The 57671-nt window shown below is 46.8% G+C and carries 55 protein-coding genes (2 of these 55 only partly in view); 22 read left to right on the top strand and 33 right to left on the bottom strand.

The window, feature by feature from the left end:
* The 9 genes from DF182_RS29390 to DF182_RS29430 all read right to left on the bottom strand — a co-directional run.
* A protein-coding gene (locus DF182_RS29390; RefSeq protein ID WP_113619322.1) for a CGNR zinc finger domain-containing protein crosses the window boundary here: on the bottom strand, positions 1 to 206 show its beginning. Its footprint begins 403 nt before the window's first position; 206 of the gene's 609 nt are visible here — the first part of the coding sequence; its start codon is at positions 204 to 206; its stop codon lies off the left edge, out of view.
* A 402-nt stretch (positions 207 to 608) separates the two neighbouring features.
* A complete protein-coding gene (locus DF182_RS29395) occupies positions 609 to 2972 on the bottom strand; it encodes an ABC transporter permease (protein WP_113619323.1) in 2364 nt (787 codons plus the stop codon).
* A gap of 99 nt (positions 2973 to 3071) precedes the next feature.
* Positions 3072 to 4763: a hypothetical protein gene (locus tag DF182_RS29400; RefSeq protein ID WP_113619324.1), complete on the bottom strand. Its 1692-nt coding sequence runs from the start codon at positions 4761 to 4763 to the stop codon at positions 3072 to 3074.
* A gap of 58 nt (positions 4764 to 4821) precedes the next feature.
* The gene (locus DF182_RS29405; protein ID WP_113619325.1) at positions 4822 to 5415 is read right to left on the bottom strand and encodes an HAD family hydrolase; all 594 of its coding nucleotides are present in this window, start codon (positions 5413 to 5415) and stop codon (positions 4822 to 4824) included.
* A complete protein-coding gene (locus DF182_RS29410; protein ID WP_113619326.1) occupies positions 5412 to 6143 on the bottom strand; it encodes an SDR family oxidoreductase in 732 nt (243 codons plus the stop codon). The genes DF182_RS29405 and DF182_RS29410 overlap by 4 nt, the downstream gene beginning before the upstream one ends.
* Before the next feature lie 29 nt (positions 6144 to 6172).
* Entirely contained in the window at positions 6173 to 7504 is a 1332-nt protein-coding gene (locus tag DF182_RS29415) for an FAD-binding oxidoreductase (protein ID WP_113619327.1), read from the bottom strand.
* Complete coding sequence (locus tag DF182_RS29420; protein ID WP_113619328.1) at positions 7504 to 8391, bottom strand: decaprenyl-phosphate phosphoribosyltransferase; 888 nt, start codon at positions 8389 to 8391, stop codon at positions 7504 to 7506. Before DF182_RS29420 ends, DF182_RS29415 begins: the two co-directional genes overlap by 1 nt.
* A gap of 153 nt (positions 8392 to 8544) precedes the next feature.
* Positions 8545 to 9321 carry an acyl-CoA desaturase gene (locus DF182_RS29425; RefSeq protein WP_113619329.1) on the bottom strand — a complete coding sequence of 259 codons (777 nt, stop codon included), beginning with the start codon at positions 9319 to 9321 and terminating at the stop codon, positions 8545 to 8547.
* A gap of 112 nt (positions 9322 to 9433) precedes the next feature.
* Positions 9434 to 11053: an ABC transporter substrate-binding protein gene (locus tag DF182_RS29430; protein ID WP_245957590.1), complete on the bottom strand. Its 1620-nt coding sequence runs from the start codon at positions 11051 to 11053 to the stop codon at positions 9434 to 9436.
* A gap of 121 nt (positions 11054 to 11174) precedes the next feature.
* Here DF182_RS29430 and DF182_RS29435 point away from each other — a divergent pair, with 121 nt between their 5' ends.
* Entirely contained in the window at positions 11175 to 12827 is a 1653-nt protein-coding gene (locus tag DF182_RS29435) for a M1 family metallopeptidase (protein ID WP_113619331.1), read from the top strand.
* 150 nt (positions 12828 to 12977) lie between these two features.
* Here DF182_RS29435 and DF182_RS29440 read toward each other — a convergent pair whose 3' ends face one another.
* Both DF182_RS29440 and DF182_RS29445 read right to left on the bottom strand, forming a co-directional pair.
* On the bottom strand, positions 12978 to 13637 hold the full coding sequence (locus DF182_RS29440) for an NADPH-dependent F420 reductase (protein WP_113619332.1): 660 nt from the start codon (positions 13635 to 13637) through the stop codon (positions 12978 to 12980).
* Between the two features lie 175 nt (positions 13638 to 13812).
* A complete protein-coding gene (locus DF182_RS29445) occupies positions 13813 to 14562 on the bottom strand; it encodes a menaquinone biosynthetic enzyme MqnA/MqnD family protein (RefSeq protein ID WP_113619763.1) in 750 nt (249 codons plus the stop codon).
* A 141-nt stretch (positions 14563 to 14703) separates the two neighbouring features.
* On the opposite strand from DF182_RS29445, the gene purB reads away from it, so the two are divergent.
* Positions 14704 to 16047 carry an adenylosuccinate lyase gene (gene purB / locus DF182_RS29450; protein ID WP_113619764.1) on the top strand — a complete coding sequence of 448 codons (1344 nt, stop codon included), beginning with the start codon at positions 14704 to 14706 and terminating at the stop codon, positions 16045 to 16047.
* A gap of 81 nt (positions 16048 to 16128) precedes the next feature.
* On the opposite strand, the gene DF182_RS29455 is transcribed toward purB, so the two are convergent.
* Positions 16129 to 16452, bottom strand: a complete 324-nt coding sequence (locus DF182_RS29455; RefSeq protein ID WP_113619333.1) for a hypothetical protein — start codon at positions 16450 to 16452, stop codon at positions 16129 to 16131.
* A gap of 208 nt (positions 16453 to 16660) precedes the next feature.
* Complete coding sequence (locus DF182_RS29460) at positions 16661 to 17011, bottom strand: YraN family protein (protein ID WP_113619334.1); 351 nt, start codon at positions 17009 to 17011, stop codon at positions 16661 to 16663.
* Positions 17012 to 17189: 178 nt separating this feature from the next.
* Here DF182_RS29460 and manA point away from each other — a divergent pair, with 178 nt between their 5' ends.
* Positions 17190 to 18395, top strand: a complete 1206-nt coding sequence (gene manA, locus DF182_RS29465) for a mannose-6-phosphate isomerase, class I (protein ID WP_245957592.1) — start codon at positions 17190 to 17192, stop codon at positions 18393 to 18395.
* Between the two features lie 77 nt (positions 18396 to 18472).
* Here manA and DF182_RS29470 read toward each other — a convergent pair whose 3' ends face one another.
* From DF182_RS29470 to DF182_RS29485, 4 genes are read right to left on the bottom strand one after another with little or no spacing between them, the layout of a single operon-like run.
* Positions 18473 to 19423, bottom strand: coding sequence for an NADP-dependent oxidoreductase (locus tag DF182_RS29470; protein WP_113619336.1), 951 nt, complete (start codon positions 19421 to 19423; stop codon positions 18473 to 18475).
* A gap of 30 nt (positions 19424 to 19453) precedes the next feature.
* A complete protein-coding gene (locus DF182_RS29475; RefSeq protein ID WP_113619337.1) occupies positions 19454 to 22054 on the bottom strand; it encodes a polynucleotide kinase-phosphatase in 2601 nt (866 codons plus the stop codon).
* Entirely contained in the window at positions 22041 to 23117 is a 1077-nt protein-coding gene (locus tag DF182_RS29480) for a DNA polymerase beta superfamily protein (RefSeq protein ID WP_245957595.1), read from the bottom strand. The genes DF182_RS29475 and DF182_RS29480 overlap by 14 nt, the downstream gene beginning before the upstream one ends.
* Complete coding sequence (locus tag DF182_RS29485) at positions 23114 to 24493, bottom strand: 3' terminal RNA ribose 2'-O-methyltransferase Hen1 (protein WP_113619339.1); 1380 nt, start codon at positions 24491 to 24493, stop codon at positions 23114 to 23116. Before DF182_RS29485 ends, DF182_RS29480 begins: the two co-directional genes overlap by 4 nt.
* A gap of 166 nt (positions 24494 to 24659) precedes the next feature.
* On the opposite strand from DF182_RS29485, the gene DF182_RS29490 reads away from it, so the two are divergent.
* Positions 24660 to 25955, top strand: a complete 1296-nt coding sequence (locus DF182_RS29490) for an O-acetylhomoserine aminocarboxypropyltransferase/cysteine synthase family protein (RefSeq protein WP_113619340.1) — start codon at positions 24660 to 24662, stop codon at positions 25953 to 25955.
* Positions 25956 to 26004: 49 nt separating this feature from the next.
* Here the strand turns inward: DF182_RS29490 and DF182_RS29495 are convergent, their stop codons facing one another.
* Together DF182_RS29495 and lepA are read right to left on the bottom strand one after the other, a co-directional pair.
* Positions 26005 to 28425, bottom strand: a complete 2421-nt coding sequence (locus tag DF182_RS29495) for an AsmA family protein (RefSeq protein WP_113619342.1) — start codon at positions 28423 to 28425, stop codon at positions 26005 to 26007.
* Positions 28426 to 28594: 169 nt separating this feature from the next.
* Complete coding sequence (lepA, locus tag DF182_RS29500; protein ID WP_113619343.1) at positions 28595 to 30388, bottom strand: translation elongation factor 4; 1794 nt, start codon at positions 30386 to 30388, stop codon at positions 28595 to 28597.
* 200 nt (positions 30389 to 30588) lie between these two features.
* Between lepA and DF182_RS29505 the strand changes: the two genes are divergently transcribed.
* Complete coding sequence (locus DF182_RS29505; RefSeq protein ID WP_113619344.1) at positions 30589 to 30855, top strand: acyl-CoA-binding protein; 267 nt, start codon at positions 30589 to 30591, stop codon at positions 30853 to 30855.
* Positions 30856 to 31018: 163 nt separating this feature from the next.
* Here the strand turns inward: DF182_RS29505 and DF182_RS29510 are convergent, their stop codons facing one another.
* Positions 31019 to 32872, bottom strand: a complete 1854-nt coding sequence (locus tag DF182_RS29510; RefSeq protein ID WP_113619765.1) for a M1 family metallopeptidase — start codon at positions 32870 to 32872, stop codon at positions 31019 to 31021.
* Between the two features lie 108 nt (positions 32873 to 32980).
* On the bottom strand, positions 32981 to 33316 hold the full coding sequence (locus DF182_RS29515; protein ID WP_147243588.1) for a hypothetical protein: 336 nt from the start codon (positions 33314 to 33316) through the stop codon (positions 32981 to 32983).
* Between the two features lie 258 nt (positions 33317 to 33574).
* On the opposite strand from DF182_RS29515, the gene DF182_RS29520 reads away from it, so the two are divergent.
* Both DF182_RS29520 and DF182_RS29525 read left to right on the top strand, forming a co-directional pair.
* Positions 33575 to 34645: a ParM/StbA family protein gene (locus tag DF182_RS29520; protein ID WP_113619346.1), complete on the top strand. Its 1071-nt coding sequence runs from the start codon at positions 33575 to 33577 to the stop codon at positions 34643 to 34645.
* Positions 34646 to 34654: 9 nt separating this feature from the next.
* Positions 34655 to 35137 carry a bactofilin family protein gene (locus DF182_RS29525; RefSeq protein WP_113619347.1) on the top strand — a complete coding sequence of 161 codons (483 nt, stop codon included), beginning with the start codon at positions 34655 to 34657 and terminating at the stop codon, positions 35135 to 35137.
* Between the two features lie 93 nt (positions 35138 to 35230).
* Here DF182_RS29525 and DF182_RS29530 read toward each other — a convergent pair whose 3' ends face one another.
* Both DF182_RS29530 and DF182_RS29535 read right to left on the bottom strand, forming a co-directional pair.
* On the bottom strand, positions 35231 to 35455 hold the full coding sequence (locus DF182_RS29530) for a DUF3820 family protein (RefSeq protein ID WP_113619348.1): 225 nt from the start codon (positions 35453 to 35455) through the stop codon (positions 35231 to 35233).
* Positions 35456 to 35632: 177 nt separating this feature from the next.
* Positions 35633 to 36301: a DUF4136 domain-containing protein gene (locus DF182_RS29535; protein WP_113619350.1), complete on the bottom strand. Its 669-nt coding sequence runs from the start codon at positions 36299 to 36301 to the stop codon at positions 35633 to 35635.
* Positions 36302 to 36484: 183 nt separating this feature from the next.
* Between DF182_RS29535 and DF182_RS29540 the strand changes: the two genes are divergently transcribed.
* Complete coding sequence (locus DF182_RS29540; RefSeq protein ID WP_113619351.1) at positions 36485 to 36913, top strand: response regulator; 429 nt, start codon at positions 36485 to 36487, stop codon at positions 36911 to 36913.
* Here DF182_RS29540 and DF182_RS29545 read toward each other — a convergent pair.
* On the bottom strand, positions 36910 to 37785 hold the full coding sequence (locus DF182_RS29545) for a class I SAM-dependent methyltransferase (RefSeq protein ID WP_113619353.1): 876 nt from the start codon (positions 37783 to 37785) through the stop codon (positions 36910 to 36912). The two genes, DF182_RS29540 and DF182_RS29545, sit on opposite strands and share 4 nt — an antisense overlap.
* Positions 37786 to 37845: 60 nt before the next feature.
* Positions 37846 to 39033 (bottom strand): serine hydrolase domain-containing protein, encoded by a 1188-nt coding sequence (locus tag DF182_RS29550; protein WP_161964313.1) that lies wholly within the window; start codon positions 39031 to 39033, stop codon positions 37846 to 37848.
* Between the two features lie 236 nt (positions 39034 to 39269).
* Between DF182_RS29550 and DF182_RS29555 the strand changes: the two genes are divergently transcribed.
* A complete protein-coding gene (locus DF182_RS29555; protein ID WP_113619766.1) occupies positions 39270 to 39743 on the top strand; it encodes an Lrp/AsnC ligand binding domain-containing protein in 474 nt (157 codons plus the stop codon).
* 75 nt (positions 39744 to 39818) lie between these two features.
* On the opposite strand, the gene DF182_RS29560 is transcribed toward DF182_RS29555, so the two are convergent.
* The 5 genes from DF182_RS29560 to DF182_RS29580 form a co-directional block, all read right to left on the bottom strand.
* A complete protein-coding gene (locus tag DF182_RS29560; protein WP_113619357.1) occupies positions 39819 to 41003 on the bottom strand; it encodes a THUMP domain-containing class I SAM-dependent RNA methyltransferase in 1185 nt (394 codons plus the stop codon).
* 90 nt (positions 41004 to 41093) lie between these two features.
* Positions 41094 to 41852 (bottom strand): type I methionyl aminopeptidase, encoded by a 759-nt coding sequence (gene map / locus DF182_RS29565; RefSeq protein ID WP_113619359.1) that lies wholly within the window; start codon positions 41850 to 41852, stop codon positions 41094 to 41096.
* 73 nt (positions 41853 to 41925) lie between these two features.
* Positions 41926 to 42468: an RNA 2'-phosphotransferase gene (locus tag DF182_RS29570; protein ID WP_113619361.1), complete on the bottom strand. Its 543-nt coding sequence runs from the start codon at positions 42466 to 42468 to the stop codon at positions 41926 to 41928.
* 1 nt (position 42469) lies between these two features.
* A complete protein-coding gene (locus tag DF182_RS29575; RefSeq protein WP_113619363.1) occupies positions 42470 to 43015 on the bottom strand; it encodes an NADAR family protein in 546 nt (181 codons plus the stop codon).
* Entirely contained in the window at positions 43002 to 43859 is an 858-nt protein-coding gene (locus DF182_RS29580) for a TIGR02452 family protein (protein ID WP_113619365.1), read from the bottom strand. The genes DF182_RS29575 and DF182_RS29580 overlap by 14 nt, the downstream gene beginning before the upstream one ends.
* A 233-nt stretch (positions 43860 to 44092) precedes the next feature.
* Between DF182_RS29580 and DF182_RS29585 the strand changes: the two genes are divergently transcribed.
* From DF182_RS29585 to DF182_RS29620, 8 genes are all read left to right on the top strand, one after another.
* Complete coding sequence (locus tag DF182_RS29585) at positions 44093 to 44845, top strand: hypothetical protein (protein WP_113619367.1); 753 nt, start codon at positions 44093 to 44095, stop codon at positions 44843 to 44845.
* 108 nt (positions 44846 to 44953) lie between these two features.
* A complete protein-coding gene (locus DF182_RS29590) occupies positions 44954 to 45631 on the top strand; it encodes a type 1 glutamine amidotransferase domain-containing protein (protein WP_113619369.1) in 678 nt (225 codons plus the stop codon).
* Positions 45632 to 45871: 240 nt separating this feature from the next.
* On the top strand, positions 45872 to 46657 hold the full coding sequence (locus DF182_RS29595) for a hypothetical protein (protein ID WP_113619371.1): 786 nt from the start codon (positions 45872 to 45874) through the stop codon (positions 46655 to 46657).
* A 24-nt stretch (positions 46658 to 46681) separates the two neighbouring features.
* Positions 46682 to 47179: a MarR family winged helix-turn-helix transcriptional regulator gene (locus DF182_RS29600; RefSeq protein ID WP_245957599.1), complete on the top strand. Its 498-nt coding sequence runs from the start codon at positions 46682 to 46684 to the stop codon at positions 47177 to 47179.
* A gap of 225 nt (positions 47180 to 47404) precedes the next feature.
* On the top strand, positions 47405 to 47890 hold the full coding sequence (locus DF182_RS29605) for a GNAT family N-acetyltransferase (protein ID WP_113619372.1): 486 nt from the start codon (positions 47405 to 47407) through the stop codon (positions 47888 to 47890).
* 261 nt (positions 47891 to 48151) lie between these two features.
* Entirely contained in the window at positions 48152 to 48946 is a 795-nt protein-coding gene (locus DF182_RS29610) for an MlaE family ABC transporter permease (protein WP_113619373.1), read from the top strand.
* Between the two features lies 1 nt (position 48947).
* Positions 48948 to 49721 (top strand): ABC transporter ATP-binding protein, encoded by a 774-nt coding sequence (locus DF182_RS29615; protein WP_113619374.1) that lies wholly within the window; start codon positions 48948 to 48950, stop codon positions 49719 to 49721.
* 3 nt (positions 49722 to 49724) lie between these two features.
* The gene (locus tag DF182_RS29620) at positions 49725 to 50750 is read left to right on the top strand and encodes an MlaD family protein (RefSeq protein ID WP_113619375.1); all 1026 of its coding nucleotides are present in this window, start codon (positions 49725 to 49727) and stop codon (positions 50748 to 50750) included.
* Positions 50751 to 50799: 49 nt separating this feature from the next.
* Here the strand turns inward: DF182_RS29620 and DF182_RS29625 are convergent, their stop codons facing one another.
* Positions 50800 to 51441, bottom strand: coding sequence for a YiiX family permuted papain-like enzyme (locus tag DF182_RS29625; RefSeq protein ID WP_113619376.1), 642 nt, complete (start codon positions 51439 to 51441; stop codon positions 50800 to 50802).
* Positions 51442 to 51501: 60 nt separating this feature from the next.
* Between DF182_RS29625 and DF182_RS29630 the strand changes: the two genes are divergently transcribed.
* A complete protein-coding gene (locus tag DF182_RS29630) occupies positions 51502 to 51897 on the top strand; it encodes a ribosomal maturation YjgA family protein (protein ID WP_113619377.1) in 396 nt (131 codons plus the stop codon).
* Positions 51898 to 51944: 47 nt separating this feature from the next.
* On the opposite strand, the gene DF182_RS29635 is transcribed toward DF182_RS29630, so the two are convergent.
* The gene (locus tag DF182_RS29635) at positions 51945 to 52400 is read right to left on the bottom strand and encodes a YhcH/YjgK/YiaL family protein (RefSeq protein WP_113619378.1); all 456 of its coding nucleotides are present in this window, start codon (positions 52398 to 52400) and stop codon (positions 51945 to 51947) included.
* Between the two features lie 40 nt (positions 52401 to 52440).
* Positions 52441 to 53205: a DeoR/GlpR family DNA-binding transcription regulator gene (locus DF182_RS29640; protein WP_113619379.1), complete on the bottom strand. Its 765-nt coding sequence runs from the start codon at positions 53203 to 53205 to the stop codon at positions 52441 to 52443.
* Positions 53206 to 53541: 336 nt separating this feature from the next.
* Between DF182_RS29640 and DF182_RS29645 the strand changes: the two genes are divergently transcribed.
* The 4 genes from DF182_RS29645 to DF182_RS29660 form a co-directional block, all read left to right on the top strand.
* Complete coding sequence (locus DF182_RS29645) at positions 53542 to 55143, top strand: glycerol-3-phosphate dehydrogenase/oxidase (RefSeq protein ID WP_113619380.1); 1602 nt, start codon at positions 53542 to 53544, stop codon at positions 55141 to 55143.
* A 70-nt stretch (positions 55144 to 55213) separates the two neighbouring features.
* Positions 55214 to 56707 carry a glycerol kinase GlpK gene (gene glpK, locus DF182_RS29650; protein WP_113619381.1) on the top strand — a complete coding sequence of 498 codons (1494 nt, stop codon included), beginning with the start codon at positions 55214 to 55216 and terminating at the stop codon, positions 56705 to 56707.
* A 57-nt stretch (positions 56708 to 56764) separates the two neighbouring features.
* On the top strand, positions 56765 to 57493 hold the full coding sequence (locus DF182_RS29655; RefSeq protein ID WP_113619382.1) for an MIP/aquaporin family protein: 729 nt from the start codon (positions 56765 to 56767) through the stop codon (positions 57491 to 57493).
* Between the two features lie 78 nt (positions 57494 to 57571).
* Positions 57572 to 57671, top strand: the beginning of a protein-coding gene (locus tag DF182_RS29660; protein WP_211327242.1) for a glycerophosphodiester phosphodiesterase family protein. It continues 833 nt past the right edge of the window; only the first 100 of its 933 coding nucleotides appear in the window; its start codon is at positions 57572 to 57574; its stop codon lies beyond the right edge, outside the window.

A 57671-nucleotide genomic window follows, 5' to 3' on the forward strand; every position in this document is an offset into this window, starting at 1 on the left:
GGGTATCCTTTAGCGAGTCGTTCGAGGGTATGGATCACCTTGGTTGAGAGTACTCCGGTACGGGTATACCACTCCAGTAATTCCTTAAATCCGGAGAGATAGTCAAATGGTTCCGGCTTGTTTCGGTTGCAAACGGTGTTAACAAAATCAAGGCAGAAAATACCGCCGTCGAGACGTAACGTAGCGATGCTTTTTTCAGTTGCCATACACTTGTTTTGATGGTTGCTGCACAAATGTAAGGCATCTGTTTAACCGGTAAAATTAATTTTGGTGGTTAGTCAAAATACAACTAAAAAAGGGTTCTTTTCTTATTTAAAGAAAGAGAGCAATAAATATTATTTATTAAATTTAAAACCAGCATTTTATAAAAACAAAAGGAACCATTCATTATGGCTCCTTTTATGTTATACTGATGATATTTTAATTTGATTCTTTGGAAGATGACCTTCGTTTTCTGATCTCTTTTTGCTCCCATGATTTTACGATAGAAACGGGGGCAATATTACACTAAAAAATGGAACTTCTAAATGAATTTATGCATGAAGATAAATTTTATATTATACAATATATAAATATTTCAATTCGATAATCTCTATCCCAAACAGGACCTACTCGGCTTTTAAGGCAGTCACCGGATTGGTCATCGCCGACCTCACCGTTTGCATCCCGACGGTCAGAATTGTCACCATAAAAGTGGCTATTCCGGCCAGCCAAAAAATCTCCCAACCTATCGTTATCTGGTAAGCAAAGTTATCGAGCCATTGATGCATAACCCACCAGGCCAATGGTAAACCAATCCCAATTGCCAGGGCAACCGACCACAACAGGTCTTTCGACAACAGCACCATTACCTGCCCGATTCCTGCACCCAATACTTTACGGATACCAATCTCCCGCCGACGGCTCTCCGCGGTATAGGCTGCCAGCCCAAACAATCCCAGACAGGAAATCAGTACCGCCATCAGCGAAAAATAACCTGACAGCATACTTACCTGTTTCTCCGCGATATAGAAGGACTGATACTCATCTTCCAGAAAACGGTATTCGAACGCATAACCCGGGTTAAAGGAAGAGTAAAAGGTCTCCAGTCTTTTCATCACCGCCGGTTCCATACCGGCCTGCATTTTTACCATCACGGTACCACCCCTTGGCTCTGCCTGAAAAAACAACGGCTGCACCTTGTTATGCAAGGACTGGAAATTAAAGTCTTTTACTACCCCGGCCACTTCCCGCATTGCCCCGCCGAAAGGGATGACCTTGCCCACAGGGTGTTCCAGCCCCATCACAGCAACGGCTGTCTCGTTTAAAATAATCCGGGAAGTATCGGCTGCATAGTTGCCTGTAAAACCTGGTCCTTCCTTTAAGGTGATACCCAGCGTCTCCAGCATACCAGGGCATATCAGAAAAGGCCGGAACAAAATATTCTCTTCATGACCCTGCCATTTCCAGTTAATGGGAATAGAAGCCTCCCCGAAAATATTACCTACCATACTGGAAGCATTTACCACACCCGGGATGTCTTTTACCGCCACCAGGAATGCATCCATATTCTGGGGCACCTTACCCTCCGCTTCAAAGTATACCACATGCTCTTTCTGGTATCCCAGATTACGATGCCGGATAAAATCCAGCTGACGGTGCACTACAAGCACCGCCACAATAAACATTACAGAAAGGCTGAACTGGAAGACTACCAACCCTTTACGAGCCCATAAAGCGCCGGCGCTATTCACCAGTTTTCCTTTGAGCACCAGTACCGGTCGGAAACCTGACAGGAAAAAGGCCGGGTAACTACCTGCCAGCAAACCAGTGAACAGGGTAATGGCGCCAAACAGTCCAACCATCGACCAACTGAACTCCAGGCGCAGCTGTTTTCCGGTGATGGTATTAAATGGCCCCAACAGCAGCCATACCAGCATGGTGGCCAACAAGAGGGATATAACTGACAATAATAGGGACTCGCCAAGATACTGTAGCACCAGTGATAACCGGCCGGCTCCCAGCGCTTTGCGCACGCCCACTTCCCGCATCCGGTTGCTGGCCCTCGCGGTAGACAGGTTCATAAAATTGACCGCTGCAATAAAAATGATAAACAACGCAATGAGCGAAAACAGTTTCACATAGGAAATACGGCCCCCGGACTGCACACCGTTTTCGTAGGTGCCATACAGATAGTTGGCCGCGTAGGGCGCAACAAAGGATGTCCGGGCCTTGTTGCCTGTGCGCTCCTGGAGGAAGCGGGTCAACTTACTATTGAATCCGGCCACATCAGTTCCTTTTTTCAACAGTAGCCAGGTAGTAAAGGGACCTCCCGGCTCCAGATTATCCCCTATATGCATCAGCGCTTTAAATGCACCAAAGGGCAGCATGAAATCAAATTGTACAGAAGAGTTACCCGGCACATCTTTATATACCCCGGCTATCACCGCAGGCTTTCTGAACTGGTCTATTTGCCAGGTAATCGTTTTCCCTATAAGATCCTGGGTGGTATTAAACAACCGCATCGCCAGGCTTTCCGAAATCACTACATTACCATTGTCTGCCAGCACTTTACTTCTATCGCCTGCCAGCAGTGGATAAGAAAACAGGTTGAAATAATCCGCTCCGGCAAACATACCCGCCGCTTTCAGATTTTTCCCGTCCGCAGAAACATTCACTTTTGAAAACCACGACGGCGGAGTACTCACCACAGCCTTTTCTACCTGTGGCATTTCATGTAGCAGGATGTCTGCCAGCTGCGCCGGAGACTCGGCACTCGTCATAATCCCTTTTGCGTGAGGCTTATTTTCCATCACGGTAAATAACCGGTCGCTCTTTTCATGAAAGCGGTCTACGCTCCATTCGTCTTTTACCCATAGACAGATTAATAGCGTACAGGCAAGCCCGGTAGATAAACCAATTAAATTAAGCAAGGTAAACAGACGGTGTTTCAATAAGTTCCGCCAGGCAACAAGGAGGTAGTTTCTTAACATGGCAACGTGGTTGATGGATAGCTACAAAAATTAAAAAACCGGCACCAGGATGGTGCCGGATAATAAAATACTTTTTTACAATATCTAAAATATTAAATATTATTTCAAAGTGTCCGCTTTCTGTAACAAGGTGTCCGTATATGAACGTGTAGCCGCCTCCGATACATACACTTCGATCATGGCATTGGTAGGACGGCGCGGCGCCAGGAATGAATCTACCATTGTATAGTGTTTCTTCAGTTCATCACGCAGGGCAAACGGAAAGAAATTGTTTAAAGAAGGAGCATACTCGTAAAGTACCACATCATAGTGCCGTTGCTGCACTTTTTCAGTGAACGTGGCCAATTGCCGATTGAACATGGCTACTCCCAGATGATACCAGAGCGGGTAGTCGGGGCCCGTTTCGAGTTTAAACGGCATTGCCACCGCCAGTGGAGTCAGCTCCGTCATATTCAGCACTTTAATGTGATCCTTTTTCTGCTGTACTACCGGTAATGCCAGTACGCGATCTATACCTTCCACTGTCTGAGGAGGCATATATATATGATGAAACACCGGCAGTTTGGAAAATATCCATTTGGACACAGGCACATCTGAACTGTCAGCTTCGATCATATAGTTGCGGCGGGATACTACATTTTCGTGATGTGTATCGTTGGGCGCATAGACAACTTCTTTGTCCGGAAACAGCCGGTCTGCGTATCTGCCTACATACTTCCACCAGGTACCGGACCACCAGAACAATACCAGTGCAGTAGCCAGTAATACTGACCTGCCCGTGTTAAGCGGTATTGACAGCAATTGACATAACCAGCTGGCAATGAAAGCAAAAGCAAAACTGTGGAAGAAAATATTGTTGTCCGGTGGCGTGTAGCTGGTGACCTGAAAGATAGCCGCTTCCCCAAGGATACCAATAGTGAGCAGGGCAAACAATACATCCCTGCGCTGGTGTATCCAGGTACCCCATTGTTTAACGCCGGCTGCCAGGCAAAACACTGCCAGCAAAACATACACCTTGATCCAGTTGGAATTGCCCATGATCTCTTCGGTAAAATCGTTTACAGCCAACCGTGAGTTGTGCGGTGCCTGTCCGTGATTAAACCAATACGCAAAACCCGGCATCAGTGGCAGGATAAAGACCGCAGCGATCAGGCCAAAGAAGCCTATAAAAGCAGCTATATCCGACCAGCGCCTGGTTTCCAGCGAGTTATAAACGAGCAACGCCAGACACAGCATCAGTGCCATACCACCGCCGTCCTGTTTGGTAAAGATCGACAGAAATAAAAACAGAGCGGCCAGCGCCATATAAACATAACGGAATACCCGTTTCTCTGAGAAGAAGGAACGGAGCAAAAAACTTATTCCCACCAGCTCATAAACAATCACCGTATGATTGTACCAGGGCCAGAAATTGAAGAAAGAATAAGACATGACAAAGACCAGTACAGAGAGCAGCCGTATCCCCGGTGTTACCCCAAGGCTCCTGAGGATAGAACGGAAAGACAACCCCGCAATGATATTGATAAATACCTGCGCCTTCACCAGGGTCACCATCTGTGGACCAAACAGCTTAAAGAACAGGGCTGGTATAATCCAGAATCCATAGCCCAAAGGAGTTCCGAAGTCTTTATAGGGTACCTGTCCGGAAGATAACCGGTAGGCACCTTCCCATGACAGGAAGATATTAACACGGTAAGGGAAGGTTACAAATAACGGCACAAGTGCCAGGGCCACAATGATAATAATTTCTAAAAACGCCCACCTGCGGGCATTAGGAGACAAACTTGACATAGACGATCTGTTATAATGATGCAGGCCCTGACGTATAGGTGTTATGGCCAGCTGTCATTTATTTTCTGAAAGGTTTGTATTCGGGGTGTTGAGCCAGGGCGAGCATTGGCTTGTCGCCTTCGCTGTCGCCGTAGGCGTATATTTCCGTATAGTCGTGGAGGTTAAACTGCTCCCTGATCCGGTTCACCTTCTCAGGTCCGTTGCAGTTGTTTCCCTGCAGGTTACCTGTCAACCGCTGGTCTGTTATCTCCAGCCGGCTGGCGATACAGCCGATGTCCTGCACCTCGCACCAGGGAGCTACCCAATTTTCTACAGAGGCAGAAACCACCACCACCCGGTTTCCCTGTTGCTGGTGCTGTCGTATAGCTGCCAGCGCCTGATCTCTTACCAGTAACGGTAACCTGTCTGTACAAAAACGCCTGCAACCTTCTTCGAATTCCTGTTGAGATATGTTCCCGAAATAATACCGCAATACTCTTTCCTTCATCTCCTGCGCAGCGATCCTTTTCAGCTTAAAACCGATCAGTGCTGGTAGCAGTCGCACCATTCCCCCATAAAGGGCTATACTTCCCTTCTGAAAACGGATCACTTCCCAAAGGGTATCCTTACGGGTGATAGTCCCATCAAAATCAAAGAATGCGATGCCGCTCACAGTTTAAGTTTTTTGAAAATACCTTCTGGTATCATTTTGATAATCAACATAATATATTTCCAGGGCCATTTTACGTACAGTACGTTCTTGTTGCGTTGTGTGGCTTTAAATACAGCATTGGCCACCAGCTCCGGCTGTGCAGTCAGCAACGGCGGCAGGGTCAGATGTTGGGTCATCCGGGTATTGACAAAGCCCGGCTGAACACTCATCACGTGTACGCCACTACGAAAAAGCCGGTTCCTCAATCCACTCAGGTAAGCAGTAAAACCAGCCTTAGCACTACCATATATATAGTTGCTTTGACGGCCCCGCTCTCCGGCCACAGAACTGATACCAATGATCATTCCCTTTCTGCGGGCTTCGTAGCTTTCCGCTACTACATTTAGTATAGATACGGCACCGGTATAGTTACTATGTATGATAGTTGCAGCTTCCTGCCAGTCACGCTGGGCTTGTTCCTGATCACCCAGGTACCCGAAGGCACAAACGGTGATATCGGGCTGGGTTGGTAAACCAGCAAAGAAAGCAGCATGCGTACTATAGTTGGTAGCATCAAAATCATGGATGGTAGCGGTGATCCCGTAACGGACCTGCAGGTCCTGCTGCAAAGGCTGCAGAGCGGCAGCCTTGCGGGCAGCCAGTTGTATGTCGTAATGGGCAGCGGCAAACTTCCGGGCTATGGCCACGGCCATATCGGAACCTGCGCCTAAAAGGAGTACTGTCGGCATCGGAGGTGTTTCGTTAATAAGGGATATTATTATTTTGTCAGTAATAATCTTTCGGATTGTAGCGACTCAAAACGTTTACCGGAGTTGTAGGTCTTTACAATATCGGCAAAACGATTGGCGTTGGGGTAACTCTTCCAGAAAACGTCCTGTTTCATACGGGCGTCTTTGGACAGATATAAACGGCCTCCATACTGCAATACAATTTCATCCAGTTCATCCAGGAATTCAAAAAGGCCTTTCCGCACCGGAAAATCCAGCGCCAGGGTATATCCCTCCATAGGGAAAGAAATCAGGGAATCCTGATGGCCAAACACTTTCAACACGGCCAGGAATGAGCCCCATCCCTTTTCACTGATACGCTGCAGAATAGCTACCAGACCGGCTTTTTGCTCCAGCGGCAGTACAAACTGATATTGTACAAAACCAGCCTTACCATAACCACGGTTCCAGTGCAGGATAGCGTCCAGCGGGTAAAAGAACGGCTCATAGGGCACCACATTATTGATTTCCTTTTTGAAGTTCTTACCGTAGTAGAGCCAGTTAAAGGCTTTTACTGTGAAAGTATTAAGAATGAATGAGGGTAGATTAAAAGGTACTGTCAGTCGGGGCTTTGCCGGCAATTTCAGGGGGGCCTCCTGTTGTTTGGGGTTAAGGTCCGCTTTGGTGGCATGTTCTCCTACGATCAGGATGCTGCGGCCAAAGGAGTCACCTTTCTGCAGACAGTCGATCCATGCCATGGAATACGTATAGTGCTTGTATTCGTCAAACAGCCGGATCACCTCTTCCAGGTTGCGGGCCTTCAGTTGCTTTTGTTTGATATAGGCTGTCTCAATTTTTTTGAGGTCAAACTTCACGCGGGTGATCACACCGGTGAGGCCCATGCCTCCACAGGTGGCCCAAAACAGGTCGGTATGCCGCTCCTGGGAACAGGTAACGGTTTCACCATCGCCAGTGATGACATCCATCTCTGTGATGTGACCGGAGAAGGCACCATCCACATGGTGATTTTTACCATGTACGTCGGAAGCTACTGCTCCGCCAACAGTGATAAATTTAGTCCCGGGTGTTACCGGCAGGAACCAGCCCTTGGGAACAATAATGTCCAGTATCTGATCCAGTGTTACACCGGCCTGTGTCTCGAGGAAACCATTTTGCTCGTCAAAAGAAAGGATCTTGTCGTACTTCAGCATGGATATACTATGCTTTCCCAGGGAAGCATCTCCATAACAACGACCATTTCCACGGGCAATCAGTTGACGATTGGACACAACAAATTCCCGGAGTTGCTGCTCCTGCGTAAACGCATTTTCCTCAGATGTAATAGTGGGGTAATTTCCCCAGTTAGCTAACCGCTTTTGCATTATTCAAAAAAAACTTTATTAGTGGGCCAATAAATCAGCACATAAAAACTCAGCACCCACAGGAGTATGGTTAATTGAATAAAACGGTCTTTATATAGGATCTTGGTGGGAGAACCAGTATTGTTCTCCACGTAGGTTATTTGCAAATATCGTAATAATCCGCCAATTACAAAAAGCGTCGTGTAATAAAGGCGGTAGGTATGAAAACGTACCTGCGTTTCCGGTGCCATGGTATACATCAGATAACATACAATGATCACAGCTGATACCAGCGACAGGATCACATTCAGAAAGTCCAGGTTATACCCTTTGGCAGCTTTGCGCATTTCCTGGCCCGATTGCATCTTGATAAGTACATCATCCCTTCTTTTGGCGATAGCCATAAACAAGGCGAGCAGAAAAATCATCACCATCAACCATTCAGACATCGCTATGTTACCGGCGATACCGCCGGCTTTTACGCGCAATACAAAACCAATCGCCAGAATAATGATATCGAGAATGGATATATGTTTTAAGCCAAAACAATACAACAGGTTCATTACAAAATAAATCCCCAGTACAAAAAGGAATTTAAGTCCCACCAAATATCCCAGGCCGGCGCCAGCCAGTATACACAGCGCAAAGAGGAGTAGCGCTGCTGGTTTGGAAATCTCTCCTGAGGCCAGCGGACGTTTACATTTCTCAGGGTGTTTGCGGTCTGCTTCTATATCCTGATAATCATTGATGATGTAAATACTACTGGCAGTAATGCTGAATGCCATAAACGCCAGTAACAACTCAAGTAGCTTTTCGGGTTTAAAAATTTCTCCGGCAAAAAACAGCGGGATTAGTAGGAAAGTATTTTTTGCCCAGTGTTTGGGGCGGAGCAATTTGATATACTTCATGGGGACTCAAAAGTTGACGCGGCCAAGTTACAATAAACTGAACTGTGGTGTATGTGATTTCTTATGATTTTTCTGATATAGGGGCAATAAAAAATGTCCCACCATGACAGTGAGACATTTTTTTATTGTAACAGATTGATTGTACGGTGTTGATTAAGCAGCCTTGGATTTCAGCTGTGCCTGCGTTACTACGGCAGGTTTCAGTTTGATGATACCTACCAGATTCAGCAGCTTCATTACCTGATAGCTAGGATCCAGCTCATACCATTTTTTGGCGAAGTTAGGACTATCCTTGAATTTGTGGTGGTTATTCTGAAACAATTCACCCATCAGGATAATACCCCAGGGAGAAGTGTTTTTAGACTGGTCTCCGTTATCGAAATTGCTGTAGCCATATTTATGACCGCACCAGTTAACGACAGCGCCTTGTACAGGTCCCATCAGGAAGTGGATAGGCAACAGCAGGTACAGGTACCACATGCCGGTAGGAACAAATACTACGTAAAACGTAATATAGAGGGCCATCCATGCCAAACGGGTGATATTGCTGTCCCCGAATTTATCCATGGCATCCCACTCTGGTAATGGTTCCTGTGTAAACACCGGATCTACAGTGCTTGTACGGTTCACAAAACCGTTATATATTTTACGGGTCTGTACCATCATGGTCCACACGTCTTTAAAGAAATGCGGGGAATGCGGGTCTTTCTCGGTATCACTGAACTCATGGTGCATGCGGTGCATTACGCCATAGGCTCTCGGGATCAGGTAAGAAGATCCCTGGAAGAACCAGGTACTGAAATAAAAGAAACGCTCCCAGAATTTATTAGTGGTATACATCTGGTGAGATGCATAACGATGTAGATAGAATGTGTGGAAAAACAAGGAAAAGAACCAATGCACACAGAAGAATATCAGTATCGCCGTCATTAGATTGCTTTAAAAATTGACAAATAATCTTTCAAAGATATGCTAAATCCCTGTAACTCACACTATTTTGCCGTTCGGTATAGTGAATGAAATGTTAAAAAAAATTCCAATTTTATTTTTTGCGGACATATCTTAACTCCAACAGGTTCATTCCGTTATTGTAAAATCCTTTTATACCGGGCTGTACCAATCTTACCACCTCGTCATAAAACAGGGGTACTACCGGCGCATCAGCTATAATCCGGCGGTCCATTTCCTGGTATAGGGTGTACCGGAGACTGTCGTTATTTTCTTCCAATGCCTGTTCATATAGTTTATCAAAGGCTGCATTGGCATAGCGGGTGTAGTTGGGAGGTGCAGGATTACGGCCGTAAAACATGGCCAGGTAACTTTCTGCGTCCGGATAGTCGGCAATCCAGCTACCCCTGAAAAAGAGCGCCTGTGATTTGGCCGTCTGTTCCAGCAGCAGACTTTTCTGTACTACCTCTACCTGTATACGAATACCGATTTCCTGCAACTGGTTGGCTACATAGTCCGCCATGTCTGCATAGATAGGAATAGACATCAGGCGTATCTGCGGCAATCCCTTTCCTCCGGGATAACCGGCTTCCTGTAACAGCTGCCGGGCCATGGCCGGGTTATACGTGTATCCCTTTACTTTAGTGGTATCAAATGAAGGCAGTCCTGCCGGCACAAAGCCGGATATAGCAGGTATACCTTTCCCATTACGCAGGTAGGTGATCATTTTCGTACGGTCTATACCGTAGTTGATGGCCTGACGGATCTTTTTCAGCCTGGTGGGTGAGCCTTTCACCAGTGTATTGGAGCTATCTACCAGGAAGCCCAGATACTCTACGTTGAGGAATGGCTTTTTGTCGAGCACCATCTTACCTTTCCATTCCGACTTCAGCTGCCCCTGCTTAGTCAGTACCTCATCTTTAAAGGAGGCATCAATATCATTAATGAAGTCGATCTGCCCCTGGCGGAATAGCAGGAATTCGGAAGCTTTGCTGTCCAGAAAGCTGATCTGTACCGCATCCAGATAGGGTAACCGGTGACCACTGCTGTCTTTCTCAAAATAATGCGGATTACGGTGCAGCACCAGGCTCTGGCCTTCATCCCAGAAAAAAAAGCTGAAAGGGCCGGTACCACAGGGATGATTACGGAAGTCCTTACCATACTTCTCAACAGCCTCATGAGGCACTATCGAACAATACTGCATACTGAGGATGCCTAGTATAGGATGAAAAGGTCTTACCAGGGTAAGTTCAAAAGTAGAATCATTGAGTGCCCGGAATCCACCGTCTGCAATGCGGCTGTTAAATATCCAGGCCCCGGGCGAAGCCGTGGCAGGGTCAGTAATGCGGTTCAGACTGTATACCACATCCTGTGCGGTCATCCGCCTGCCTTTGCCTCCAGGGAAAATATCGCTGTCGTGAAAAAACACGTCGGTCCGCAGATCAAAGGTATAGGTGCGGTGGTCGGGAGATACCCGCCATTGTTTGGCCAGGGAAGGCTGAATAGTGAGATTGGTGTCTGGCGCTACCAGTGTATTATACAACTGGCTTACCGCCCATATAACCGCCTGACTTTTGGCAAAGGCCGGATCGAGGCTGCTGATCCCTTCTGTTTGATTGTACCGGAATACCTGCTTATCGTGATTCTCCGGATTGCCACAGGCACCCAGCAACAGGCTGCTCACCGCGCCCAGACATATAATGGTTCTAACCACTTGACAATAACAACTTTTCATTTGGCGGTAAAATAATATCTTTCCGGATAAAATCGATTAATATTTGTGTATTGCATACCTATGTTTTGCAATACCTTTCCGTAAAATCTATTAACAAGTTATGTATCGCATTCCCATGTTTTGTATGGCCCTGCTGGTGAGCTTCACTGTCAGCGCCCAGCAACACTTCACCAAAGCGGATACCCTTCGTGGCACCATCACTCCCGAAAGAGCCTGGTGGGATGTTACCTCTTATGACCTGCATGTACACGTCAACATGGATGACAGCACCTTCAGTGGTTTTAATACTATCACGTACAAGGTCCTGAAGCCCGATTCCACTATGCAGATAGATCTGCAGGAGCCGATGGTCATCGATAGTATCCTGCAGGATAAACAATCCCTCTCCTTTACCCGTGATGGCAATGCATGGTTTGTAAAGATGAAGGCTCCACAGGTGAAAGACAAGAGCAAACACATCACGGTATTCTACAGTGGCAAACCGAGGAAAGCCAAAAATGCGCCCTGGGACGGCGGTGTTGTATGGACCCGTGATACACAGGGACGTCCCTGGATGGCTACTGCCGTACAAGGACTTGGCGCCAGTGTCTGGTGGCCCAACAAAGACCACCAGAGTGATGAACCGGATAATATGACCATCAATGTAACCGTTCCTGCTGAACTTACCGATGTGTCTAACGGAAGACTGAAGAAAAAAACAGATAACCCTGACGGCACCGTCACTTATACCTGGTATGTCAGCAACCCGATCAACAACTACGATGTAGCCCTGAACGTCGGCCACTATACTGAAATAAAAGATAGTTATTCCGGTGAAGGCGGCAAACTGGATCTGAGCTACTGGGTGCTGGACTACAACGTAGACAAAGCCAAAGAACATTTTACAGTGGTAAAACCCATGCTGAAGTGTTTTGAATACTGGTTTGGTAAATACCCTTTTTATAAAGACTCGTACAAACTGGTGGAATCACCTTACCTGGGTATGGAACACCAAAGTGCTGTTGCATATGGCAACAAATTCCAGATGGGTTATATGGGCCGTGACCTTTCCGGCACAGGCTGGGGCTTGAAATGGGATTTTCTCGTTATACATGAAAGCGGCCATGAATGGTTTGGTAATAGCATTACCAGTAAAGACATTGCCGATATGTGGATTCATGAGTCTTTTACCAACTACTCCGAAAGCCTGTTCACCGAATGCCAGTACGGCCTGAAAGCTGCCAATGAGTATGTGATAGGTACCCGTAAGAACATCAAAAATGATATTCCCATCATCGGGCCCTATGGCGTTAATACCGAAGGCAGCGGCGATATGTACTACAAAGGAGGCAATATGCTCCATACCATCCGGCAGATTATGAACAATGACGAAGCTTTCCGTCAGATGCTGAGAGGATTAAACAAAACCTTCTACCACCAGACAGTAACTACCCAGGAAATAGAGCGATATATGAGCAATGCCGTTGGCTTTGACCTTGGACGTGTGTTTGAGCAATACCTGCGTGATACCACCATTCCTACACTGGAATACCGCATCGTTGGCCAGCAGGTACAATACCGCTGGGTAACGGATGTGAAAGACTTCAATATGCCGGTAAAAGTTAAACTCAACGAAAGCGGCTATAAGCTGATCTATCCGGGTACCAGCTGGCGTACAGCCAGTATCAGCCTGCCTGATCCCAATCAGTTTGAAGTGGACAAGAACTTCTATATTAATGTAAGAAAGAGAGCTGCAACAGACAACAAACCATAACGGTGATGAATTCTGATAATTCTGATGTTCCTGATAAGCGAAGATCTACAGATAATAATAAAACAAAGAACCCATTGATGTAATATCAATGGGTTCTTTGCTTAAGTCTTCGCCTATCAGGAACATCAGAATTATCAGAATTCATCACCGTTAGTGTTTTAGCAACTTAAATGCATGCCCGCTGCTATCATTCAGGAAGCCGTATGCAGACCATAAAACGGCCAGTGGTTCTATGCTGCGACTCATTTCGATTTTACCTACGTCAGCGATATCGTACCAGCCGATTTCGTTAAGCAGGTTAATAACGGTTTGTTTGGCTTCCTGCTGGTTGCCGGCAATAAACATGGTGGGGGAACCTTCTTTAAAATTGGGAGACAGCATATGCTGGTAACCTATACAACTGAGTGCTTTCACTACATTAGCATCCGGAGGGAGCCATGCTTGTATTTGCTCCCCGGCTGAGTTGGTATGTCCTATGACCAGGTTAAGCCGGCCGTTTTCATCGGGGCCTTTATCATCTACCGGGTTGGTAACATCCACCACCGTCTTTCCTTTAAAGTTCCAGATACCGGCGGCTTCGATGGCTTTTTTAGTGCCGATCCAGCTGGTACAGATGATAATAAGTTCTCCAAATTCCGATGCTTGTCTGAAAGTGCCGGCGGCGGCGTGATCTCCATGTTCCCTTATCCATTGCTGCAAAGCCTCCCGTGAAGGATTGCGGGTACCAATAGTAATCTGGTGGCCTGTTTGGATAAGTCCTTTTCCAAGTGTCAGTCCAACTGGGCCACTGCCAAGGATGCCGATTTTCATGACCGCGGAAGTATTTGGTGAACTATGAAGTTACTGTATTTAAAGATTGGATGACGGGGTTATTTGGTTTATTTAACCTTCCTCCAAATGAAAACAGGCTGTTGCATGCTGAGAGAAAATCTACTTTCCCTCAACATGCAACAGCCATCCATCAAATAATCGAAATATCACATAATCAAATTCCCAAATCTCTCAGGTATCCCAGGAACTTCTGCACACCCTGGCGCTTGGCCGGTGTAATGGGATAACTCAGGTTGTGTACGTAGTAGGTAGTAAGATCGTATACATCGTATGGATTTTCGGCTACTACGGCCGGGATATTTTTGATACCGATACCGGTAGCATCGTTGAATTGTTTTGTAAACTCCGCTGGCAGTGGTTTGTTGCTGATCCATGCTGCAAACACGAAAGGCAGGCTGGTAAAGCGCACCCAGTGCTCTGCCAGGTCATAGATGAAAGGAGATACTTTCCTTTGTGCCAGAGCACGGTCGCCGATGACGAGGCCTGCGTCGGTACCTTTTATTTTATCCTGATAGTCGCCGGTAGTGGCCACCAGTTCAACATCGAGCTTCCAGTATTCCCTGACCAGTATTTTCAGGAGAGCCACAGAAGTACGGCTCTGGTAGTCGAGGTAGATACGTTTTATCTCATTCAGCGGTACTTCGCTATAAAGACAAACAGAGGCCACCGGTCCTTCTGCACCAATACCATAATCTGCGATAATATAATGTTCTTTCAGTTTAGGGATAATAGCTACTGGCACCAGGGCCACATCTACCTCTCCATCTATCAGCTGCTGGGCTATTTTAGAAGGATAATCCACTGACAATTCCATCTGGTCCATTACCGGATGATTCCTGAATCCGTATAACAAAGGCTTCGTATTCAAATAACTTACAGCCGCAACTTTTACTTTCCGTTCCAATTTCAGTAATTTTGAAGCTGCAAAAGTAACTAAATCCCGGATAACAAGTTCCAAATCCAAAATTCCCCCTGGAAGCAGGTGGTGAGGAAGGACTTATTTTCCGACAACCTGGTAAATTGTAATAACTGGAATACATATATTATGCAACTACAACCATTAACTGCCATTTCCCCGCTGGATGGGCGCTATCGCAAGCAACTGGACGAGCTGGCGAATTACTTTTCTGAATTTGCGTTGATCCGTTACCGTGTGATGGTAGAGGTGGAATATTTTATTGCACTGGCAGAACAGAAGCTGTTTACTTTACCTAAAGCCAAAGTTCCTGCTTTGCGCAAGATCTATCAGGAGTTCACCATCGAACATGCCCAGCTGATCAAAGACACCGAAAAGATCACTAACCACGACGTGAAGGCTGTGGAATACTTCCTGAAAAATGAACTGAAGAACCTGGGCCTGGAAGACAAACTGGAATGGGTGCACTTTGGCCTTACCTCCCAGGATGTAAACAATACCGCTACCCCCCTGCTTTGGAAAGACGCTGTGGAGCATGTATATATGCCTGCACTGGCCAATATGACACTCGCGCTGAAGAAGATGGGAGAATCCTGGATGAAAGTCCCCATGCTGGCACGTACGCACGGACAGCCTGCTTCTCCTACCATTCTGGGTAAGGAAATACTGGTATTTGTAGAAAGACTGGAAGGTCAGATCAAACTGCTGGGTGATATTCCGTTTGCTGCCAAGTTTGGTGGTGCTACCGGTAACTTCAACGCACACTATGTAGCTTTCCCTAAAATCAACTGGGAAAAATTCGGGGAGAAGTTTGTAAACAATACCCTGGGGCTGCAAAGAATGAAGTATACCACACAGATTGAACATTACGATAACATCGCTGCCCAGTTTGATACCCTCAAAAGAATCAACAATGTGCTGATGGACTTCTGCCGCGACGTGTGGACATACATCTCCATGGATTATTTCAAACAGAAGATCAAAAAGAATGAAGTAGGTTCTTCTGCGATGCCACACAAGGTGAACCCGATTGACTTCGAAAATGCCGAAGGTAACCTGGGCCTTGCCAATGCACTGTTTGAGCACCTGAGCGCCAAACTGCCTGTTTCCCGTTTACAACGTGACCTCACCGATTCTACCGTACTCCGTAACATCGGTGTTCCGTTCGGGCATACACTGCTGGCCACCAAGTCTATTCAAAAAGGTCTCGAAAAACTGATCCTCAATGAAGCCAAGCTGAAGGAAGATCTGGAAAACAACTGGGCCGTAGTAGCAGAAGCTATACAGACCGTATTACGCCGTGAAAACTACCCACAGCCATATGAAGCCCTGAAAGAGCTGACCCGTGGCGGTGAACAGATCACCCAGAAGAGCATGCATAAATTCATCGATGGACTGAAAATCAGTGCAGCACTGAAAAAGGAACTGAAAGCCATTACGCCGCATAACTATACCGGCCTGTGGTCGATGTAAAAATATTCAGGGCTATTTTGAACGGCATCAGCTGATCAAAATAGCCCTGAAAAATATGACTCTCGAAAGCGTAAGACAGCTTTACTGTCTTATTTCGATATTTTCTTCTGCGACCCTTCCGGCCACGGTTACACGGGCAATATATTTCCCGGATGATAAACCGGTCAGACATATCAGTTGCCCCGCTGATATACTGTTTGGCGCAATTGGGATCATGCGCACAGGTGAGTGATGATTGTCAAATATTGTCAGCAGTAAATTCTCCCCTACCTCCACTCCTTCCAGCTTCACAAAGAGATGACTACTGTTGTCCTGTTGTTGTATTATAGTACATGGCAGCCTGTTATTGATACCTACTGGTCCCACGGTTTGTTGAATAAATAACATCAAGCTCCATAAGTTCATAATAATGATCTTTTATGATGAACAATACCTTAAAGGCGTTGTACGGAGTTTTTCCAGGGAGATGATTATGGTAACATACCCGGCTAATATGGGCTGCAATACATCACAGGGGTCTTTTTAAAAGCAGTGCAAAGATATAAAAATATCTTTTATTAAAGATAGATTATAAGCGTTTATTTTGTTAAGTATTAGTTAATGAGAAAACCTGCTAAAACACGTCCCGTAGGTGTAAGAGCTCATAATCATCTTCCTTAAAAGTGATCGCAATGATATCAAATCTGACGGCGTCAGGATACAGCCCGAAACACTCCAGGTATGCAGCTGCCACCGATTGAATATTGGCTTGTTTCTGATAGTTGACAGCTTCTTCCGGATTGCCAAAACGGCCAGTACTTCTGGTTTTTACCTCTATAAAATAAATAGTGCCGTTGTGTGTAGCGATGATATCGATTTCCTTTCTGCCGCATTTCCAGTTGGTATGTAAAATGGTACAATACCGGCGAACATAGTCCTGCGCTATTTTTTCACCCTGGCGGCCAATATCCTGACTGCTCATCATTTCAAGGTTTAAACAAACAATACAGGAAGATAAATAATTCCGTTCAACTGCATTTTAACTATTTGGCAGCCTGTTGTTTAGAAATCTGAATAATTTGACAGTAATTTGCAAAAGTTATGCATGCACGCTGTTCGGCCTGTCTGAACACAGCCAAACTTTAAACCCATAAATTGTTTATATGAAATTATTCAGACTGGATGGAAAAATTCAGCATTACGCCTGGGGAGGATCTACTTACATTCCTGCGTTGCTTGGCATTGCCCCATCTGAAAAACCCAGTGCAGAATACTGGATGGGCGCGCATCCCAGTGCTCCTTCCACCATTACTACCGCCAATGGCCCTGTGCCTATGAACCAGCTGATTCAGCAGGATCCGGCAGAGATAGTAGGCCCGCAGGTTTGGCAGCAGTTTAAAGAGTTACCTTATCTGCTCAAAATACTGGACGTTAAAGACATGCTGTCTATCCAGGTACACCCCACTAAAGAAGAGGCAGAAAAAGGATTTGCCCGTGAAAATGCTGAAGGCATACCATTGAATGCGCCTAACCGCAACTACAAAGACGATAATCATAAACCGGAGATCATGGTAGCCCTGAGTGAATTCTGGCTGCTGCATGGTTTTCTCCCGGAAGAGAAACTGCTGCAGGTGTTACAGGACACCGCAGAGTTCACCTCACTGGTAAGTATATACGAAAATGAAGGATACTTCGGACTGTACAAAAGCGTGATGGAAATGCCACAGGCATTGGTTAACATCATACTGCGTCCGCTGACAGACCGTCTGATACCAGCATACAGGGCAGATAAACTCTCCAAATCAGATCCTGCTTTCTGGGCTGCACGGGCAGTACTCAATGATCCGCAAGGTGCCGATAATCTGGACAGGGGTATTTTCTCTATCTACTTCTTCAACATCGTGCATGTTCAGCCCGGACAGGCCGTATTTCAGGCCGCTGGTATTCCGCATGCATACCTCGAAGGCCAGAACGTTGAGCTCATGGCCAACTCCGACAACGTTCTGCGCGGCGGGCTTACTCCCAAACATGTGGATGTGCCTGAACTGCTGAAACACACCCGCTTTGAAGCAGTACATCCTAATATCCTTCAGGGTGAAAGCATCTCCGGCGGACTTGAAAAAATCTATAATACACCAGCTCCTGATTTTGTTGTCAGCAAAATCAATCTGGAAAAAGGACAGGTGTATCAACATACCGCCCAGGCCGCAGAAATCATGATCGTTATAAGCGGTACTGCTACCGTTAAAGGCTCGGATACACTTGCGCTTCATAAAGGACAATGTGTGATGGCTGCCTACAATGAACATTATGAAATCACCACCACTGACAACGTAGAAATATACAAAGCTACTGTGCCCGTGAAATAATTATAACGGGAACAACTATACTAAAAAAGCCGCGGGATATATTCCCGCGGCTTTTTTTATAGGCTACATAAAAATGACTACATCACAATGACTGTCTTCCCTTTTGCTTTCCCTTGCCGGCTGGCGGAAATAGCATCTGGCACTTCTTCCAGCCTGATTTTATTTTCTACCGGGACCTTTATCTGCCCCTGATCGATAAGGCGGGACAGCTTGTCCAGTGCGGCAGGACTTCCTTCTGTTTCGAAGTTGCCTCCATGCAGGTTCTTTGCTTTCAACACTTCATCATCAGCTACAAACACTGTTGTAAAAGCTCCACCACCGGATTTTACGAGGTCAAGGTTTTTCTCAAACCCTGCTTTATCGCTGATCATGTCAATCAGTCCATCTATGCCCTCAGGGAACTTTGATTTCACCTGTTCAGCCAGGGGGGCCTTTTTATAGTTGATGGTGACGGCAGCACCCAATTCATGCATTCTTTTGGCTTCCGTATCATCTGCAACGGTAGCAATCACTTTGAGGCCTAGTGAGGCAGCTATCTGCGTGGCAAAAGAGCCTACACCACCTGTAGCCCCGTTGATCAGCAGTGAACCGCCTTTCTGCAACTTCAGTTTTTCTATCAGTTGCAGCGCGGTCATACCGGATGTGGGCACTGCAGCGGCTTCCGCCGGACCAATGCGCAAAGGCGCCATCGTGAGACCCGATTTCTCCGGTACGATAGCATATTCTGCGTAGGATCCCTCTCCAATAGGCATATGAATGAATTGGCCGTATACCAGGTCGCCCTTTTTAAAGCGGGTGACACCTTCTCCTACTTCGTCAATAATACCGGCGCCGTCTACTCCCATGATCAGGGGAAACTGATGAGGCGTTTTTCCATTGTCCATAATACCATCCACCATTTTCCAATCGAAGGGATTGATTCCGGCGGCCTGTACTTTGATGATAACAGTTCCCGGCCTGATTTCCGGCCTGGGCAAATCCATTACTGTTGGGGTACCTTTAAATTCAGATACGGCTACGGCTTTCATATAGTTAGTATTTAATGTCAAATGAATGGGTTACAATCGGGGGTCCACAGGTTCACTTTCCAATGCTAATATACCAAAAACACACTGATGCACCGCTTGCAGTGGCTCCTTGCCTACAAAACGCTCCAGTCCTTCCATTCCTAATGCAAATTCACGGAGGGCCAGTGAACGTTTGGCGCCTAGTCCTCTGGAACGCAGCCGTGTGAGGTTTTCCGGCGCATCATATTCCGGACCGTAAATGATGCGGAGATAATTTTTACCTCTCACTTTTACGGCAGGCTGTATGAGCCCTTTGGCGTCCGAAGATAAGAAAGTATATGGTTTGATGACCATCCCTTCCCCTCCGGCCGCAGTAAGGTTTTCCCACCATTGAGTAACGGCCTGTTCACTTTCAGCATTCCCTATATCCACGGTATGATAAGTAGTGGCCAACAGTACAGCCGGATCAGCCTCACAGATCTTTTTGATAGCTGTCATATGCCAGTCATGGTCTTTATCGAAATAGGTCTTACCTTCTGTAGCCAGAATATGGAATGGTGCAAGCTTATAGTCTTCCAGTTTTTCCACCGGCCAGCAATATTGCCGATAGGCCGATACGTAGTCTGTTACCTGTGCATGGCGGTTACGGTACTTTTCCAATAACAGTTCTGCAGGTACTTTGTTTCGGACAGCCTGTTCCAGCGCAGCCGTTACTGCCGGCAGGGCCTGACTCGCAGCGGTGCCAACTGCCGCATACTGGTGCTGCAGCAATGCCTGAGCTTTAGCACTCCAGGGCATCAGCTCACAATCCAGACAAACCCAGTCTGTCTGATAAGCATCATAAAACCCGGATTGCTCCAGTGCAGCATTGATACGGGCGATGAACAATTGTTCCAGCGCTTTGTCCGTGAAAAAGCTGCGGCCTGTACGGGTATACACCACACCGTTCCCTTCACCTTCCACACCGAAACGCCGGCGGGCGATATCTTCATTACGGCACACGACCACAATTGCACGGGAACCCATATGTTTTTCTTCACACACCACTTTGCCGATACCCGCTTCGCGGAAATATTCCAATCCACCGGCCGGATGTTCCAGTAAACCAGGCAGTTGGGATGTTTCCACCGGCGACATCGTGGGCGGCAGATAAATCAACCATTTAGGATTGATGGCAAACCGGCTCATCACTTCCAACGCAGCAATACTGTTCTCTTCCCGTATCGTGATATTATGATTGTAACGGGTGCTGACAATGCTTTTACCAATAAAGTCAGTAATATCGAGCATGCCATCATATTGTTGCGAAGCACTGAGCCTGCTGTCTGCATTATAGCCAATAGGTCTTGCCGGTACAGCGTATTGCTGTAAAGCAGGTACAGACACCAGTTCTTTTTCCGGATAACGCAGCGCTGTTAGCTTTCCTCCAAACACACATCCTGTATCGATATCAATGGTGCGGTTCAGCCACTGGGCTTCCGGCACAGGCGTATGACCATATACAACCATCGCCTTTCCTTTGTATTCCAGTGCCCAGTTGTAGCGCACAGGCAAGCCGAATTCATCTGTTTCCCCGGTGGTTTCACCATACAAACAAAACTCACGTACGGCACCAGAGCCGCGGCCTTGCATATTTTCCTTCAGCCCGGCATGTGCTACCACCAGCTTGCCGTCATCCAGCACATAGTGGCTGATCAGTCCATCGATGAATGACTTTATCGCCTCCAGGAATTCCGGCGGTTCTGCCCCAAGCTGTTCCACCGTCTTTTCCAGTCCATGCCGCAAATGTACCTGCCTTCCGTTGAGCCAGCGCAGCAGTTTGGCGTCGTGGTTGCCTGGCACACATAATGCAGATCCGTTATTCACCATATTCATCACGAGCCTCAACACCTGCGGGGAGGCTGGCCCTCTGTCTACCAGATCACCTACGAATAATGGTTTACGTGTGCGCGTATAGCCGTTGGCGTCAGTCGTCTGCGGAGCACTGATCAGTTCTGCATGTTCCTTATCAATAACATAGCCCAGTTTATCCAGCAGCGTGTATAGCTCGTCGTAACAGCCATGCACATCACCAATAATATCGAAAGGACCATGTTCATCTTTTTTGTTGTTGTATAATGGAGTACGGATGATAGATTCCAGTATACCGGCTTCTTCTTCCGAGCGCATTTCATAGACCTGGCGGAAGCCCTCTTCCCTCAGATTACGCAAGCCTTTTTTCAGCTGGCTGATCTGCTGTGGGATTACATGTTTACCAAAGTTGCGGTCCGGCCGTGTCTCATTCCTGGTCTGACACACTTCATGCGGCATATTGAGGACGATAGCCACGGGCAACACATGGTATTCCCTGGCCAGTTTTATCCAGTCCCTGCGGCTCTCCGGCTGCACATTCGTAGCGTCTATAACGGTAAGCAGCCCATGTTTCAGGCGTTTGGCGGCCATAAAACGGGCCAGCTCAAATGCGTCTGCAGAAACAGCCTGATTATTTTCATCATCACTCACCAGTCCCCGGCAAACATCCGAGGAGATAATTTCAGTCGATTTAAAATGCTTCCGGGCAAAAGTGGACTTGCCGGAGCCTGAAGGCCCCACCAGCAATACCAATGATAGCTCCGGAATTGAAATATGGGATAGTTTATTATTTCTTGCCATAAAATTCTTCTCTGATCTTAATAAGCAGTTGTTCTGTATGCGCCGGATCAGGATGATCCGGTAAATCAGCCACTGCATACCATGCTTGTATTTTTTCCAGTTTTTCTGTTGCCATCTGCAACAGCGTATCGTAGGTAAAGGCTCCGTTGCGTATGCTCAACAGGAAATCACGATCCTGGCGGTGTACCCTCACTTCCTTATAACGTGCAATTTCTTCCGCCATTTCCAATAGCCGGAAAGTATGCATCATGTGTTTGCTGTCATAGTCAGCTCCCAGCTGCTGATTGTGCTGGTATCGCGCTTCATTGCGGTTTTCCACCCAATCCCAGTAAGCTGCAAACTCTTTACAATACACCGTATATCCGTCTTTGTTAAAATGCATAATAGCGGCGGGTTCCGTGCTAGCCGGGATAGCACTCAACTGCACGTCATTAGCCTGCTCACCGGAGAATATGCCTTTAAAGGATACGGGGCCGGCAAACTGTTGCCGGTAAAACAAAGCGTATGCATCCCGGAAGTGGTCTATTCGGGAGAGCCCACAATCTTGTTGCAGTATCTGATGTTGTTCCAACCACGTCTTCATCGGTACGCTATGACTACCCTGTACTACATAACAGAATTCAAGGATATCTTTTCTGACTTCCGGGAATGACTGATTGATTTTTTTGTTGAGCCCCTTAGCTCTTTTGATCTGCGTTTTAGCATAACCAGCAAAGGTCTCCAGACAGAGGCGGGACAAAAAATCTTCCGGCCGTACCAGTTGCATCAGCGGATGACGGTACAACTGATTATCAGCATGAGTACTCAGCAGCTCCAGGATATTGGGATTATTCTTTTCCAACAGTTCCAGGAAACGTCTTACCTCAAAATAAACTTCATCGTTAGTAGCATTGGCCACCTGATCTGTATAGGTCATACCATACAACTCCTGTTGAGGCAGTATGAATATGCCCTTCAGGTCTGTATCTGAAGTGGGCGTATGCAGGTTGTAAGCTCTGCTGCCGCTCACACATTCCAGTAACAGGTATTGCCTTTGTTCTTTCAGTCTCTCAAATGTCATCATGCTGCTACGATTGAAAATAAAGCCAGCTGACTGGGCGCACCTACCGCTTCATCATATTCTCCCAATGGTTTGAACTCAACGGTATATCCAAACTGTGTAGCCACTTTGTTTGCCCAGGACTCAAATTCAGCCCTGGTCCATTCAAAACGGTGGTCTTTATGCCGGAAAGCACCTTCGGAAAGCGCTTCATATTTAACGTTATACTCCGCGTTTACCGTCGTGATAATCACGAGTTGCGGACGCGCATATTCAAATACTGCTTTTTCCAATACAGCTAACCGGGGCATATCGAGGTGTTCGATCACTTCCACCAAAGTAGCCGCTTCAAAGCCTGATAAACGTTTGTCTTTATATGCCAGGGAACCCTGGATCAGTCCAATCCGTTTCTTTTGTAATTCCGGCAGGCGGTCCAGTTTTAGTTTCTCCCTGGCTATTTCCAGCGCATGATAACTCACATCCATTCCAAGAATACGACTAAAGGCATTCTTTTCCATCAGCAGTTTCAGCAGCTTGCCTTCACCGCATCCCATATCTGCTACGGAAGAAACGTTATGTTCCAGCAGCAGGTCCCGTACGGTCTGCAGCCGCAGATCGTGCAGGCGGATTTTTTCAGCCGGCAGCTTTTCCGGCCCGGGCACGTCTTCATCTTTCATAATGATATTGAGTGCTTGGCGGGTAAGCGGTCCCAGGTGTTTAAGGTAACGACGGGTAATCAGCTCTTTGGCCGGATGAGTTTCCAGCCACTCACGGCCTTTCTCCATGAGCTTCTCTATTTCATGCTCTCCTACAAAATAATGTTTATCGTTATCACATACCGGCATCAGCACATACAGCTGTGACAGCAGCAGGCGCAGTGGCAGGGTATTCCTCAGGGTCACCTGAAAGTAACGGCTCTGTCCCCAGGCGGGGTATTGTGTATCTAACGGGAAAGACTGTACGCTTACTTCATAACCCAGCGGTTCAAACAGGTTACGGAGCAAAGGCTCTCCACCATTTACCGGCAGTACCGATAACGACACTTCAAAAGGAAAAGCTATTTCCACCAGTTCGGGCTTGTCTTTACAGCGGCCATTCATCGCGGAGGAAAAAGCCTGGGATATGGCCGCACTCATAAAGGATGACGCCACATAAGGCCGGTCGTTCACATACGGCTCCAGGGCAAAATCATTACTCCCGGGGCTGCTTTTACGGGTAAGCTTCACCGGGTCCAGGTCGAGTAATAAAGCGGCCGTGCACTTTTCTTCTGTTGCTTCCGGGTAAAAAACATGGGCATCACCAGCAGTAAAAGGAAACGATTGAACCTTAGCGGGGTGTTTATGCAATAAATAGCCAAGGTCTGTGGCGGGGTAACGTGTAGTGGTAATAGTTAATAACATAGGTTCATCTGTACGTCATAAAATTATCCGAAGATAATATTTTCTGCTCTTCCCGCCCAATGCCGCTGAAAAATGAACCATCGCCGTTAATGAATTTGGAAATACAATTTAGTCTACTATATTTGTAGACTTGTATAAATCTATTGACCCTTTAAAATCTCACTTTATGTCCAGGAAGTTACATTTTGAAACATTGCAGGTCCACGCAGGATATAACCCCGACCCTACCACCAAATCGGCTGCGGTACCTATTTACCAGACAACATCCTATACTTTTGACAATGCAGAGCATGCGGCTGATTTGTTTGAGCTGAAGCAATTTGGCAACATCTACACCCGCATCATGAACCCCACCACTGATGTGTTTGAAAAGAGGGTGGCTGCACTGGAAGGCGGTGTAGGTGCGCTGGCTGTAGCTTCCGGACAGGCGGCTCAATTTATTGCCCTTCATAACATCCTGTTGCCGGGAGACAACTTTGTAACGTCATCTTATCTCTATGGCGGTACCTATAACCAGTTTAAGGTAAGCTTTAAAAGGATCGGTGTGGAAGCACGTTTTGCAGACCTCGACAACCTGGAAACCTTCGAAAAACAAATCGATGAAAATACCAAAGCTATATATGTAGAAACCATCGGCAACCCTGGTTTCGCTATCCCTGATTTCGAAAAACTGAGTGCTATCGCCCGTAAGCATGATCTGCCGCTGGTTGTAGACAATACCTTCGGGGCTGCAGGCTATCTGAGCCGTCCGCTGGACCACGGCGCCAACGTTGTAGTACAGGCGGCTACCAAATGGATAGGCGGACATGGTACCAGTATCGGCGGTGTGATTGTTGACGGTGGTAATTATAACTGGGGCAATGGTAAGTTCAAACAGTTCAGTGAGCCGGATGACGCATATCATGGTATGAAGTTCTGGGAGGTATTTGGCAGCCATAGTCCGTTCGGCAACATCGCCTATATCATCCGCGCCCGTGTGACCGGCCTTCGCAGCTGGGGGCCAGCACTGGCTCCGCAGAACTCCTTCCTCTTCCTGCAAGGCCTGGAAAGCCTCTCCCTGCGCGTACAGCGGACGGTAGACAATGCCCTGCACCTGGCCCAGTGGCTGCAAGAGCAACCACAGGTTGAATATGTAAACTATCCTGGCCTGCCAGATAACAAATATCACCATCTGGCTAAAAAATACCTGCAGAATGGCTTTGGTGGCGTGCTGAGCTTCAAGATAAAAGGAGGAAAAGAAGCCGCTGATAAATTCGTGCAGTCATTACAGTTAATCTATCACCTGGCTAACGTAGGCGACAGTAAAACACTCATCATTCACCCGGCTACCACTACCCACTCACAGCTCAGTGAACAGGAACAAAAAGCAGCCGGCGTAGAACCTGGTCTGCTCAGGATTTCCCTTGGAGTGGAACATATAGAAGATATTAAAGAAGATATTAAAGAAGCATTTAGTGCGTAACATTGATTGGGTCCAGGGCTAAAGCCCTGGACTATTTTTGTAAGTATTGTTAATCTCCTTTCCCCAGTTTGATCTTTACTTTTCCATCACTACCCGACACTGCATGAAGGCGGATAATGATTCCCCGCCGGCTTCTGCGCCGTTTTTCTTCTTTGTCTGTAATGCCTGAATCCTTTGCCGGGTTACGCAAAGGAATTTCCATATTGATATTAGTACCTCCTGTAAAACCATAAACGCCGTTGAGGTCTATATTGACGGCACTGGAGGCGATACGCATGGGAGGGATATTGATTTTAGTGCCCTGCAATTGCAGGGTATTGCTGAGGTTTTCAAATGTAATGCTGTCGAGGCGACGGCGGCGGAACAGAAAATTACCGATATCTTCCAGTGGTCCGAAATTAAGCAGGGCACCGTTTTTCAGGTTGAAGTTGACCGTACCGAACAGTGAATGTTTAACCAGATTTCCATTGTCGAGCACATTCCCTTTGATGTCTGCTTTGGCAGACACAACGCCTCTGAGATTCTCCGACTTCAGGGCAGACTGGCCAAAGTTGTCAAAAGCATAAAACAGCTGTGCAATGCGAACGTTGGCGATATTAGCGTTTACCTTGAAAGTATTATTCACGCCCTGCTGATGCACGCTACCGGATACCTGGGCGGTACCTCCTGCATGCTGGAAGGCCATTTTATGCAACAGCAGATCTGATGCCGTCAATGACAAGGCAGCCGACACGCGCTGGGCGGTAAAATGCTGAAACACCACTTTATCCAACAGCACGTCCATCCTCACATTACTGGCTGCCAGCACTTTGTCCAGCTGTTTACCTACACGACTGAGCTGCCGGGCTTTTTTATGAGGATCCGGGGCCTTTCCTTTCTTACGGGCACCAAGAAAACTCGTAAACTCGTTCAGGTCTACCAAAGCACTTCGGATTTTCCAGTCCAGTTCTATTTTCTCCGGGTCCGCAAAGTATAGGTTGAGTAAATTGCGGACTGTTCCTTCCATTTGCAGGGCGCTTTTCTGTGATCGTAACCGTACATTTTGCACCAGCAGATCCTGACCTGTGAACTGTAGCGTGGCACTACAGTCATGGAACGTGAGGTCACGCGGCAGATAGGTAAAACCACCGTTCTGTATTTTAACCACGCCCTGCAGTGAAGAAGGGGTATTATCATTTTTCAGTACAGGCCCGGTATAGTTAAGGTCCGCCGTGGCTGTACCTTCTCTGAACTCAAGCGGCACATCTCCTGCCGCCGTATTAAGATGTGACAACGGAAATGCAGATTCGAAATGCCCATGTAACAGCGGTTGTTTAAGATTCAGTACGCGGATAGTATCTGCCTTCAGCGGTATTCTCCCCAATGACGCCTGCAGCTGGAATATGGTAACTGCTGAGTTTTCATCACTATGTCCCGCGCCGGGCAGCATCTCATTGTTGAACCGCCCTGTAAAACTACAGTTCTCCCATTCTCCCATATCAGTGACCAGCGTATTGCGGGATGTTTTCCAGGTCACGACCACATGCGGGGTATCCAGGTATTTCATATGTCCCTGCAGGGTAGCTTCAGCATCCAGTGGTGCTGTCAGCTGAATGTTGGCGAGTTTGCCGGAGATATTGGGAGACAGCCAGGAGGCCGCATCCTTCAGTAACACCTGATTGGCGTTGATCCTGAGGAAGAATGGTGGTGGCTTCTCAGAAAAATCAAAGGTTCCTGCAATCTGTACTGGGGTCGCATCTATCTTAATCTCTTGTTGAGGTACAATCAGCTGCTTGGTAGCTCTTTTATAAAACAGTGAGAGATTAAGTGCGAGGGTTTTATTTCTCAGGTAACTGCCTTTGTTAGTATTAAAGGCAAAGTCCCTCGCTTCCATCCGGGAGCGCATGTCCAGATGCAGGCCAGAATCGGTACTGTTGAGCCGGCCATACATCTCCTGGATATCGAGCTGGAAAAGCTTAAACTTCTGCTGATTATCTATCGTGAAAGTAATGTGTGCCATGGAGAAGCGACGGATATTGGCATCCTGTGAGCTACCTTTCTTCTTACCGGCATTACCTGTCAATACAGAAGTATTGCTGTATCCTGTACTGTCGGTGTACAAATAGATGATACCTTTTTCGAGAGCAACCTCTTTTACATCTACGTGCTTGCGTAACAGTGATAACGTATTCACCTGTACGAAAATATAATCCAGATCGATCAGCGCATGATGATGCTGTTGCCATAGGCTATCATGTAGTTCTACTCTTTTAAGTGCTATAGATACGTTGGGAAAGCTTCTGAAGAAGGAGGGTTGCATATCTCCAATAGAAAACTCTCCGTTGATGTTCTCATTCAGCTGATCTGTAATCTGCCGGAGGAAGGCAGTTTTGTTGGCTTTCATATACCAGGCCAGTCCGAGTAACAAAACAATGACCAGTGCAATGAGGCTTCCCGCTGTAATCAACACGACCTTTAGCCATTTACGCATGTAGTGGAAGTTTTAATGCTATAACAGTCAAATACTTAAACAGTTTACGAAATTTTTCTGATTTATGGCGTGTCGGAACTGAGCGCTTACACTATTGCACATAAAAAAACAGCGAAGAGATATCTCTTCGCTGTTTATATAAAACATTCTCAATTGAAAAATCCTGTCGTTAATCGTCCAGTTTGAGTACTGCGAGAAACGCTTCCTGTGGCACTTCCACGTTTCCGATCTGACGCATACGTTTTTTACCTTCTTTCTGTTTCTCGAGCAGTTTACGTTTACGGGAGATGTCACCACCGTAACATTTGGCGGTAACGTCTTTACGCATAGCACTGATGTTTTCACGGGCAACGATCTTGGCACCGATAGCTGCCTGGATCGCGATGAGGAACTGCTGACGGGGCAGCAGGTCTTTCAGTTTCTCGCACAGCTTGCGGCCGAAGTCCTGCGCTCTGCTGCGGTGGATCAGGGCGCTTAAGGCGTCCACTTTATCACCGTTGAGGAGGATATCCATTTTCACGATATCGCTGTCGCGGAAACCGATCGGTGTATAGTCGAAAGAGGCATAACCACGGGTCTGGCTCTTCAGTTTATCATAGAAGTCGAATACGATCTCTGTAAGCGGTAATTCAAACATGAGCTCTACACGGGTGGTGGTGAGATAGCTCTGGTTAAGGAGAATACCACGTTTACCCAGACAGAGGGTCATAATGTTACCGATATATTCCGGTTTGGTGATGATCTGAGCACGGATGAATGGCTCTTCGATTCTCTCCATACGGGTAGGATCGGGCATTTCGCTCGGGTTATTCACAATCACAACACCTTCATTGGTAGTATGCGCAATGAAGCCTACGTTTGGAACGGTGGTGATTACCGTTTGGTTAAACTCTCTTTCGAGGCGTTCCTGGATAATTTCCATGTGCAGCATTCCAAGGAATCCGCAACGGAAACCAAAGCCCAGCGCCTGAGAGGTTTCCAGCTCATAGGTGAGGGAAGCGTCGTTCAGCTGGAGTTTGTCCATACATTCCCTCAGCTCTTCGAAGTCTTCGGTCACTACCGGGAAGATACCGGCAAATACCATTGGTTTTACTTCCTGGAATCCTTTGATACCTTCTTCGCAAGGATTGGCAGCCAGGGTGATGGTATCACCCACTTTTACTTCCTTAGCGCTTTTGATACCAGTGATGATATATCCCACGTCGCCGGCATGTACCTCTTTTCTGGGTTCCAGCCCCAGTTTGAGGATACCCACTTCATCCGCTTCATATTCTTCGCCGGTATTAACGAATTTGATTTTATCGCCTTTTTTGATGGAGCCGTTGTATATGCGGAAGTACGCGATGATACCACGGAAAGAGTTGAACACGCTATCGAAGATCAATGCCTGCAGCGGAGCGTCCAGGCTGCCTTTAGGGGCAGGGATACGGTTTACGATGCCTTCCAGAATCTCTTCAATACCGATACCGGTTTTACCAGAGGCCAGCAGGATATCTTCATCCTTCACACCGATCAGTTCGATGATCTGGTCTTTCACCTCTTCAATCATGGCACCTGGCATATCAATTTTATTGATAACAGGGATGATTTCCAGGTCATTTTCCAGAGCGAGGTAGAGGTTGGAGATCGTTTGTGCCTGAATACCCTGAGCGGCGTCTACCAGCAGCAGCGCACCTTCACAAGCAGCCAGTGCACGGGATACTTCATAGGAGAAGTCTACGTGGCCAGGGGTATCGATCAGGTTGAATGTATATTTTTCACCGTTTTTGGCGGTATAGTCCATTTGGATAGCGTGACTCTTGATGGTGATCCCTTTCTCACGTTCCAGGTCCATATCATCCAGCACCTGCGCTTGCATGTCACGGTCAGAGATGGTTTTGGTAAATTCCAATAATCGGTCGGCCAGGGTACTTTTACCGTGGTCAATATGGGCAATGATACAAAAATTGCGAATATTCTTCATATGTTGATTTACTGGTCTATTGGCGGTTAATTGTCCCCTTTAAACCTTTTACAGGGCGCAAAGGTATTAAAATTAGTTTATTAGTCAGCGGTTTAAAGCGATTATGTTTTGATAAACATGCTACATGCGGATTGTCAATTTTTCATATATTAGTATAAATCCCTTCCCGGGGTTTATTTTATTCACCTAAAAACAATAGTATGGACCTGAAAGCCCAATTTGAACAAGCCGTGACAGACAGTAAAACCCTCTCTGAAAAACCGTCCAACGACATCCTACTGCAATTATACGCCCTTTACAAACAAGGTAGCGTAGGAGATAACAATACAGAACCGCCTTCCAACCCCTTCGATTTTGTGGCTAAAGCCAAACATGAAGCCTGGGATGCCCTGAAAGGCAAAACCCAGGAGTCGGCGATGCAGGATTATGTTGCCCTTGTAAAGGAATTACAGCAGAGCCAACATTGATGGTATTTTTTCTGATGCTCCTGATGAGGGAAGATTAAATCACATCTGACAAGCGAAGATCGAAGCGGAAGGATAACAATACATTTCCATTCTGCTTCGATCTTCGTTCATGAGGAGCATCAAAAAAATCAGTAGACGAGCGTATTACTATACTGCTACAACGTTACGGTACAGTAACATTATCATCAGGGTTCACGTCGGGTACCCAGGTGCTTCCCAGAGTTACCTTTTTAATCTTTTTGGGAGATGTGAACGACAGGCCTACTGTTTTATTTCCTTTTTCCCAGACTGCTATGCTTTTGTGCAGTTTAAGTGTTGTATTATCATCGAAGTAAACCGTTACATCTACCGGTACGGGTTTGGTTCCTTTGGAGAGAATACTGATGTCCCAGTTCTGTCCCTTATGGGTAACCTTTTCGATCGCCAGATCAGGATAGCCGTTATCAAAGAACCAGCTTTGCCAGAACCAGTTCAGGTTTTTACCGGATCCCGTGTTTATACAATTAAAGAAATCATATGGCTGCGGATGTTTGCCATTCCACAGGCTGATATAATGGTGCAGTGCTTTCAGGAACAAGCTGTCACCTAACATGTCCTTTACATACAGATAACCGAGGCCTGGTTTGGGATAAGAGTTTGTCATGTAGGCGTCTGTCAACTGGTTGGACGGAGTCATGATAGGCAGGTCCTGCAGTTTGCCGGCGATACTGTTATAGTTGGACATACCATAATTATCCACGATAGTAGAGTCTACCATGGGTGAGATGATCCATTCCCCGATAGTGGCCCAACCTTCGTCCATCCAGGCGTAGAGCGTTTCATTGGTACCCATGTAAAAAGGGAACATCGTATGAAAGATCTCATGGTCTGTCAGCTCTACTGCCTGGGCTTTATTTGCCAGCGGGTTATCATTTACCATCATGGGATACTCCATCTGGTCCAGGCCGTCGAACACACTGATATGTGAATACGGGAAGGGCCATTTAGGAAACTGGTGACTCATTTTATCCACGGTAGTCCGTGCAAAGTCGATGACTTCAAAATAGTCCAGGTGACTGGGATTAAACGCCACATCTACCCTGCTACGGCGTTTGGTATTGTGGTCTACTTCCACGCTGGCAGCCTTCCACAGGTAGTGGTTGCTGGTGGCGAAGGCAAAGTCCGGCACATTGGCGGCTTCAAAGCGCCAGGTATTGACTGCATTGTTTTTTGAAATCTTTCCTCTGCGGAGATCTTCCTTATCGATGATATCCACTATATCATTACCCTTCTCTGCGCGGGCAATGCGTTCCAGGTAAGTATCATTATATACTTCCTGTCCGTTTTTCAGATCACCGGTAGCCCATACCTGGTAACTGCCCGGTACGGTAATGGCTACCCGAAAGTCACTGAAGTCATTGTAAAACTCAGTAATACCGGTGTAGGGTATCATATCCCAGCCACAGATATCATCGTATACGGCTATACGCGGGAAGAAATAGGCGATGAAGTAAGCGCCTGTGTCTACAGAGCCGGTACGGATATGTGTGTTCTCATTCAATATATAGGAGAAGTCAAGGGAGATGGAGGTCTGTTCACCGGGAGCCAGTTCATTAATGGATACCGGCATGTTGGTACCTACAACAGATGGAACTGTTTTCTGCACACCTTTGACTTTGAAATTAGTGATGGCTACTCCTTTGTGAAGGTCCTCTGCTGTCACCACCATATTACGGACAGCGCCATGCTGGAAGAGATTGGAAAACAACTTAAAGTTCAACATCCGCAAGGTATCCGGGCTGTTGTTGGTATAAACGATGGTTTCCGAACCGGACACCTGGTTGGTAGCAGGTTCAAATTTTACCTGAATATCGTAGCTGGCCTTATTCTGCCAGTATTTTGGGCCTGGGGCACCGCTTTCACTGCGGGTGTTTTTGTCATACGCCTGCCGGATGTTTCGCGGCATAAACAGAGATTGTGCGACCAGTTGTTGCCAACCACCGAGCAACAATAATAAAAGAATGCGCTTTGTCTTCATAAAATCAATCATAAATGCTCCTGTTGACAGGAAGCGGGTCATGCTTCAAAAGTAGGTATTTAGGCGCGGAAAAATATTTTTCAGCAGGAGTCATTCAACGATTAAAGATCAGTGTCCGGTTTTAGCGCTGTCTGCCCGGGCCTTTATTGCCGCGCTGTCCGGGTGGTGGGCGGCAGAGTCCTGCCCCATATAGTAAGCTCCACTGGTGTTTTTAACGACCACTACATTCGGGGCCACACTGTGCCGTTTGCCGGTGTAATTGGTAACCACCCCTTTCCGTTCCATGTCTTTCATTGTTTTTTTATCGAAAAGATACTGAGGATGTTTTTCCGGGCGCAGTCCATTGTCGAACTGAGCTTCTGCTCCCATGGCAGGAGCCGAATAAATCTTCCGGGAGTTGTTGCAAGCCCATAGCAACACTAAAAGCAACCAGCTGTGTCTCATGCAAAAACGGATAAAGGAGGTGACTATAGGTAGGGGGACATTGGGGACTTTTTTAGAAAACGGGATTCCAATCTGTTTATTATGCTAAAAAGACAAGTAGCATTTTGTAATTAGACGAAGGTGTATTAAATTTAACTGATATTAATTGATTGTCATTCCCTTGTTTACTAATATTTTATATATTTAAGCCCTATTTAGTTTCCCGATGAATCCCTCATCCAGACTAAATTGAGAAAAAGTTATTATCAACAAAACACTATGAAAGTATCTACCACCTGCTTCCCGAGCGTTTTTGAAACGGCATTTGGGAACACTGAAAATTCAAGCAAGGACCTACTCAACGGCTTGAAGATTAAAAAAGACGAAACCTGGTATCTGGTGGGCAATCTGGCCAAGAGAGGTGGAATCAATCCGGGAAGGATTACCAATGCAGCCCCTACCGAAGAAGACTATGAAATCCTGTTCAAAGCGGCCTTGCTCAATACAGCGGATAAAGTGCAACAGCCTATTGCACTCACTATGGGATTCCCTTTCTCTACCTACAATGTTTACAAAACAGCAGCAGAGCAGTTTTTAAGCAAAAGACATTTCCTGATCGACTATGATACACAGACTTTCAATACCAAAGGCTCCTTTAAAAAAGCCATGTTTGATATTGAGAAGTATGAGATCATCCCTGAAATTGTAGGGGGTATCATCGGGCTGAAAAAGACGATCAATGAACCACAATTGGACAATTTCATCGCGATCAGTATTGGCTTTGGTACGATAGAAGGAGGCATGGCTACTGGCGATGGCCTGGTACACCGTACCTGCTTCAGCTCTCACGGTATCCGTTATGCTGTCAATAACCTGACCCGTGAGCTGAACCAGAAACATTACCTGGAGATGAAAAACGAACACCAGGTGGATGATGCGTTTATGAAAGGGTCTATTTTCACCAACCGTAAGCGGATCGACCTGCGTGAGATGCGTAAAGGTGTACTGACACAGTACTACAAAGAAGTAGTTTCTCCGCTGATGCGCAGTTACTTTACCGATCTGGATTTTGAATCCTGCGAAAAAATCTACCTGATGGGTGGCGGTGCTTACTATAAAGAACTGACCGATGCCTTCCAGGAAGAATTCAGGGATTTTGTTCCGGTGGAAGTAGCACCTGAACCTGAAAAACTCATGAGTATTGGTTATCTTTACAATAGTCTTCGGATTTCGGACAACAAACCTCAACGGAGTGTAGGATTAGACCTTGGTAACTCCAGCTCTATCATTTCCACTTTCGATGACGAACATCAACCAATTGTAAACAATCCCATTCCCATCACCCTCTAATTTGTTTGTGTGAGAAGTGTGAGACATTTTTTCCGAAACATCATTGTACCGGGAGCATTTCGTATCCCTAAAGAAGTATCCGTAAACGGCAGCATTGACGCTACCATTTCGGGGCGGATAGATGGAAACGTTAAAGGCAACGTAAAAACTACCGGTAAGCTGGTAGTAAGCGAAACCGCCAGTATACGCGGGCATATTTATGCTTCCGACCTCGTTGTACATGGAAAAGTGTATGGAGACGTGTATATCAGTAACAAAGCTCACATCAGTAATCAGGCTTTTGTAAAGGGAGATGTGAATGCCATCGTTCTTGAACTGGAAGAAGGCGCCGTAGTAGAAGGCGCCATCCGTAAAAATGTGCAGCCAGTACCTAAGACGGAAACACCTCCTGTTGCAGACCATCACCATCAGGTGGTAGGCGAAGCAATCCCCGCTCCTGCTGCACCCGCAGCCAATCAAGAAGAAGAAGAACAGACCACCAGTTGGTTCTAACTTGTCCTGACTAAACAACGTATAGACAATAACGTTATTTAAAGAGGCTGCCCGGAAATTCCAGGCAGCCTCTTTTATAAATACATAATCCTTTTATTTTTTCAATGGCGTCAGCAGGTGCATGAGGCCATTCATTTTTATGACCAGCATTGTTTCCAGCATCATACCCAGCTTCCCCTTAGGAAAACCGTTACGCTGAAACCATTCCAGATAGCTGACCGGCAGATCGCACAAAACCACATCTTTATACTTCCCAAAGGGCATCTTCATGGTCACCAGCTGTTGCAATATCTCCGGGTTGGGTTGTGTCATCTCCATAAACAATCACTTAAAATAGGGCAAGATAAAACTATCACCCGTATTTACCATTCTTCTTTATGCCTAATATTTTTATACTGTTATAAAATAAATCCTGCTATGAAATTGTAGCTTTTACCATAGAGCATAGCAAGATCATCAGTGACCATAACTACTACGACCTGTAATAAACGACTATCAACGTTTCAACAAACCTCCGTTCTGCAGCGCATCTGCCACCTTTTTGGCATACGCAGCAGCAAAGGATTCCAGGCTGTTAGGGTTGTAGGTTTCTGACTGGCCAGACCATACCAGTTTCCCGTTCTGGTTCAGGTCGTACAGATTGCTTTCGAGGAAGTAGATTTTGTCGGTGGTATAGTATCCCGGAGAATATACTGAATTGTACATATAACCGTAGTATCCCCAGAAATTGCCGTACCAGCCGTATGCCGGATAAGGCGCATACATCACTGAGCCCGGTACATACCGGGTTTCAGATTCTTTATTAATGAGGGATACAGTCAGCACCGCATTAAAACCAGCCGCTTCAATTTTACCTGAAGCTGTTTTTATGGACTCTTCTTTTTTAGGGTCGAAGTTAGGAGGAAACAGGTCTGTGCTTTTACCGGCTGCCACCCCGTGAGCCTGCAGCTGGGCAGCCAGTTTGCTTTCCACAATTCCACGGGCGGAAACGTTGGAACTCAGGCCCGCTACCAGGATATTATGATAACCACCAGACTGGGCAGAAGGATCCTTCCAGCTACCAGTCATGTGTACGCTTGTTCCGCAAGCTGCCAACAGCAGCAAACCCAGCAGCATCCAACATCTCTGCAGGCCGCGGCTTAAAGTTGCAATTTGTGTACGCATAAACTTTTTTTTAACAATAACTGGCAAAAAGGCTTATTATCTATATAGGTAACACCCACAAACTCAAAATGTTTAGGTCAAAATGGGACATATAGCCATGAACGTGAATTAATTATGCGTAATTGCTCACCATTTTATCACAGAATAAAACGTACATTTATAACCTAGTGACCGCTATAAAATATGTATAAGAATAATGGAGAACTGAAAACACTGTTGTTGGTAGACGATGATCAGGATGACCAGGAGCTGTTTAAGTTGGCACTGGCAGAACTGAATCATCCGATACACTGTTTTACAGCAGGCAATGGCCAGGAAGCACTGGACCAGCTATGTACCCGTGCTTACCGCCCGGACCTGATTTTCCTGGACCTGAACATGCCATTGATGAATGGTATTGTGTTTCTGGAAAGAATCAAAGACATAGAACACCTGAAAGATATCCCGGTGATCATTTACAGCACCAGCGATGAACCCCGCGAGATGTTGACCGCCCGCTCTATGGGCGCGGTAGATTATATCATTAAACCCGCTCGTTTTAATGAGCTGTGTAAACTTTTACAGGTAGTGTTAACCAGGGGAGCAACGACGACCCCGTTTCAGCAAGACTAGGCCTCCTGCCGGCAGGCAAAGGCCACCCGATAGAATTCATATCCTTCCTCCTTTTCTCTTCCATCCAGATAAAGTGCCCGGTATTCATCTGCTCCCAGGTCTTTCATCAATGTAAAGCCATACTGTTTTAAATAAGCACTGAGCGCTTCCGGCTCAAAACCAAAAGTCCATTTCTCTTCCAGGTTGGCCACATCATTCAATAGTTTTTCCGCCCCTATAAAGGAGGTTGGGTTTTCCAGCACATCCAGGTGGACGTAGGTAAATATCACATAGGAGCCAACCGCAAAACGTTGCAGAAAGGCAAACGTGCTGTTGATGGCTTCAGCGGTGAGATAGTTGGTCACCCCTTCCCAAATTACCGCAGTAGGCAATGAAAAGTCGAAATGATGTTGTGCACTCAGCTGGTCGAGGCTCTGGCGGTTGAAGTCAATCTGGTAATACCGGATATGTTTGGGTATATGCAGCTGGCTCAATCTCGACAGCTTATATTTTGCCGTATTGGGATGATCAATCTCTATTACCGGAATATTGTGTAGAAAAGGTAGTCGCAGGCCACGGGTATCGAATCCTGCTCCCAGTATCATTACCTGCTTTGCTCCTTTGCGGACAGCTTCTTCCAGCAGTTCGTCGATAAGCCGGGTACGGGCGATACCGGAAGTATAGGCGCCGGGAATTCTTTTATGAATAATATTTTCAGCCATACTGCGAAAAGCCCGCAGGTGGCTTAATCTGGCTGCTATCCTTAATCCTGCAGGCAGAAAAAGATGCGCATATTTATCAGTGAATAATCTGCTGGTTTTGGAACGGGTTGTTTCCATTGCACGGAATAACGCCATATACTGGGCTGTTTTACTCGTGGCGGTAGCTTTCATAGTGTTGTGTCTTTTTTGGGAGAAAGACAATTTACACAATCAGGCCCAATTTTCACAACGTTATTTCAGGGAGATGTGATCATAGGGTATATAGTTCTCCCATTCCCATGGCGTATACACGTCACCGATAGCGGTGGCCAGCAGCTCCCTGAAAATACTTTCCCCGTTGTCGCTATTGGTCATGATGGCGATAGCGATCTGTTTATCCGGAAAAGCGATGGTATAATGCCCCCATCCTTCGCTATGGCCTTCCTTAAAGAATGCGGTCCCATATGGCGTTTTGAGCAAGCCGATGCCAAGGCCGTAAAAGATGGTGGTAGTAGCAGGTGTTTTATCATATACCCAGGCGTCGTTGCCAAATTGTTTTTTGGATAGTACTGCTATCTGCGGCCGGCGCATTTCCGTTATGCTTTTGCTGCTCAGGCCTTCGCCGGTGAGCATAGCAGTAATAAAGCGGTCCCAGTCGGTGATGCTGGTATACAGGGAGCCTGCAGCGTGCGGGCTGGTCCGCTGATCAAACTCGTATGGATGTTGCAGACTGTCGTGTCCCTGGCAATGCCTGTCATTAAAGGCCTCCTGCCAGATATAACTGCTGCGGTCCATTCCCAATGGCTTAAATACTTCCTCCTGTGCGATGGTCTCATAGTTTTTGCCTGTGAGCTGTTCCAGTACAAACTGCAGCAGATAGAGCCCTTCACCGGAATAACCATAGAGGGTGCCGGGATCTGATTTGATGTGCAGTTTTCCATCCAGTTCAAAACCGCGGTAATTGGGAAAGCCGGTAGTATGATCGAGACACATGCGGGCAGTGATACACTCGTATCTTTTATCATTGCGGATATCCTGATATCCTCTTGTTTTTTTGGTGAAGACATAATCAGGTAAAGGTTTAGGAAGATATCTCACCAGTGGTGTATCCAGATCAATGACATGCCGTTCAGCGAGTTTCATCACGCAATAGGCAAATACAGCCTTGCTATAGGAACAGGCCCAGAATATGGTGCTGGTATCCATTGGGATGCCTTTGGTTTTATCTGCAAAACCAAAGGCCCTGACATATACCGGTTTGTTTTTATTAAAGACGGATACAGTCATGCCGGTCACCTGCGCGGTGTCTATGAGCTGCCGGATTCGGGTGGTAAGGGAGTCTGCGGAGATGGTAGTATTGTTGATACGCTGGATACGTTGTCCTTGTGTATGGCCGCAGAACAGGAGGACAGTCAGCAGCATAACGAGTAGTGCTTTCATTGTAAAGTGTTTTGCTAACGAGGAGTGTAAAAACATGCCTAAATAACAAAACAATGATTTTCAATAATTTAACCATTACACACCTGGTTAAAAATGTCCGGAAATGGTCATCCTTGTGCGGTCCCGTGACACACAGTACAAAAAAACCGGCGTTCCCTGCGGTGGTTTCATATTTTTTTGCGATTATTGCAAAAATATCCATATTTTTAGAAAATATTCTAAATCGCACCGCGAAAATGAGCCACTCTTTAAATATTGACAAATTAGATTTGCAAATCATTTCGGAAATGTCAACTGATGCCGGCATCTCCTATGCAGAGCTGGGGAAAAAACTATTTGTTTCCGGGGGTACTATCCATGTACGTATCAAAAAGCTGCATGAAATGGGCGTTATCAAAGGTACCCGCCTGCAGGTGAATCTTCGGGCAATTGGTTACGACGTACTGGCTTTCATTGGCATTTACCTCGAGAAAAGTTCGCTGTATGAAAGTGTAGCCAAACAGTTACTGAAGATACCGCAGGTAGTACGGTTAAACTATACCACCGGCGCCTACAGTATGTTTGCAGAAATCATCTGTAAAGACAGCGCAGAACTGCGTAAGATCCTGCAGGATGATCTGCAGCATATCAAAGGGATAGAACGTACTGAAACCATTATTTCCCTGGAAGAAAGCTTCTCCCGGCCGATCAACGTCAGCGAGGTGCTTTAAAGACTTTGTATTAGCATAAAAAAGCAAAGCGGCCATCGACATTGTGTCAATGGCCGCTTTGCTTTTTATATTCTTTTAACTGGTGCCCAGTTTGCGGGTATCGCGGGTACCGGCATACAGTTCGTATTCAAGGAGACGGCAATCGAGGGTACTATTGTAGAATTCAATCCTGCGTTTGGCTTTAAGGCCTATTTTCTTTGCCAGGTCGAGGTTACCGGTAAAAATGTAACCGTGGTAGCCTCCGCATTTTTGTTTCATGAAGTCACCAATACGGCTATACGTTTCTTCCAGCTCGGTGATTTCTCCGAGGCGCAGACCATATTCGGGGTTCATGAATACCACGCCACCGGCATCCGGTGGTACAGGAGTGGCGGCAAAATCGCAGACGGAGAAAGTGATCATATCGGCTACTCCGGCAGCTCTGGCATTTTTACGGGCATTCTCTACGGCCTGAGGGCTCAGGTCTGTAGCAATGATGCGCAGGTCGGGCACTTCCACTATTTGTTTTTCCAACCGGCCCCTCTCCTCGTGGTAAACGTTTTCATCGTAGCCTTGCAGGTGCATAAAAGCGTAATTGGTGCGGAAAAGACCAGGACGGCTGTTGGTGGCAATCAGGGCTGCTTCAATGGCCACGGTACCGGAGCCACACATCGGGTTAATAAAAGGCGCTTTGCGGTCCCAGCGGGTGGCCAGGATGGTGGAGGCAGCCAGGGCTTCCAGCATGGGCGCCCGTCCGGGTATTTTACGGTAGCCATGACGGCCCAGAGAATCGCCGGAGGTATCTATAAATATTTCTGCCTCTTCATTTTTCCAGAAAAGATGAATGACAGCACCGCTCAGCTCAGCACCAGTAGACGGTCTTGAGCCGGTTTTATCGCGCATACGGTCTATTACCGCATCTTTCACACGCAGGTTGGCGAACATGCTGTTTTTAATGGTATCGTTCTGTACGTTGCTGGTAATGGAGAAATAACCATCCGGATGCAGAAGTGTTTCCCAGGGAATTGCATTGACCCGCGCATAGATTTCGTCGGCATCCCGGGCGTCAAATTTCCGGAGGCTGTATAAAACCTGGCTGGCACAGCGCAGGTTCAGATTAAGCCGGATACATTCATTGATAGAGGCAAACAGGCGCACACCCGTTACAAAAGTTTCTTCAACCTTAAAACCCAGTTCGTTTACTTCCTGCTCCAGGTAAGGCGCCAGCCACTTATGGCAGGTGATGGTTACCAGAGCTTTCTTCGTGTATAAAGACGTCATCCGGCAAATGTACGGATTTACGATTTAGGGATTTACGATTTAGGACGGTAGTATTTACTTCAAATCACTAAATCGTAAATCCCTAAATCCCTAAATTTCATTGGCAGCTGTGAGAATAACGGGGTCACCATCTGTAATGACGATGGTATGTTCATGCTGGGCCACAAAACCGCCTCTATTACCGATCAGTGTCCAGCCGTCCTGAGCCTGGTTGGCATAGTTGGAGCGGGTAGAAATAAATGTTTCTACAGCCACCACGCTGTTTTTGCGGAAACGCTCCTTATTACGGCGTTCGTAGCAGTTCAGGATATCTTCGGGTGCTTCGTGCAGGCTTCTTCCTACACCATGCCCTGCGAGATTACGGATCACGGTAAAGCCGGCGCGTCCGGCTTCGTTTTCGATCAGTTTGCCGATGTCAGCGATCTTCACGCCGCCTTTTATGCTGTGAAGGGCTTTGTAAAGGATAGTACGGGAAGCATCCACCAGTGGCTGATGCTGATGCAGGTCCTGTCCCAGTACAAAGGAGCCACCGTTATCTGACCAATAACCATCCAACTCTGCAGACACGTCGATATTTACCAGGTCTCCTTCCTGCAGGATCTTTGTTGCAGAAGGGATACCATGTGCGATCTCATTATTTACACTGATACAGGTCCAGCCCGGAAAACCGTATGTGAGCCTGGGAGCTGACTTTGCGCCCAGCTTTTTTAATATTTCACCACCATACTCATCCACTTCTCTTGCAGACATTCCCGGCCTCGCATAGTACCTCATTTCCTTTAAAGTAGTGGCTACTGCCTCGCTCACTCTTTTCATTCCCTGTAAATCCGATTCTGATGTAATAGACATATCCACTGGTTTTGGTGTAGTTAAAGGTAGGGAAACCCCTGCAAAACATCAAATTGAGTGAAGCTATCTATCTTCAGAAATCAATGTACTTTGCTGGTACGTGATCTGTTAACCAAACATTGTTTGCTGACTTGTAGAACTTCACGCCGTCGCGGTGCATGCTGCCACTGCGTACGGTTAATATTACCGGCAGGCCGCGCCGGGAGCCTACAGCCTGGGCTGTTGCCTTTAATTCAGACAGGTGTACATGATGACGGCTCATCTTCAACAGCCCTTCCGTCCTGATAGATGACATAAATTTACCGACAGTGCCATGGTAAAGATATTCCGGTGGCTCAGCAGCTTCCAGGTCCAGTGACACGTTGATAGAATGTCCCTGGTTGGCCCGGATACGGGTTTTATCTTCGTTGAAGGCAAACCGTTGTTTGTCATTTTCTGCCACTACAATGGATAATTCTTCCAGTGTAAATTGTTGTCCTTTTCGGCCAGCTTTGGCCATCAGTTCCTGTACATCGGCCCATCCGTTGGCATCGAGCTTAAGACCAATGATTTCCGGGCTATGCCGGAGTATGAGACTAAGAAATTTGCTGATATTTTTGATTCTATTCGGGTTCATGTTATGATAATTTGTCCCTTACTTCCATCAACGCATAACCCAACAGGTTTTGTCCTCTCCATCGCAAGGGATTTTCGATATGTTCGTGATCGGCTTTCATGCCTATGCCCCAGATAGCATCTACAGGGCTGGCTTCTACCAGTACACGGTCTTTCGTGTTCAATAAAAATGTTTTCAGGTCGGCATGTTGGGAAAACTTCAGCAGGTTACCAGCAGCTACAATAACTGATTTTTGCTGATCCCATATCACAGGGTCGAAACGGTGCACCTGCCTGCCGAGCTTTTTGGCGGCGGCGGGAGAACCGGCTTTCAATATTTTCTCCAGTACAGCCTCGTCTTTAAATAAACGGGCTTTCCCGGCCATCATCCAGTGTTCGGCGGTGGGATACACGATGCCGTTTTCTTCGAAAGGCGCTGTCCACCACTGACTCAGGCAGCTTTGTGTGACACGGCCATCCGGCGAAACCTTATGTCCCCAGAAAAAAAGGTATTTTATTTTTTCGTTTGCTTTATATTTTTTGATCAGCCATTGATTATCGTATAGCATAGGACGTTATATTCTTTTTGAATGTATTAATGGTTTCCTGTTTTTCAGTGTTATCATACACAGCAAAAACCACTTTTGAAAATGCGTGACGGAATCTGTCATCTGCCTGCAGGAAGGAAGCAAACCAGGCTGCCACGTCTTCTGTGTTGTTACGGAAAACACCACATCCCCAGGCACCGAGTATGAGTGTCGTCTGTTGATGCGCTATGGTCACAGACAACAACTTTTCTATCCTGGACAACATCACCTGCTTAATCCTGCCGATATTCTGCGGTTCATTATCCTTTACGGCTCCGGCATTAACGGCGGGGGCAGTGATAACAGAAACGGTATAATAATCGTCCAGCAGTTCATCCCTGTCGTTACGGAAAACGGGTACCAGCGGAGAGTATATCATATGGTCTGTATAGAGGCAGGTGCCACAGCTCCGGTTGGTCTGGTACATTACACGTTGTGGCTCCAGACAGCGATACAGGCCACTGGCTCTTGCCAACGATTCTTCCTGCGCATGTGCACCGCTCAGAAATCCCCCACCAGGATTTTTGGCAGAAGCGAAGTTCAGGCAACATACATTGTTCAGTTTTTCTTTTACCACCAGTCTGTAAGCAGCACCAAAGGTACTTTCACGGGTCACCTCTATGGTACAATCATAACGAGGAGCTATCCTGTCCCGCTCCAGGAACACCTGCTCAAAGTCTTCCGGCCTGTATAGTATGGAGTGGTCTGCGGCATATTGCAGTGAGTCTTTTATCACTACTTCTTTTCCTCCGGGGTTAGTATAGGAACCATTGTTGAGGATATCCACTGTTTCCCAGGCTATTCCAGCCCTTTCCTGTTTTTTCATACGGTCTTCATTTAGCTCATCAGGTAATTGAAAGCGCAGAAGGGGTTATTGCTTCCTATGCTGATGAGGTGTTAATTTTTGTTTACGTCAATCTGACGCAAAGTAAAACATTTTTATTTTAACAAACAACATTTTTTGCCAACGCAAGCGGAAATGGCGTTTCTCTTCAGTGGTTTTCAGGATATTTACTACAAAGCTTATTATTGCTGCCGTAAATTTTCAAGTATTGGTCTATGGATATTTCAACTATTGCTATCAAACTGTTTCCCGCTTATGAAGATGTTTTTTATGATGAACTGGAAATGCATCAGAAACATTTCCTGCCTTTGTGTTCTGTAATGTTTCCATTGGCGGGCATCGCAGAAGGCCAGTGGCTGCACTTTGTTTCTGTGAAGGAATTATACGATGGAAGAGTTGGAGAACAATCCCATGCTTATCACACCCGGTACAGCCAGCCCGACACTTTTGCCTTTGATGTGATAGACGGCAAGTATAAATTTGATGCAGACTGGCGCTTTTTTGATGATCTCCAGCATATTGAACCGGAAGCTTACCAGGGAAATTACTCCGACCATGAAATAGCCTATAACATGAATGAATCGATGTATGCGCTGAAAAAGGCCTACTATCAGCAATTCAGGAAGTTGTATCAGGGAGACTTTAACCGGCCCGGGTTAATGGTAGATGACATCAGAAGACTGGAAAGACTGAGAGCGCTGAGCCCTGATGATCTGAATCGGGACCCGATAGACAACTATCTGGTCGAAAGGCAGCAACATAAGAAAAGTCGTCTTTTTGACAATATATACCCCGACCTCTTTCCGGACGAGGGGGACGTGACAGCCCCTGTGGATGAAGCGGGCACCCCTTTTACTTTTATTGGCAATCTGGACGGATATGATTTCCAGCATCATGCACCGGAGAATATCTGTTTGTTTTATGATCAGACACTACAAAAAGCAGTGGTTTGTCTGGGCAACAGCTGAGACAACGCACCCTACCTTCCGGTGCAAGTTGGCACATAAAAGAACAATGCGGGTAGTTGTGGGTTATCTGTAAAGCGGACATGCCTGCCTTGTTCTAAAAACATATTTATGAGAGTATTAATTGTGCTTACTTCCCATGACACGCTGGGCAATACCGGCCACAAGACCGGTTTCTGGATAGAAGAATTTGCGGCGCCTTATTACGCCCTGGCCGATGCGGGAGCGGAGGTTACCATTGCTTCTCCGAAGGGAGGCCAGCCTCCGATAGACCCCAAGAGCGAGCTGCCTGATTTCCAGACGCCCGCCACCAAACGATTCAATGACGATGAAACATTAAAGCATAAACTGGCACATACTGCCAAATTAAATGAAGTCGTGGCGGATGACTATGACGCTGTTTTTTACCCCGGCGGACATGGCCCGCTATGGGACCTCGCTGATGACCCGAACTCTATCGCATTGATAGAAGAATTTTACCGGCAAAACAAACCGGTAGCTTTTGTTTGCCATGCACCTGGCGTCTTAAAAAAAGTAAAGGCTCCCAATGGTACATCTATTGTGAAAGGCAAGGAAGTCACCGGTTTCAGCAACACAGAGGAAGAAGCGGTGCAACTCACGAAGGTAGTACCTTTTCTGGTTGAAGATGTTTTAAAACAGAACGGAGGCATTTACAGTAAAGAAAAAGACTGGCACCCGTATGCCATCAGAGATGGGTTGCTGATCACCGGACAGAACCCGGCTTCCTCTGAAGAAGTAGCAAGGATTCTCATTGAAATACTATCCTGATATAGTGATTGTTTTCCGGATGGCCGACAGTCCGGGTATTACCGCAACAGAAACACAGTAAATAAAAACACAGGCTACTCCCCTGCTGAACCGGCTCAAAGCAGGTTTAAAAGCTGATGATCCATCTCTCTAGAAACTGCAGTAGTCCGCTATTACAGGGGAATACTCATAATAATTTCACTTATTTTGGTGTTAATACAATGCGTAATCTATTATCCACCTAACGCCTCAGCTCTTTAGATGCAACAGAAAAATGTCCCGCTGACGACAGCCGATACGCAGCTGCTGCAGCAACTGGACACCCTGGACCCACAGGCAGTGAACAGTCATGAAAACACTTACCGGAAAATGATCTGTAGCGGCTATCTGATAAGGATGGAGTTAACCACAGATCAGCTACTACGTTATCTCTTTGATGATGGCCAGGCTGTAGTAGTATGTCCATTACTTCCGCCACAGCTGGTGCAGGAAGAGTCATCACAATCTCTGATAGCAGAAGGACTTTCCTATCAACCCGTTGTACTTGAAATCATCACCCATTCCCATAAACCTGATTTGTTGGTAGAGGCCCGCTACAACAACTACCCTGCGCAGTTGCAGCACCAGACAATACTCACAGCCAACCTGTCCAGGTTGCGGAAAGAAACCGGCCTGGTGGCCCTGGTATTTGCTGTGGTGTTATGTGCGTTGCTGATTACAGGCTACACCGGCAGTTTCAACACTTCCGTTATACTGATGGGCTGGGCTCCTCCACTGGCCATAGCAGGTATTGGTTTGATCATGATGATGAAAAAGTACCGCAGCAGCCTGAAAAAGGCTATCCATCAAACCACTGTGAGTGGTATCGTGACGGAAAAATTTTCCAATGGGAAGCTGAGCTGGTACCGGATCGGGGAACTCCTCTTTGAAAGCAATGATAGTACGCTGGCAGTTCCAGGGCAGCCTTTGCAGGTGGTATTCACAACGAACTCCTGTAGTTCGCAGGAAGCGGTTTTTCACGCAACAAAAGATTCTTCCCGTTTTTAACAGGGCAGTCCTTATTTTCGCCGCATGATAAATGCGATAGATCAATCCGGTATACTGGCCATCTCTACCCGGCTGCAACGGCTGGGCGAACTGTTACGTAAAGACGGACAACAGATCTATAAAGCCCATGGCATTGACTTTGAGCCTAAATGGTTTCCTGTGATATACAGTCTCCATGCCAATGAGTCACTGAGCGTTGTGGAGATTGCCAATGAAATTGGCTATACGCATCCTTCCACCATTAGCCTTCTCAAAGAACTGGAAGCCAAAAAGCTGGTCCGTTCCCGGAAAGACAAAACAGATACCCGCAAACGTATGATCAGCCTGACTGAAAAAGGACAGCAGCTGGTAGTACAGATGAAACCGGTGTGGGATATCATTACTGCAGCATTAACCGACCTTACCAATAGCACCAACAACATCATGAGGGCTGTGAATGAAGTAGAAGCCCGTTTCAAGGAAAAGAGCTTCTTTGAAAGAGCGGAAGAAATACGTCAAGAACAAGGCAGTCAACAGTTATAAAACATCCCCCGTTTTAGAACCCAATAGAAGTCTCCCGTAACACCAGTGCATCCACCGCTATCTTTTATCTTTGTGCGCATTAACGCCGGCGTGGTGCTAATCACTGAATATACAGATCAACCAACCTGATCAGCATTTTTGCCATTTGCTCGCCAGTAGTATTTTCCGCAGATTTTTTTTTAATTTATGTAGTCAACTACATATCTTTGTATAAACGTTCATATCATGATTATTACATACAAACCAATAGGCGATGCATATTCCGAAGAGGTAATCAATCTGATTTTACCGATACAACAGCAGGAGTTTAATGTAAACATCAATCTGGAGGCACAAAAGGACCTGCTGGCCATAGAAAAGCACTATCAGCAGTCGGGCGGTGGTTTCTGGGGAGCGTTTGACGGTGACAAGCTGGTAGGCACCATTGCGTTGATAACGTATTCAGCGGATGCCGGGGCTTTACGTAAAATGTTTGTACGCCGGGAATACCGGGGCAAGGAGCTTGGTATTGCTAACGCCCTGCTCGATACTTTGCTGGAACACGCAACCTCTAAGGGTATCAGGGATATATACCTGGGTACGGTTAACTTCCTCCATGCTGCCAGACGCTTTTACGAGAAAAAAGGATTTGACGAGATAGCGGCAGACAACCTTCCGGCGGCTTTCCCAAGGATGGCGGCAGACGACGTATTTTATCATTTGCATTGCTGACCAGCAAGCCGGGAACAGGGCCATTGCTGTTTCCGGCTTATTTTTTAACTCCGGAAAGGGGAAAAAATTATCCCCCGTCGTATAATGTTGCCCGTTAATTCCCATCCTGCACTGCTACAAGCTTCCACCCCATTCATGCTCCGTTTCCGCCATTGTCAGCATAAAAATATGTGGATTAAGTTCTGGCCTGAATAACAAAAGAGAACGTTTTTTGTAATATTATTGGGCTCAGATTTAGTTTAAGTAGTTAAAAATCGGCAAATGGATTCCAGCAACGGACAACCTGAAAAACCACTCATTTCACCTGGGGTTGACAACTTTTTCATTGGCGTACACACCACCTTCCTTTTTGTGGCCCGTTTTTTCCGGGAACTATTCCGGTTCCCCTTTGAAACACGGGAATTTATCCGGCAGTGTTACATGGTAGGTTATAAATCATTGGCACTCATTAGCTTAACTGGATTTATCACCGGACTTGTTTTTACCAAACAATCACGGCCGTCTCTGTCTGAGTTTGGCGCCACCTCCTGGCTTCCTTCTCTGATAGCGATTGCAGTGATCAGGGCACTGGCACCACTGGTAACGGCCCTGATCTGTGCCGGCAAGGTAGGCTCCAGCATAGGCGCGGAACTGGGCTCTATGAAGGTGACAGAACAGATAGATGCGATGGAGGTATCGGCCATTAATCCCTTTAAATACCTGGTAGTGACCAGGGTACTGGCCACCACCATGGTTATCCCGATACTGATGGCCTATACAGGCCTGGTGGGATTGATGGGCTCCTATCTGGATGTACATATCAATGAACAGACCAGCATCACCGCTTTCTTTCTGAAAGCATTCAAGGACATTACCTTTCTGGACCTGTTCTCCTCCACCTTTAAATCCATGGTGTTCGGCTTTACCATCGGCATTGTGAGCTGCTACCAGGGATATAATGCCTCACAGGGCACACAGGGCGTGGGTAAAGCAGCCAACACCTCCGTGGTAATCTCCATGTTCCTGATTTTTATTGAGGAAGTAATCATTGTTCAGGTAGTAAATTCGATCAGGTAGTATGAAACAACGCAACGCAGATATAGACAAGAACGAAGTAGTGATTTCGATCAGAGACCTTTATAAGTCCTTTGGTTCCAATCGTGTACTCCGTGGTGTAGATCTGGACCTGCATAAAGGCGAGAACGTAGTGGTACTGGGACGTTCCGGTACCGGTAAATCCGTATTAATCAAAATAATTGTAGGCCTGCTTTATCCCGATGCGGGCACCGTAAACGTACTGGGCAGGGATGTGAACACCCTCACAGAAGCAGATCTGCGCGAGCTGCGCATGCAGGTAGGCTTCTCCTTTCAAAGCTCCGCATTGTACGATAGTATGACCGTAGGGGAAAACCTGGCTTTCCCATTACGGCGCAACAATAAAAGGATCAGCAATGACCAGGTACGCCGTATGGTGGATATTGTACTGGACGCCGTAGGACTGTCACAGACTATCAACCAGCTACCAGCAGAACTTTCCGGCGGTCAGCGCAAACGTATAGGCATTGCCCGCACCCTCATTCTGAAGCCACAGATCATGTTGTATGATGAACCTACTGCCGGACTGGACCCTATCACCTGCATCGAAATCAATAATCTGATCAACGAAGTACAACGCCGGTTCAATACCAGCTCCATCATCATTACCCATGACCTCACCTGCGCCAAGGAAACAGGCGATAGCATTGCTGTGATGCAGGAGGGAAAATTTGTGGCCCAAGGCTCTTTCGACGAAGTGTTTGAGAAAGAGAACGACCTGATTAAAAGTTTTTATCAATATAATTTCATACAGTAAACCATGATTAAAGAAAGCAACAAGCGCACAGTAATAGTAGGCATCTTCATTTTTGTTGGACTGATCATTTTTACTGTAGCCATCCTGTTTCTGGGCGGGCAACGCAAAACCTTTACCCCTTCCGTACGTGTAAAGGCAATGTTCCATGATATCAACGGACTTACCGCTGGCAACAATGTGTGGTATTCCGGGGTTAAAGTAGGTACGGTCAAAAAAATCACTTTTATCAAACATGATGTGATAGAAGTGATCATGAACATCGAAAAAAGCTCAAGGCAGTTTATCCATAAGGACGTAAAAGCCAAAGTAGGATCAGATGGACTGGTTGGTAACAAAATCGTGGTACTTTTCGGCGGTACAGAAAACCTTCCTCCTATTGAAAACAACGATGTGATTGTGGCGGAAACGGTGTTGAGCCCTGACAACATTATGGCTACGCTGCAGGTCAACAATGAAAACCTGGTATCTATCACCGGTAATCTCAAGGAGATCATGAAACACATTGCAGAAGGACAAGGCACTGTTGGTAAACTGCTGAAGGACGATTCTGTCTACAACAATGTACAGGCTACGCTCAACAACCTGAAAACCACTGCTGCCAATACCCAACGCCTGACAGATCATCTGGCCGATTATGCCGCCAAACTACAGCGTAAAGGCTCCCTGACCAACAATCTGATCACCGACACCGTGGTGTTCAGCCACCTGCGTGCTACTATGGCCCAGATGGATGACGCTGCCCAAAAGGCAAACAGTGTAGTGGCTGATCTCAAAAAAGCCAGCAGCACTGTCAGCGAAAATATCACCAATGATCAGTCTCCCGCCGGTGTACTGCTGCATGATCAGGAATCTGCAGAAAGCCTGAAGAAAATCATTACCAACCTGGAATCCAGCACCTCCAAACTGGACCAGAACATGGAAGCGCTGAAGCATAACTTCCTGCTGAGAGGTTACTTCAGAAAACAGGCCAAACGTGAGAAAAAAGAACAAGCCGAAAAAGCGAAAATATTAAACAAGTCCCAGGACTAAAGTCCTGGGCTATATTAGTTGAAGTACCAGGAGATATTTACTGGATACATTATTGTTCTGCGACTGTTGTTAGCAGCGGAGAATTAAACATACTTACCGGGGATATGATCTGCTCTGAGAGCGGGATCTTATCCCCGTAAATTTGTTGCATCTGTTTTTTTACTGCAGGGCTATTCAGGTCAAAATCTTTTAGCTGCTGCAGTTTGCCCAGTTCCAGGCCGGTTGCCTCCTTATATATCTTCCAGACCAGTTCAGAACAATAGATCCGTTCGTCTGACCAGCCGAAATAAAAATCGTAATTTTTTCCGTTGTACTTTTTGCCGGCCTCCATCATCTTATCCAGTGTAGCCGTGGTGAGTACGCTGTCAGCATTTTTCAGGCGCTTGATAACATAATGTCCGTTGCGTCCGCGGGCCACCCAGGCCGACAAGGGCGTGTAACGAACAGGCTGCAGGGCTTCATAAACATACAGTTCACCATTAACGGAAAAGATGATGCCACAGTGGCTGTATTTGGAATGGGTAGCAAATTTGATAGCGGTACTGAGGTCTGACATAGACTCCTGAAAGATCACATCTCCCGGCTTTACCATAGGGGCTTTCAGCGCTACAGGCGTACGTTGCTGACAACCGGCACTTAAAGCCAGCAGCGGCAATATGCACATTAATCCCATTCGTTTTAAGTTGGCCATTTTTTATTTTTTGTAATGATAAATTTTTTCCTTCACTTATGCTTGGCGTATTTTTAGCGAATGAAAGTTAAAAGACGTTGGCTCTATTTTATCCTTATTCTGTTGAACATACCCCTGGGATTAGCCACCAGATGGGCACCACAGTATTTCCCCACTATTATTCGCGTATATGGCGGTGATGTATTTTCAGCTACCTGTATCTTTTTCGGTATTCGTTTTTTGTATCCGTTAAAGTCTGTTCCCAAAGTAGCGCTGATCAGTTTTCTGGTATGTATTGCCATTGAAGTGCAGCAGCTATATCAGGCAGAATGGGCCGTGAGACTGCGTAATACCCCGTTGGGTATTTTGCTGGGGCATGGCTTTTTGTGGAGTGATTGTGTATGTTATGCGGTAGGAACGCTGATGGCCGCGGCGCTGGCCTTTTTGCTGGAGCAGATCAATTATTTCCGGAACTAATGAAGTGGATATAGGATGATGCAGACATCATCCTATATCCACTTCAATTAATTGACGCCTATTTTTATGACCACCTTTTTAACCGCTGCTGGCTGATCAATAAGGAGATTAGGCATATGGAGGTCGGTTGGGAAAAAGATGGCGAAGTTGTGCTGATCGAGCCGGGTGAAGAAGGCCGGTTTTTCTGCAAACAACATATAGTCTTCTGTTTCACTGTAAGGTTTTGAAGGAGTTTGTTCCCGGAGGAAGTCGTGTCCTATCAGTTCTGCACCTTTCACGATATACTGGATATCGATATATTTTTTATGTGCTTCCATTTGTTCACCGGAAGGATCTACGGTATCATATTCATTAACGATGGCGAAAATGTTAGTGCCGTCGATTTCATATTTCCCTTTTTCCAGTGTGCTGAAGTCGGTTTGTGCGAGGTATTCAAAAGCCTTTACAAACCTGGGGCCCAGGCAGTGGTAGCGATGGGCGTTTGTTAATGTGTCGAGTATCATGTGAGCTAAAAAAGCAAAGATATTCAGAAAACGCAGACTTTTATACGATGGTCACTTTGATGCCCATATCTTCCATGGCTTTAACCACATGCGGGGAGATGGCGGTATCGGTGATGACTTCATCTACATCTTCCAGGCCGCAGATACGACCAAATCCTCTTTTACCGAATTTGGTGGAGTCTGCGAGTACGATGATTTTCTGAACGGTGGCAATCATTTTCTGGTTCAGGTGGGCTTCCATGATGTTGGAAGTGGTGAGACCGAATTCGAGATCGATACCGTCTACGCCGAGGAAAAGTTTGCTACAGGAGAAGTCTTCCAGTATTTTTTCTGCGTAAGGTCCTGTAACGGAGGAAGAGCTGGTGCGGAGATGGCCGCCGAGCTGTATTACTTCCACATCGGGGATGCGGATGAGTTCCAGGGCTACGTTGAGGGCACCGGTGATGATGGTCAGGTGTCCTTTGGGATGGATGTTTTTAGCCAGAGAAAGCACGGAGGTACCGGAGGCGATGATGATGGCATCATTGGGTGCAATGAGTGCCGCTGCTGCCTGTCCTATTTTGTTTTTTTCCTCACTGCGCAGTTTCTCTTTTTCATTGACCGGCTTATCGTTGGTGTAAGGATTATTGATGGTGGCACCTCCATGAGAACGGAATAGTAGTGCTTTATCTTCCAGCAACTTCAGGTCTTTTCGTATAGTCACTCCCGATACATCCAGTTCTTTGCAGAGGTCAACAACATTCACATATCCTTTTTCGGCCAGTTTATCCAGTATATACTTATGGCGTTCAGCTATATTGATCATAGACATATCGCATAAAAATAACGTATTAAAAGCTATTGACAAGTTTTTCTGAAAGCGTTTTAACCTAACCTTAACCGTCTGATTTCATTCTATTTTCTATTGTTACATTTTTATCCAGATATCCCTTTCACTTTTAATAACAATGAAATACTATGAAGGGTTGTAAGTTATAAGTCGATGATCGCCATTGCTCCCAGCGATTTTCCCATTCATCCAGAAAAATATTTCCTTTTCTGATTAAATTTTCTATTTTACTTTCGAATTGTTTTATTTTCTTTTATTTTACATTCAAATTTAAAACATTTCGAAAGTAATTAAAAGATATATTGTAACAATATGAACAGACCGGAATCAATAAAAAGCCTGCGAGCAATGCCCGCCAGGACCTGGGACATGATCATCATCGGAGGAGGAGCCACTGGTCTGGGTATAGCCATGGACGCTGCTTCCAGAGGATATAAGACACTACTGCTCGAACAGGCTGACTTTGCCAAAGGCACCTCCAGCAGAGCTACCAAGCTGGTACATGGCGGGGTGCGTTACCTGGCCCAGGGAGATATAGCCCTGGTAAGGGAAGCACTCTATGAGAGAGGATTATTATTGAACAACGCCCCTCACCTGGCACATAATCAGCAGTTTATCATTCCTCACTATTCATGGTGGCAAGGGCCTTTCTATACCATTGGCCTTAAAATATATGATATGTTGTCCGGCCGGCTAAGCCTGGGCAAATCCAGACACATCAGTAAAAACGAAGTCACTAACCGCCTCCCTAACATCAAGGCCGATGGCCTCAAAGGTGGTATTGTATACCATGACGGACAATTTGACGACGCACGCCTGGCAGTCAATATCGCACAGACTGCCGCAGAAAACGGCGCCGTTATGCTCAACTATTTCAAAGTAGACGGCCTGCTGAAACAGGATGGTAAAATAACCGGCGTAACCACCACCGATCTGGAAACAGGTGAAACCTTCCGGGTGAGCGGCCGCACCGTTATCAACGCCACTGGCGTATTTGTAGACGAGATACTGCAACTGGACAATCCCGGCGCCCGTCCGATGGTACGGCCGAGTCAGGGTGTACACCTGGTACTCGACGCCTCTTTCCTGAAAAGCACCAGTGCTATCATGATACCCAAGACTCCGGATGGCCGTGTACTCTTTGCTGTGCCCTGGCACAACAAAGTATTACTGGGCACCACCGACACTCCGCTGGAAACACACAGCATGGAGCCGGTAGCCCTGGAGCAGGAGATTGATTTTATCCTCAGCACCGCCGCCCAGTACCTCACGCGCACGCCTACACGTGCCGATGTATTCAGTATGTTTGCTGGCCTCCGTCCGCTGGCGGCGCCTCAGAAAGATACGAATAGCACCAAGGAAATATCCCGTAGTCATAAGATCCTGGTAGCACCGTCCGGCCTGATCACCATCACCGGCGGTAAATGGACCACCTTCCGGAAAATGGCAGAAGACACTGTAGACGAAGCTATCCGCCAGGGTAACATCACTCCGGCCAAATGCAACACCAAAGGCATGCGTATCCATGGCTACCAAAAACAGCCTATGGCGCTGGCCCCACTGGACGTTTATGGCAGCGATGCCGCACAGGTACAGGCTATTGCCGCCATGCAGCCGGAACTGGCCAAAACATTACATCCACAGCTGCCTTATATCAAAGCACAGGTAGTTTGGGCAGTAAGACAAGAGATGGCACGCACCGTAGAAGATACCCTCGCCAGAAGATTGCGGGCTCTGTTCCTCGATGCACAGGCCGCCATAGATATGGCTCCGGAAGTAGCCTCCATCATGGCTGCGGAACTGGGTAAAAACGAGGACTGGCAACAGCAACAGGTGAAAGCCTTTTATGCTGTAGCACAAAACTATTTGCTGAAAAATATCCGTATACGTGAACAATTACCTGTAACTGCCTAGCATACTACCATACCGGTAATTCCACTGTCAACTATAGCGATACTGATTATCCACGCAGAAAAAGAAAAACATGACCAAATACATCATGGCCCTGGACCAGGGCACCACCAGTTCAAGAGCCATTATCTTTGACAAGACAGGGGCTGTTATTTCCGTTGCCCAGAAAGAGTTTACACAACTCTTTCCTGCTCCGGGATGGGTAGAACATGACCCTTCCGAAATATGGAGCAGCCAGATAGGCGTAGCCACTGAAGCGATGGCCAAAGTGGGCCTGGAAGGCGGCAACATTGCAGCCATCGGTATTACCAACCAGCGGGAAACAACCCTCGTATGGGACCGTGAAACCGGCAAACCTATTCACAACGCTATCGTATGGCAGGACCGTCGTACCGCTGCTTTCTGTGACAGCCTGAAAGCCAGCGGTAAAGAAAATCTTATCCGTGAAAAAACCGGTCTTGTTATCGATGCCTATTTCTCCGGCACCAAAGTAAAATGGATACTCGACAACGTAAGTGGCGCCCGCGAACGTGCAGCCCAGGGCAAACTGGCCTTTGGCACCGTTGACTCCTGGCTGGTATGGAACCTGACCCATGGCGCTGTTCATGCTACAGATATCACCAACGCTTCCCGCACCATGCTGTTCAACATTCACACCCAGCAATGGGATACAGAACTGCTGGCATTACTGGACATCCCTGCTTCCATGTTACCGGAAGTAAAAGAGTCCAGTGAAGTATGCGGACTGACAGCACCGGGTATTTTCGCCGCACAGATACCCATCGCCGGTATCGCCGGGGATCAGCATGCAGCCTTATTCGGACAGATGTGTACCGCACCCGGTATGGTAAAAAATACCTATGGCACCGGCTGTTTTATGCTGATGAACATTGGTGAAAAACCCATCCTCAGTAAAAACAACCTGCTCACCACCGTAGCCTGGAAAGTAAACGGTCAGACTCATTATGCGCTGGAAGGCAGCATCTTCATAGCAGGTGCTATCGTACAGTGGCTGCGTGACGGCCTCGGTATTATCCGCTCCTCCTCTGAAGTAGAGGCCCTGGCCGCTAAGGCAGCACAAAATGACGGTGTATACCTGGTACCCGCTTTTGCCGGTTTGGGAGCTCCGCACTGGGACCAGCATGCACGCGGCACCTTAGTAGGCATGACCCGTGGCACCAACCAGGCCCACATTGCCCGTGCCGCCCTGGAAAGTATTGCCTATCAAACCATGGATGTACTGAAAGCGATGGAAGCCGATGCCGGCATCAGCATAAAAGAACTTCGTGTAGACGGTGGCGCTACTGGCAACAATCTTCTGATGCAGTTCCAGGCCGATATCCTGCAGGCCAAAGTAGTACGTCCGGGTATTACAGAAACCACCGCGCTGGGAGCGGCCTACCTGGCTGGCCTGGCTACCGGCTACTGGCAAAACCTTGAAGAGATACGCAACCAATGGCAGATGGAAAAAACATTTGCACCTGATCTGGAGCAACAACACAGAGAGACCTGGATCGACGGATGGAACAGAGCTGTAGATGCCACCAAACACTGGGCCAGACAATAGTTTAAACGGAAACCATGCCTTCTTATCACGTAGCAAACCAACAAATCACCAATATCTATGTCTCCAATTTTAGCTGAATTTATAGGCACGGCCCTGCTGCTCCTGCTGGGCAATGGTGTTGTAGCCAATGTGGTACTTAACAAAACCAAGGGCAACAGCAGCGGATGGATTGTCATCACCACCGGATGGGCGCTGGCCGTATACGTTGGCGTAGTAGTAGCAGGTCCTTATAGTGGCGCGCACCTCAACCCTGCCGTAACAGTAGCGATGGCGTTTGCCGGTAAATTTGCCTGGGCAGATGTTCCTATGTTTGTGATCGCGCAACTGACAGGTGCTATGCTGGGCACTTCCCTGGTATGGTATAACTACAAAGACCATCTGGATGCAACACCTGACAACGGTTTACAACGTGCCTGCTTCTGCACGGAGCCGGCTATACGTAAACCACTGCGTAATTTCATCTGCGAAGTGACCGGCACTTTTGTGTTGCTGTTTACCATCTTCTACTTTACCAATGCTGAGATGGGTGCAGAAAAAACACCCGTAGGACTGGGCTCTCTGGGCGCAGTACCTGTAGCTTTGCTCGTATGGGCCATTGGTCTTTCTCTGGGCGGCACTACCGGTTATGCCATCAATCCGGCCAGAGACCTGGGTCCTAGAATCATGCATGCGATCCTTCCTATGAAAGGTAAAGGACATAACGACTGGGGCTATTCCTGGATACCGGTAGCTGGTCCGTTGACCGGCGCCATCCTCGCTGCCGCCCTGTACCTGTTTCTGAAATAACCAGTAGCCATAAACGGTAAGCCTATACGTTTATCCGTACACGTTAGAAAAAATGTATACACCTGTAAATCATCAACAATGAACAAACAAAGGAATGTCCGGCTGATGGCCTGTGCCATGGCAGCTGTAGCAACTGCTTTTACAGCCTGTAAAACATCCAGACCAACCACTGCACACA

Source organism: Chitinophaga flava (genome assembly GCF_003308995.1).
Lineage (GTDB): Bacteria > Bacteroidota > Bacteroidia > Chitinophagales > Chitinophagaceae > Chitinophaga > Chitinophaga flava.

Bases quoted from the DNA above. Each gene is read 5' to 3' on its own strand.
- DF182_RS29535 (WP_113619350.1), bottom strand. From the start codon at position 36,301: ATGCGTACACAAATTGCAACTTTAAGCCGCGGCCTGCAGAGATGTTGG.
- DF182_RS29580 (WP_113619365.1), bottom strand. From the start codon at position 43,859: ATGAAAAAACAGGAAAGGGCTGGAATAGCCTGGGAAACAGTGGATATC.
- map (WP_113619359.1), bottom strand. From the start codon at position 41,852: ATGTCTATTACATCAGAATCGGATTTACAGGGAATGAAAAGAGTGAGC.
- DF182_RS29470 (WP_113619336.1), bottom strand. From the start codon at position 19,423: ATGAAAGCCGTAGCCGTATCTGAATTTAAAGGTACCCCAACAGTAATG.
- DF182_RS29585 (WP_113619367.1), top strand. From the start codon at position 44,093: ATGGATATTTCAACTATTGCTATCAAACTGTTTCCCGCTTATGAAGAT.
- DF182_RS29480 (WP_245957595.1), bottom strand. From the start codon at position 23,117: ATGATGACATTTGAGAGACTGAAAGAACAAAGGCAATACCTGTTACTG.
- DF182_RS29510 (WP_113619765.1), bottom strand. From the start codon at position 32,872: ATGAAGACAAAGCGCATTCTTTTATTATTGTTGCTCGGTGGTTGGCAA.
- DF182_RS29570 (WP_113619361.1), bottom strand. From the start codon at position 42,468: ATGAACCCGAATAGAATCAAAAATATCAGCAAATTTCTTAGTCTCATA.
- DF182_RS29435 (WP_113619331.1), top strand. From the start codon at position 11,175: ATGTATCGCATTCCCATGTTTTGTATGGCCCTGCTGGTGAGCTTCACT.
- DF182_RS29455 (WP_113619333.1), bottom strand. From the start codon at position 16,452: ATGAACTTATGGAGCTTGATGTTATTTATTCAACAAACCGTGGGACCA.
- DF182_RS29600 (WP_245957599.1), top strand. From the start codon at position 46,682: ATGATAAATGCGATAGATCAATCCGGTATACTGGCCATCTCTACCCGG.
- DF182_RS29630 (WP_113619377.1), top strand. From the start codon at position 51,502: ATGAAAGTTAAAAGACGTTGGCTCTATTTTATCCTTATTCTGTTGAAC.
- DF182_RS29490 (WP_113619340.1), top strand. From the start codon at position 24,660: ATGTCCAGGAAGTTACATTTTGAAACATTGCAGGTCCACGCAGGATAT.
- DF182_RS29645 (WP_113619380.1), top strand. From the start codon at position 53,542: ATGAACAGACCGGAATCAATAAAAAGCCTGCGAGCAATGCCCGCCAGG.
- DF182_RS29495 (WP_113619342.1), bottom strand. From the start codon at position 28,425: ATGCGTAAATGGCTAAAGGTCGTGTTGATTACAGCGGGAAGCCTCATT.
- DF182_RS29420 (WP_113619328.1), bottom strand. From the start codon at position 8,391: ATGAAGTATATCAAATTGCTCCGCCCCAAACACTGGGCAAAAAATACT.
- DF182_RS29425 (WP_113619329.1), bottom strand. From the start codon at position 9,321: ATGACGGCGATACTGATATTCTTCTGTGTGCATTGGTTCTTTTCCTTG.
- DF182_RS29550 (WP_161964313.1), bottom strand. From the start codon at position 39,033: ATGAAAGCACTACTCGTTATGCTGCTGACTGTCCTCCTGTTCTGCGGC.
- DF182_RS29610 (WP_113619373.1), top strand. From the start codon at position 48,152: ATGGATTCCAGCAACGGACAACCTGAAAAACCACTCATTTCACCTGGG.
- DF182_RS29395 (WP_113619323.1), bottom strand. From the start codon at position 2,972: ATGTTAAGAAACTACCTCCTTGTTGCCTGGCGGAACTTATTGAAACAC.
- DF182_RS29590 (WP_113619369.1), top strand. From the start codon at position 44,954: ATGAGAGTATTAATTGTGCTTACTTCCCATGACACGCTGGGCAATACC.
- DF182_RS29615 (WP_113619374.1), top strand. From the start codon at position 48,948: ATGAAACAACGCAACGCAGATATAGACAAGAACGAAGTAGTGATTTCG.
- DF182_RS29545 (WP_113619353.1), bottom strand. From the start codon at position 37,785: ATGAAAGCTACCGCCACGAGTAAAACAGCCCAGTATATGGCGTTATTC.
- DF182_RS29635 (WP_113619378.1), bottom strand. From the start codon at position 52,400: ATGATACTCGACACATTAACAAACGCCCATCGCTACCACTGCCTGGGC.
- DF182_RS29530 (WP_113619348.1), bottom strand. From the start codon at position 35,455: ATGGAGATGACACAACCCAACCCGGAGATATTGCAACAGCTGGTGACC.
- DF182_RS29485 (WP_113619339.1), bottom strand. From the start codon at position 24,493: ATGTTATTAACTATTACCACTACACGTTACCCCGCCACAGACCTTGGC.
- DF182_RS29560 (WP_113619357.1), bottom strand. From the start codon at position 41,003: ATGACGTCTTTATACACGAAGAAAGCTCTGGTAACCATCACCTGCCAT.
- DF182_RS29605 (WP_113619372.1), top strand. From the start codon at position 47,405: ATGATTATTACATACAAACCAATAGGCGATGCATATTCCGAAGAGGTA.
- DF182_RS29620 (WP_113619375.1), top strand. From the start codon at position 49,725: ATGATTAAAGAAAGCAACAAGCGCACAGTAATAGTAGGCATCTTCATT.
- DF182_RS29415 (WP_113619327.1), bottom strand. From the start codon at position 7,504: ATGCAAAAGCGGTTAGCTAACTGGGGAAATTACCCCACTATTACATCT.
- DF182_RS29505 (WP_113619344.1), top strand. From the start codon at position 30,589: ATGGACCTGAAAGCCCAATTTGAACAAGCCGTGACAGACAGTAAAACC.
- DF182_RS29595 (WP_113619371.1), top strand. From the start codon at position 45,872: ATGCAACAGAAAAATGTCCCGCTGACGACAGCCGATACGCAGCTGCTG.
- DF182_RS29515 (WP_147243588.1), bottom strand. From the start codon at position 33,316: ATGAGACACAGCTGGTTGCTTTTAGTGTTGCTATGGGCTTGCAACAAC.
- manA (WP_245957592.1), top strand. From the start codon at position 17,190: ATGAAATTATTCAGACTGGATGGAAAAATTCAGCATTACGCCTGGGGA.
- DF182_RS29410 (WP_113619326.1), bottom strand. From the start codon at position 6,143: ATGCCGACAGTACTCCTTTTAGGCGCAGGTTCCGATATGGCCGTGGCC.
- DF182_RS29540 (WP_113619351.1), top strand. From the start codon at position 36,485: ATGTATAAGAATAATGGAGAACTGAAAACACTGTTGTTGGTAGACGAT.
- DF182_RS29460 (WP_113619334.1), bottom strand. From the start codon at position 17,011: ATGATGAGCAGTCAGGATATTGGCCGCCAGGGTGAAAAAATAGCGCAG.
- glpK (WP_113619381.1), top strand. From the start codon at position 55,214: ATGACCAAATACATCATGGCCCTGGACCAGGGCACCACCAGTTCAAGA.
- DF182_RS29440 (WP_113619332.1), bottom strand. From the start codon at position 13,637: ATGAAAATCGGCATCCTTGGCAGTGGCCCAGTTGGACTGACACTTGGA.
- DF182_RS29655 (WP_113619382.1), top strand. From the start codon at position 56,765: ATGTCTCCAATTTTAGCTGAATTTATAGGCACGGCCCTGCTGCTCCTG.
- DF182_RS29400 (WP_113619324.1), bottom strand. From the start codon at position 4,763: ATGTCAAGTTTGTCTCCTAATGCCCGCAGGTGGGCGTTTTTAGAAATT.
- DF182_RS29475 (WP_113619337.1), bottom strand. From the start codon at position 22,054: ATGGCAAGAAATAATAAACTATCCCATATTTCAATTCCGGAGCTATCA.
- DF182_RS29640 (WP_113619379.1), bottom strand. From the start codon at position 53,205: ATGATCAATATAGCTGAACGCCATAAGTATATACTGGATAAACTGGCC.
- DF182_RS29520 (WP_113619346.1), top strand. From the start codon at position 33,575: ATGAAAGTATCTACCACCTGCTTCCCGAGCGTTTTTGAAACGGCATTT.
- DF182_RS29625 (WP_113619376.1), bottom strand. From the start codon at position 51,441: ATGGCCAACTTAAAACGAATGGGATTAATGTGCATATTGCCGCTGCTG.
- DF182_RS29575 (WP_113619363.1), bottom strand. From the start codon at position 43,015: ATGCTATACGATAATCAATGGCTGATCAAAAAATATAAAGCAAACGAA.
- purB (WP_113619764.1), top strand. From the start codon at position 14,704: ATGCAACTACAACCATTAACTGCCATTTCCCCGCTGGATGGGCGCTAT.
- DF182_RS29555 (WP_113619766.1), top strand. From the start codon at position 39,270: ATGAGCCACTCTTTAAATATTGACAAATTAGATTTGCAAATCATTTCG.
- lepA (WP_113619343.1), bottom strand. From the start codon at position 30,388: ATGAAGAATATTCGCAATTTTTGTATCATTGCCCATATTGACCACGGT.